This is a genomic window from Cytobacillus sp. MT66 (assembly GCF_058792595.1).
Map to the genome: position 1 here is coordinate 57672 of NZ_JBXAFB010000002.1, position 56897 is coordinate 114568.

Annotated in this window: 60 protein-coding genes and 1 riboswitch (1 of these 61 only partly in view); of the genes, 38 read left to right on the top strand and 22 right to left on the bottom strand. The window is 40.2% G+C overall.

What is annotated here, in order from left to right; genetic code table 11:
- Positions 1–831: the 3' portion of an aldehyde dehydrogenase family protein gene (locus AC1Q59_RS03445; RefSeq protein WP_492364386.1), read on the top strand. The gene continues 627 nt to the left of window position 1, outside the view; the window shows 831 of its 1458 coding nt (coding positions 628–1458); its start codon lies beyond the left edge, outside the window; it ends in the stop codon at positions 829–831.
- Between the two features lie 60 nt (positions 832–891).
- Here the strand turns inward: AC1Q59_RS03445 and AC1Q59_RS03450 are convergent, their stop codons facing one another.
- Positions 892–1485 carry a class I SAM-dependent methyltransferase gene (locus AC1Q59_RS03450; protein WP_492364387.1) on the bottom strand — a complete coding sequence of 198 codons (594 nt, stop codon included), beginning with the start codon at positions 1483–1485 and terminating at the stop codon, positions 892–894.
- 238 nt (positions 1486–1723) lie between these two features.
- On the opposite strand from AC1Q59_RS03450, the gene AC1Q59_RS03455 reads away from it, so the two are divergent.
- The 6 genes from AC1Q59_RS03455 (at position 1724) to AC1Q59_RS03480 (ending at position 8097) form a co-directional block, all read left to right on the top strand.
- Entirely contained in the window at positions 1724–2284 is a 561-nt protein-coding gene (locus tag AC1Q59_RS03455; RefSeq protein ID WP_492364388.1) for a helix-turn-helix domain-containing protein, read from the top strand.
- 329 nt (positions 2285–2613) lie between these two features.
- Entirely contained in the window at positions 2614–3711 is a 1098-nt protein-coding gene (locus AC1Q59_RS03460) for a TRAP transporter substrate-binding protein (RefSeq protein ID WP_492364389.1), read from the top strand.
- 33 nt (positions 3712–3744) lie between these two features.
- Positions 3745–4260, top strand: coding sequence for a TRAP transporter small permease subunit (locus AC1Q59_RS03465; RefSeq protein ID WP_492364390.1), 516 nt, complete (start codon positions 3745–3747; stop codon positions 4258–4260).
- Positions 4250–5560, top strand: a complete 1311-nt coding sequence (locus AC1Q59_RS03470) for a TRAP transporter large permease (protein ID WP_492364391.1) — start codon at positions 4250–4252, stop codon at positions 5558–5560. Before AC1Q59_RS03465 ends, AC1Q59_RS03470 begins: the two co-directional genes overlap by 11 nt.
- A gap of 30 nt (positions 5561–5590) precedes the next feature.
- Positions 5591–6484: a 4-hydroxy-tetrahydrodipicolinate synthase gene (dapA, locus tag AC1Q59_RS03475; RefSeq protein ID WP_492364392.1), complete on the top strand. Its 894-nt coding sequence runs from the start codon at positions 5591–5593 to the stop codon at positions 6482–6484.
- 107 nt (positions 6485–6591) lie between these two features.
- On the top strand, positions 6592–8097 hold the full coding sequence (locus AC1Q59_RS03480; protein WP_492364393.1) for an aldehyde dehydrogenase family protein: 1506 nt from the start codon (positions 6592–6594) through the stop codon (positions 8095–8097).
- 114 nt (positions 8098–8211) lie between these two features.
- On the opposite strand, the gene AC1Q59_RS03485 is transcribed toward AC1Q59_RS03480, so the two are convergent.
- A complete protein-coding gene (locus AC1Q59_RS03485; protein WP_492364394.1) occupies positions 8212–9567 on the bottom strand; it encodes an MFS transporter in 1356 nt (451 codons plus the stop codon).
- A gap of 297 nt (positions 9568–9864) precedes the next feature.
- Here AC1Q59_RS03485 and AC1Q59_RS03490 point away from each other — a divergent pair, with 297 nt between their 5' ends.
- On the top strand, positions 9865–10860 hold the full coding sequence (locus AC1Q59_RS03490) for an NADPH:quinone oxidoreductase family protein (protein WP_492364395.1): 996 nt from the start codon (positions 9865–9867) through the stop codon (positions 10858–10860).
- A gap of 108 nt (positions 10861–10968) precedes the next feature.
- On the opposite strand, the gene AC1Q59_RS03495 is transcribed toward AC1Q59_RS03490, so the two are convergent.
- Both AC1Q59_RS03495 and AC1Q59_RS03500 read right to left on the bottom strand, forming a co-directional pair.
- Entirely contained in the window at positions 10969–13077 is a 2109-nt protein-coding gene (locus AC1Q59_RS03495; RefSeq protein WP_492364396.1) for an MMPL family transporter, read from the bottom strand.
- A 107-nt stretch (positions 13078–13184) separates the two neighbouring features.
- Positions 13185–13766 (bottom strand): TetR/AcrR family transcriptional regulator, encoded by a 582-nt coding sequence (locus tag AC1Q59_RS03500; RefSeq protein ID WP_492364397.1) that lies wholly within the window; start codon positions 13764–13766, stop codon positions 13185–13187.
- Between the two features lie 869 nt (positions 13767–14635).
- Between AC1Q59_RS03500 and AC1Q59_RS03505 the strand changes: the two genes are divergently transcribed.
- From AC1Q59_RS03505 to AC1Q59_RS03555, 11 genes are all read left to right on the top strand, one after another.
- Positions 14636–15718 (top strand): C4-dicarboxylate TRAP transporter substrate-binding protein, encoded by a 1083-nt coding sequence (locus tag AC1Q59_RS03505; RefSeq protein WP_492364398.1) that lies wholly within the window; start codon positions 14636–14638, stop codon positions 15716–15718.
- Positions 15719–15847: 129 nt separating this feature from the next.
- Positions 15848–16399 (top strand): TRAP transporter small permease, encoded by a 552-nt coding sequence (locus tag AC1Q59_RS03510; protein ID WP_492364399.1) that lies wholly within the window; start codon positions 15848–15850, stop codon positions 16397–16399.
- A 43-nt stretch (positions 16400–16442) separates the two neighbouring features.
- Complete coding sequence (locus AC1Q59_RS03515; protein WP_492364400.1) at positions 16443–17750, top strand: TRAP transporter large permease; 1308 nt, start codon at positions 16443–16445, stop codon at positions 17748–17750.
- A gap of 63 nt (positions 17751–17813) precedes the next feature.
- Positions 17814–19202 (top strand): amidase, encoded by a 1389-nt coding sequence (locus AC1Q59_RS03520; RefSeq protein WP_492364401.1) that lies wholly within the window; start codon positions 17814–17816, stop codon positions 19200–19202.
- 199 nt (positions 19203–19401) lie between these two features.
- A complete protein-coding gene (locus AC1Q59_RS03525) occupies positions 19402–19881 on the top strand; it encodes a DUF2306 domain-containing protein (protein WP_492364402.1) in 480 nt (159 codons plus the stop codon).
- A gap of 143 nt (positions 19882–20024) precedes the next feature.
- Positions 20025–20522: an RNA polymerase sigma factor gene (locus tag AC1Q59_RS03530; protein ID WP_492364403.1), complete on the top strand. Its 498-nt coding sequence runs from the start codon at positions 20025–20027 to the stop codon at positions 20520–20522.
- Positions 20522–22294 (top strand): TolB-like translocation protein, encoded by a 1773-nt coding sequence (locus AC1Q59_RS03535; RefSeq protein ID WP_492364404.1) that lies wholly within the window; start codon positions 20522–20524, stop codon positions 22292–22294. The genes AC1Q59_RS03530 and AC1Q59_RS03535 overlap by 1 nt, the downstream gene beginning before the upstream one ends.
- Positions 22295–22382: 88 nt before the next feature.
- Entirely contained in the window at positions 22383–23303 is a 921-nt protein-coding gene (locus AC1Q59_RS03540) for a hypothetical protein (protein ID WP_492364405.1), read from the top strand.
- A 129-nt stretch (positions 23304–23432) separates the two neighbouring features.
- Positions 23433–23846 (top strand): VOC family protein, encoded by a 414-nt coding sequence (locus tag AC1Q59_RS03545; protein ID WP_492364406.1) that lies wholly within the window; start codon positions 23433–23435, stop codon positions 23844–23846.
- A gap of 151 nt (positions 23847–23997) precedes the next feature.
- On the top strand, positions 23998–24474 hold the full coding sequence (locus tag AC1Q59_RS03550) for a DUF2243 domain-containing protein (protein ID WP_492364407.1): 477 nt from the start codon (positions 23998–24000) through the stop codon (positions 24472–24474).
- Positions 24458–25264, top strand: coding sequence for a cytochrome c oxidase assembly protein (locus tag AC1Q59_RS03555; RefSeq protein WP_492364408.1), 807 nt, complete (start codon positions 24458–24460; stop codon positions 25262–25264). Before AC1Q59_RS03550 ends, AC1Q59_RS03555 begins: the two co-directional genes overlap by 17 nt.
- A gap of 3 nt (positions 25265–25267) precedes the next feature.
- Here AC1Q59_RS03555 and AC1Q59_RS03560 read toward each other — a convergent pair whose 3' ends face one another.
- From AC1Q59_RS03560 to AC1Q59_RS03580, 5 genes are all read right to left on the bottom strand, one after another.
- Positions 25268–25984 (bottom strand): YqcI/YcgG family protein, encoded by a 717-nt coding sequence (locus tag AC1Q59_RS03560; protein WP_492364409.1) that lies wholly within the window; start codon positions 25982–25984, stop codon positions 25268–25270.
- A gap of 119 nt (positions 25985–26103) precedes the next feature.
- Positions 26104–26919, bottom strand: a complete 816-nt coding sequence (locus AC1Q59_RS03565; protein ID WP_492364410.1) for a carbohydrate ABC transporter permease — start codon at positions 26917–26919, stop codon at positions 26104–26106.
- The gene (locus AC1Q59_RS03570) at positions 26919–27797 is read right to left on the bottom strand and encodes a carbohydrate ABC transporter permease (RefSeq protein ID WP_492364411.1); all 879 of its coding nucleotides are present in this window, start codon (positions 27795–27797) and stop codon (positions 26919–26921) included. The genes AC1Q59_RS03565 and AC1Q59_RS03570 overlap by 1 nt, the downstream gene beginning before the upstream one ends.
- A complete protein-coding gene (locus AC1Q59_RS03575; protein WP_492364412.1) occupies positions 27794–29062 on the bottom strand; it encodes an ABC transporter substrate-binding protein in 1269 nt (422 codons plus the stop codon). Before AC1Q59_RS03575 ends, AC1Q59_RS03570 begins: the two co-directional genes overlap by 4 nt.
- 219 nt (positions 29063–29281) lie before the next feature.
- The gene (locus AC1Q59_RS03580) at positions 29282–30523 is read right to left on the bottom strand and encodes a Gfo/Idh/MocA family protein (protein WP_492364413.1); all 1242 of its coding nucleotides are present in this window, start codon (positions 30521–30523) and stop codon (positions 29282–29284) included.
- 234 nt (positions 30524–30757) lie between these two features.
- On the opposite strand from AC1Q59_RS03580, the gene AC1Q59_RS03585 reads away from it, so the two are divergent.
- Positions 30758–31852, top strand: coding sequence for an ABC transporter ATP-binding protein (locus tag AC1Q59_RS03585; protein ID WP_492364414.1), 1095 nt, complete (start codon positions 30758–30760; stop codon positions 31850–31852).
- 9 nt (positions 31853–31861) lie between these two features.
- Entirely contained in the window at positions 31862–32530 is a 669-nt protein-coding gene (locus tag AC1Q59_RS03590) for a YdeI/OmpD-associated family protein (RefSeq protein WP_492364415.1), read from the top strand.
- A 44-nt stretch (positions 32531–32574) separates the two neighbouring features.
- Here the strand turns inward: AC1Q59_RS03590 and AC1Q59_RS03595 are convergent, their stop codons facing one another.
- From AC1Q59_RS03595 to AC1Q59_RS03605, 3 genes are all read right to left on the bottom strand, one after another.
- Complete coding sequence (locus AC1Q59_RS03595) at positions 32575–32802, bottom strand: hypothetical protein (RefSeq protein WP_492364416.1); 228 nt, start codon at positions 32800–32802, stop codon at positions 32575–32577.
- Entirely contained in the window at positions 32802–33122 is a 321-nt protein-coding gene (locus AC1Q59_RS03600) for a YbjQ family protein (protein WP_492364878.1), read from the bottom strand. Before AC1Q59_RS03600 ends, AC1Q59_RS03595 begins: the two co-directional genes overlap by 1 nt.
- 325 nt (positions 33123–33447) lie before the next feature.
- Positions 33448–34452: a DUF3231 family protein gene (locus AC1Q59_RS03605; RefSeq protein WP_492364417.1), complete on the bottom strand. Its 1005-nt coding sequence runs from the start codon at positions 34450–34452 to the stop codon at positions 33448–33450.
- A 231-nt stretch (positions 34453–34683) separates the two neighbouring features.
- Between AC1Q59_RS03605 and AC1Q59_RS03610 the strand changes: the two genes are divergently transcribed.
- The gene (locus AC1Q59_RS03610; RefSeq protein ID WP_492364418.1) at positions 34684–35541 is read left to right on the top strand and encodes a mechanosensitive ion channel family protein; all 858 of its coding nucleotides are present in this window, start codon (positions 34684–34686) and stop codon (positions 35539–35541) included.
- A 252-nt stretch (positions 35542–35793) separates the two neighbouring features.
- On the opposite strand, the gene AC1Q59_RS03615 is transcribed toward AC1Q59_RS03610, so the two are convergent.
- The 3 genes from AC1Q59_RS03615 to AC1Q59_RS03625 are packed head-to-tail and all read right to left on the bottom strand — an operon-like array spanning position 35794 to position 37540.
- Positions 35794–36930 carry a zinc-dependent alcohol dehydrogenase gene (locus tag AC1Q59_RS03615; protein ID WP_492364419.1) on the bottom strand — a complete coding sequence of 379 codons (1137 nt, stop codon included), beginning with the start codon at positions 36928–36930 and terminating at the stop codon, positions 35794–35796.
- Positions 36931–36950: 20 nt separating this feature from the next.
- The gene (locus tag AC1Q59_RS03620) at positions 36951–37313 is read right to left on the bottom strand and encodes a spore coat protein (protein ID WP_492364420.1); all 363 of its coding nucleotides are present in this window, start codon (positions 37311–37313) and stop codon (positions 36951–36953) included.
- On the bottom strand, positions 37310–37540 hold the full coding sequence (locus tag AC1Q59_RS03625) for a spore coat protein (protein ID WP_492364421.1): 231 nt from the start codon (positions 37538–37540) through the stop codon (positions 37310–37312). The genes AC1Q59_RS03620 and AC1Q59_RS03625 overlap by 4 nt, the downstream gene beginning before the upstream one ends.
- Before the next feature lie 159 nt (positions 37541–37699).
- Here AC1Q59_RS03625 and AC1Q59_RS03630 point away from each other — a divergent pair, with 159 nt between their 5' ends.
- From AC1Q59_RS03630 to AC1Q59_RS03645, 4 genes are all read left to right on the top strand, one after another.
- Positions 37700–37906 carry a hypothetical protein gene (locus AC1Q59_RS03630; protein WP_492364422.1) on the top strand — a complete coding sequence of 69 codons (207 nt, stop codon included), beginning with the start codon at positions 37700–37702 and terminating at the stop codon, positions 37904–37906.
- Complete coding sequence (locus AC1Q59_RS03635; protein WP_492364423.1) at positions 37903–38202, top strand: spore coat protein; 300 nt, start codon at positions 37903–37905, stop codon at positions 38200–38202. The genes AC1Q59_RS03630 and AC1Q59_RS03635 overlap by 4 nt, the downstream gene beginning before the upstream one ends.
- 159 nt (positions 38203–38361) lie before the next feature.
- Positions 38362–39345, top strand: a complete 984-nt coding sequence (gene guaC / locus AC1Q59_RS03640; protein WP_492364424.1) for a GMP reductase — start codon at positions 38362–38364, stop codon at positions 39343–39345.
- An 18-nt stretch (positions 39346–39363) separates the two neighbouring features.
- Positions 39364–39465: riboswitch (purine riboswitch) on the top strand.
- A gap of 166 nt (positions 39466–39631) precedes the next feature.
- Positions 39632–40387, top strand: coding sequence for a sulfite exporter TauE/SafE family protein (locus AC1Q59_RS03645; protein WP_492364425.1), 756 nt, complete (start codon positions 39632–39634; stop codon positions 40385–40387).
- 41 nt (positions 40388–40428) lie between these two features.
- Here the strand turns inward: AC1Q59_RS03645 and AC1Q59_RS03650 are convergent, their stop codons facing one another.
- Both AC1Q59_RS03650 and AC1Q59_RS03655 read right to left on the bottom strand, forming a co-directional pair.
- Positions 40429–41052 carry a VanZ family protein gene (locus tag AC1Q59_RS03650; protein WP_492364426.1) on the bottom strand — a complete coding sequence of 208 codons (624 nt, stop codon included), beginning with the start codon at positions 41050–41052 and terminating at the stop codon, positions 40429–40431.
- Positions 41053–41106: 54 nt separating this feature from the next.
- The gene (locus tag AC1Q59_RS03655; RefSeq protein ID WP_492364427.1) at positions 41107–41667 is read right to left on the bottom strand and encodes a 3D domain-containing protein; all 561 of its coding nucleotides are present in this window, start codon (positions 41665–41667) and stop codon (positions 41107–41109) included.
- Between the two features lie 282 nt (positions 41668–41949).
- On the opposite strand from AC1Q59_RS03655, the gene AC1Q59_RS03660 reads away from it, so the two are divergent.
- The 5 genes from AC1Q59_RS03660 (at position 41950) to AC1Q59_RS03680 (ending at position 46606) form a co-directional block, all read left to right on the top strand.
- A complete protein-coding gene (locus AC1Q59_RS03660; RefSeq protein ID WP_492364428.1) occupies positions 41950–43437 on the top strand; it encodes a gluzincin family metallopeptidase in 1488 nt (495 codons plus the stop codon).
- Between the two features lie 59 nt (positions 43438–43496).
- Positions 43497–44297: an ABC transporter ATP-binding protein gene (locus tag AC1Q59_RS03665; protein ID WP_492364429.1), complete on the top strand. Its 801-nt coding sequence runs from the start codon at positions 43497–43499 to the stop codon at positions 44295–44297.
- 130 nt (positions 44298–44427) lie between these two features.
- On the top strand, positions 44428–45267 hold the full coding sequence (locus AC1Q59_RS03670; RefSeq protein ID WP_492364430.1) for an N-acetylmuramoyl-L-alanine amidase family protein: 840 nt from the start codon (positions 44428–44430) through the stop codon (positions 45265–45267).
- Positions 45268–45424: 157 nt separating this feature from the next.
- Positions 45425–45922, top strand: coding sequence for a VanZ family protein (locus AC1Q59_RS03675; RefSeq protein WP_492364431.1), 498 nt, complete (start codon positions 45425–45427; stop codon positions 45920–45922).
- A gap of 6 nt (positions 45923–45928) precedes the next feature.
- The gene (locus tag AC1Q59_RS03680; RefSeq protein WP_492364432.1) at positions 45929–46606 is read left to right on the top strand and encodes an SOS response-associated peptidase; all 678 of its coding nucleotides are present in this window, start codon (positions 45929–45931) and stop codon (positions 46604–46606) included.
- A 53-nt stretch (positions 46607–46659) separates the two neighbouring features.
- Here the strand turns inward: AC1Q59_RS03680 and AC1Q59_RS03685 are convergent, their stop codons facing one another.
- Both AC1Q59_RS03685 and AC1Q59_RS03690 read right to left on the bottom strand, forming a co-directional pair.
- Positions 46660–48495 (bottom strand): diguanylate cyclase, encoded by a 1836-nt coding sequence (locus AC1Q59_RS03685; protein WP_492364433.1) that lies wholly within the window; start codon positions 48493–48495, stop codon positions 46660–46662.
- Positions 48496–48674: 179 nt separating this feature from the next.
- The gene (locus AC1Q59_RS03690) at positions 48675–49268 is read right to left on the bottom strand and encodes a DUF5317 domain-containing protein (protein ID WP_492364434.1); all 594 of its coding nucleotides are present in this window, start codon (positions 49266–49268) and stop codon (positions 48675–48677) included.
- Positions 49269–49642: 374 nt separating this feature from the next.
- Here AC1Q59_RS03690 and AC1Q59_RS03695 point away from each other — a divergent pair, with 374 nt between their 5' ends.
- Complete coding sequence (locus AC1Q59_RS03695) at positions 49643–49807, top strand: hypothetical protein (protein ID WP_492364435.1); 165 nt, start codon at positions 49643–49645, stop codon at positions 49805–49807.
- A 109-nt stretch (positions 49808–49916) separates the two neighbouring features.
- Here AC1Q59_RS03695 and AC1Q59_RS03700 read toward each other — a convergent pair whose 3' ends face one another.
- Entirely contained in the window at positions 49917–51248 is a 1332-nt protein-coding gene (locus AC1Q59_RS03700) for a hypothetical protein (protein ID WP_492364436.1), read from the bottom strand.
- 229 nt (positions 51249–51477) lie between these two features.
- On the opposite strand from AC1Q59_RS03700, the gene AC1Q59_RS03705 reads away from it, so the two are divergent.
- The 3 genes from AC1Q59_RS03705 (at position 51478) to AC1Q59_RS03715 (ending at position 54203) form a co-directional block, all read left to right on the top strand.
- On the top strand, positions 51478–52176 hold the full coding sequence (locus AC1Q59_RS03705) for a hypothetical protein (RefSeq protein WP_492364437.1): 699 nt from the start codon (positions 51478–51480) through the stop codon (positions 52174–52176).
- Positions 52177–52424: 248 nt separating this feature from the next.
- Positions 52425–53387, top strand: a complete 963-nt coding sequence (locus AC1Q59_RS03710) for an MBL fold metallo-hydrolase (protein ID WP_492364438.1) — start codon at positions 52425–52427, stop codon at positions 53385–53387.
- A 21-nt stretch (positions 53388–53408) separates the two neighbouring features.
- Positions 53409–54203: an SDR family NAD(P)-dependent oxidoreductase gene (locus tag AC1Q59_RS03715; protein WP_492364439.1), complete on the top strand. Its 795-nt coding sequence runs from the start codon at positions 53409–53411 to the stop codon at positions 54201–54203.
- A 110-nt stretch (positions 54204–54313) separates the two neighbouring features.
- Here the strand turns inward: AC1Q59_RS03715 and AC1Q59_RS03720 are convergent, their stop codons facing one another.
- On the bottom strand, positions 54314–54514 hold the full coding sequence (locus AC1Q59_RS03720; RefSeq protein ID WP_492364440.1) for a YqzH family protein: 201 nt from the start codon (positions 54512–54514) through the stop codon (positions 54314–54316).
- Positions 54515–54706: 192 nt separating this feature from the next.
- On the opposite strand from AC1Q59_RS03720, the gene AC1Q59_RS03725 reads away from it, so the two are divergent.
- The 3 genes from AC1Q59_RS03725 (at position 54707) to AC1Q59_RS03735 (ending at position 56579) form a co-directional block, all read left to right on the top strand.
- The gene (locus tag AC1Q59_RS03725) at positions 54707–55966 is read left to right on the top strand and encodes a Y-family DNA polymerase (protein WP_492364441.1); all 1260 of its coding nucleotides are present in this window, start codon (positions 54707–54709) and stop codon (positions 55964–55966) included.
- A 29-nt stretch (positions 55967–55995) separates the two neighbouring features.
- Complete coding sequence (locus tag AC1Q59_RS03730) at positions 55996–56328, top strand: YolD-like family protein (protein WP_492364442.1); 333 nt, start codon at positions 55996–55998, stop codon at positions 56326–56328.
- Positions 56329–56414: 86 nt separating this feature from the next.
- A complete protein-coding gene (locus AC1Q59_RS03735; RefSeq protein WP_492364443.1) occupies positions 56415–56579 on the top strand; it encodes a hypothetical protein in 165 nt (54 codons plus the stop codon).
- A gap of 32 nt (positions 56580–56611) precedes the next feature.
- Here the strand turns inward: AC1Q59_RS03735 and AC1Q59_RS03740 are convergent, their stop codons facing one another.
- The gene (locus AC1Q59_RS03740) at positions 56612–56824 is read right to left on the bottom strand and encodes a CDGSH iron-sulfur domain-containing protein (protein WP_492364444.1); all 213 of its coding nucleotides are present in this window, start codon (positions 56822–56824) and stop codon (positions 56612–56614) included.
- Positions 56825–56897 lie beyond the last annotated feature (73 nt).

Below are 56897 nucleotides of genomic sequence, written 5' to 3' on the forward strand. Positions count from 1 at the left end.
GGCTATGGACATGAAGCTGGTGCGGCTCTTTCTGCGCATCCTGAGGTGAATCATATTACCTTCACTGGGTCAGTAGAAACAGGGAAGAGAGTCATGGAAACTGCTGCAAAAAATATTACTCCCGTAACATTGGAGCTTGGCGGTAAATCTCCAAATATTGTTTTTGCAGATTGTAATGAAGAAAACGCGTTAAATTGGGCACTCAAATCAATTATCCAAAATGCAGGTCAGACATGTTCGGCAGGATCAAGGCTTGTAATCGAAAAATCAATCAAGGACAGTTTTGTTGAAAAATTAGCAGCTAAAATGGAAAAGCTCACGATTGGTCAAGGGCTTGAAAATCATGATCTAGGTCCTGTACTGTCAGAAAAGCAGTTTGAGAGGATTCAAGGTTTTCTAGACCTAGCCAAAAAAGACGGCTTAAAGATTGCCACTGGCGGGGAGCGCGTACTGGACAATGGGTGTGAATCTGGTTATTTTCTGCAGCCGACTATAATAGATGAGGTTCCGCCAGAGCATTATGTTGCACAGGAGGAAATATTCGGGCCAGTCCTAGTCGTAAGCACCTTTGAAACAGAAGAGGAAGCGATCGAGATTGCCAATGGTACATCCTATGGACTTGTTGCCGGCGTTTGGACAGAAAATGCCGGACGTGCCCACCGTGTAGCCAATTCCCTACAGTGCGGCCAGGTATTTATTAATCATTATGGAGCGGGCGGCGGCATCACCCAGCCATTTGGCGGTTATAAGCATAGCGGCTTTGGAAGAGAAAAAGGACTGGAAGCTATTAAAAATTACACGCAAGTTAAAAATATTGCATTGAAATATTAAAAAATAAGACCGCTCTCCCGTGAGAAAAGGGAGCGGTCTTTTGTTATTTTAAAAGAGTATTTATTTTTTGTTCCTGGCTTCAACTTGGACAAACAACCCATTATAGTAGGACTGCTTATCTAAAATTTCTAACTGGTTTGCTTGGATCAATTCAACTGTATTTCGGTTTAGACAGCAGCCATCACATATCCTTTTCCAGAAAGGTGTGAGCCATTCCTGTAATTTGGCTAACATGTCTTGATCCATCTTAACGTGCTCAAAAACAAGAACCTTTCCATTTGGTTTACAGACTCTTTTGATCTCGTGAATTGCAGCTTCTGGATTGGGAATTGTGCACAGCGCCAAGGTTACAATCACGGTATCAAAGACATTGTCAGAAAAAGGCAAACGCTCTGCCGTTCCCTTAAGGACTTCAACAGGGACGGCAGCCAGACCCCTTCTTTTCTGTGACCGTTCAATCATATCCTCACTGGGTTCAATCGCTGTCACCTTCTCAACATCATGATAAAAAGGAAAGTTAATGCCAGTACCAGAGCCAACCTCCAACACCGAACCGCTGGCTCGATCAATCAGATCCCTTCGAATCGCTTTAAATCTACGCTTTTCCAAGGGACTCATAAAAAAATCATACCATTTTGAAAAGGATTTACTCATAATTAACAACCCCGTTATGGAAGAAAGAGACAGTGAACTTATCTCTTCCTCAATCGTTTTTATATGTATTGTTTGAATAAAAGCTTGTATAGATTAAGAAAATTTTTCACAATAAGCCTTAATATTATTTTATTATAGCAAAACCCATGAATCTTTTGTCATGCTTTGGGACATCCATGGTATACTTTTTTTAGTTACATCATGTTATTGATTTTAATAATGTTAAAGAGGGGCAATTATGAAGGATGAAAAATTAGGTAATTTAATTAAATCAATTCGAAAAAAAAATAAAATGACTTTAAAGCAAATATCAGAAAAAACAGGCTTGTCAATTAGCTTTTTATCACAAGTTGAGCGTTCGAAAAGTTTAGTAACTTTAGCATCTTTAAAAAAAATCTCTGAAGCATTAGGCGTTAGTCCAAGTTGTTTTTTTGAAGCCAATTTTTTTGACCCTAGTTCAAGTATCATAAGAAATCAAGATCAAGAAGCGTCTAAGGATTTAAAGTTTTGTCTTAAAAATTTGACAGGAAATATACAGAATCCTATTTTTGAACCCATTCTGGCCACATTGTACCCAGGAGAGGAAAATAGGAAACCATATATACATAATGGTCAAGAATTTATCTATATTCTTGAAGGCATGCTGACTGTCATATTAAATAATGAAAAGTTTGAATTACATCCTGGAGATAGTATGCATATAAATTCAAGTGAACCGCACACTTGGTTTAATGAGACAAATAACATTGTGAAACTGCTATTAATTACTGCACCACCAAAGCCGGGAGGTATGGATTGAGCCTAAAAGTATTATAACAATATAACTTCCCGTTATTATGAATAGTCAGAATTTTATATTGACTATAAATATTTGAAAATCTATAATTGTGAATAGCATCAATTTAGGCTTTTTTACCTGATGCTATTTTAATAACGGAAAATTGAAGTGGTACTTCAAAAAGGGGGACAATATAATTTTTTTAGTTAAAAATTGAAGTGTAGCTTCAAAAAAACAGAGGGGAGTTGTGGAATACAGAAACATAAGAAGTTCTTTACTAAGAAATTGAAGTGACACTTCAATTTTGTTAATACGGGAGCATCTGAAAAATATAAGGAGGGAAATACAAGGTGAGAAACTATAAAAGAGTAACAATAATAAGTTTGGTTCTTGTGATGGTTATATCAATTTTGTCAGCATGTCAATCTGAAGCATCCTCAGGCGATGGATCCGGGGTATCACAAAAGGTATATAAGTGGAGGATGGTTACACATCAAATTCCAGGGACATCAAGATACGAAGGGACGGTTGTTCCATTTGTTGAGGCAGTTAAAGAGGCTTCAGGTGGCCGATTAATTATCGAACCATATGGGGCAGATAATCTATTCCCTACTACAGATACTTTTGACAACGTTAAAAATGGCGTAGTTGAAATGGCAGCTATTTATACAGGATTTTGGTCAGGTAAGGACCCAATCTTTGGCCTTGGAGGAGGAACAATTCCTGGTGACCCAATAAAAGGATTTAGCCAGCATTATTACCGGTCGGAAAAACTAGAACCACTATTAAGTAAGGCATATGAAAAACACGGTATTAAAAACCTAGGATCTTTTGACCTTGCACCAGAAGAAATTCTAATTTCAACAGTACCTATCAGATCAGTCGAGGACTTTAAAGGGAAAAATATTAGAGCGGCTGGGATCGCAAACTTATTTTATGGAAAGTTAGGTGCTTCATCTATTTCATTATCTGCACCTGAAATATACACAGGTTTGCAGTTAGGTACGATTGATGCTGCAGAATACAATGATTTTCTTGTAAACAAAGAAATGGGTTTACATGAAGTTACTAAATATGTAATCAATCCTGCTATTCACGTGGGTCCAAGCAGTGATAAGGAATTAATTGTTAATCCTAAAGCATGGGATGAGCTTCCTGATGATTTGAAGGAAATAGTTTTAAACGCTAGAGATAAGGCAAGATACCTATCAGCTATGTCTTATTCCGTAGAAAACCTAAAAGCTAAACAAGCATGGATTGATAAAGGTGTTGAAATCATTGATCTTCCTGCAGAAGATGTTGCGAAAATGAGAGAAGTAGCTTTTGAACTATTACTAGAATATAAGGATCAAGGCACGGAAACGGCTGAGTACATTGACGCTTATGCAGAAGTATTACACGATTTAGGGTACGTGGAAGAAGCAAAGAAACTTGGCTTTACGAAGTAAGGACTTCTCAAAATTTAAAGATACGGTGATGCTATGAGAACTTTTCAGAAACTAACAGCAAAATTATCTTCTTGGTCTATGTGGGCAGTTAGCTTTTTAATCTTACCTTTAGCCATTGTTGTAGTATATACCGTAATTATGCGCTATTTTTGGGCCAAAGCCCCTGTTTGGGGCTTTGAAGTCCCAATTTTTTTATACGGTATATTCTTTATGGTTGCCGGTGCTGAGGGACTTAGATTAAAAGTGCATGTAACGGTTGATGTTTTTCCAAGAATGCTTAATGAAAAAGGAAAACAAGTATTAGAGGCAGTTTCTAGTCTTGTCATAATTATTGTCTGTCTGGTGCTAACTTATCATGGATATAACATGGCTTTGGATTCAACATTAATAAATGAGCACTCTACGCACCAAAGCACGTTTAACCCACCAATATGGTGGTTTAAGTGGTTTATTCCGATTTCTGCGTTTTTAATATTATTACAGGCAATTAGTGAGTTAATTTCTACTATTTATAGGTTCCTAGGAAAGGAGAGTAAAAATGATGCTTGATTTTACACCTATTTTGATGTTCATCGTACTTTTTCTCATGCTTTTTCTAGGAGTACCTATTGCCTTCTCTTTAAGTTTCACAGGGATTGTATTCGCTTTTTTTCTATGGGGGTTTGATAGCACAAGTTTATTAGCAAGTGCTGCATGGGGTGTAATGAACAACTTCACACTAATCGCCATACCTTTGTTTATTTTTATGTCTACCCTTTTAGAAAAATCAAATATTATTGCCGATCTATATGAGACATTCTACAAGTGGTCTGGCGGACTAAGAGGCGGGCTAGTAATAGCAACCATTATTGTTGGGGCCATCCTTGGAGCGGTTTCAGGAGTTGTAGCCGCTGGTGTTATTGGATTAGGATTGATTGCTTATCCGCTGATGAGAAAATATGAATACCAAGAGGGTTTAAGTCTAGGCTCTATTATGGCCTCAGGGACATTAGGACAGCTTATCCCACCAAGCCTAAATATGATTGTTTATGGTGCCATAACAGGAGTATCTGTGTCTCAAATATTTGCAGGCGGACTAAGCGCAGGTATTTTTCTTGCATTGTTATTTATTGTTTATGTTTTTATTAGAACATTAATTAACAAGGACCTAGCTCCTGCTCTATCAAAAGAAAATAGAGCAACTTGGGGTGAAAAATTTTCCTCGCTAAAAACGGTATTTCTTCCAATGATTCTAATCATTATTGTTTTGGGTTCGATTTTTTCAGGAGCTGCAACTCCAACCGAGGGTGGGGCAGTTGGTGCCCTAGGAACTTTAGTTCTTTGTTTATTTACTAAAAGATTATCAATTAAGAGTTTATTAAACTCACTATCCGATACAATTAAAATGTCGACGATGGTTGGGTGGATTTTAATTGGTGCCGCTTGTTTTAGTTCGGTTTTTTCAGGTATCGGCGGAAACCGAATGGTGGAGGAAATTGCGAATGCTGCCCCGGGAGGAAAATGGGGAGTATTGATCTTATCAATTATTTTTATAGTCTTTCTTGGAATGTTCTTAGAGACAGTGGCTTTAATTATGCTGGCTGCTCCAATTATTTCTCCATTGATTGCTAATTACGGCTTTGATCCATTATGGTGGGCAATTGTTTTTATGGTTATCTTGCAAACAGCCTTTTTAACACCGCCATTTGGGTTCGCTATATTTTATCTTAAGAGCGCAGTCCCTAAAGATGTCCCAATAGAAAGAATCTATAAAGCAACCTTCCCGTTTCTATTGCTACAGCTTTTGGCAGCCATTATTTTAATTGTATTTCCTTCATTTGCGCTTTGGCTTCCAAGGTTACTAGAGTAAATGATTATGAAATTTTAGGAGGAAGATAAAATGACTACGACTAGAGGAGCTTATCCCGTTTTAATTACCCCAATGACAGAGGGGCAGGAAATTGATTGGGGCGGAGTAAAGAATAATGTCAATTACTTTATAGACCAAGGCGTTGCAGGTATTGTCATCAATGGAAGCACTGGTGAATTTGTCAGTCTATCAAAAGATGAAAAATTCCAAATGGTTGAAACGGTTATGCAGGAAGTAAACGACCGTATCCCAGTTATTATCGGGACTGCCGCAGAAACAACAAAGGAAACAATTGAGTACACAAAGCAAGCTGAATCATACGGAGCTGACGCAGCTTTAATTATTAATCCTTATTACATGAAGCCGAAGGAAAATGAAATCTATCATCATTTCAAAGAGGTTTCCAGTGCAGTTAATCTGCCAATCATGCTTTACAACAACCCATTCACTTCCGGTGTGAACATGAGCACAGAGCTAATGCTTAAGATCGGTAAAGATTGCGAAAACGTTACTCATATTAAGGAATCAAGCGGTGAAATCGGTAAAGTAAGAGATCTTGCAAGAAAAGGCAAGGGTGACTTCGAAGTATTCTGCGGCGCGGAAGAACTTGTCATGGAGTCTTACCTTGTTGGAGCAACTGGCTGGATTTCTGTGGCAGGAAACATCGTGCCACAGCTTGTAACAGAAATGTACAACCATTTCCAAAACGGCGAGCTTGAAGAAGCATGGGCAATCAATGACCGTATTTTACCGCTATGTGCGTTCCTTGAGGGATCTGGGAAATATGTGCAAATCGTGAAGAGAGCCATGGAACTAACTGGCCAGGCTGGCGGCCCTGCTCGTTACCCTCGTCTAGGCCTATCAGCTGAAGAAGATCAGCAATTAAAAGACCTTCTAGCTGGTCTATCAGTTGCACTAGTGTAACGCATTAACGCAGCGGGGGCCTGACCCCCGTTATTGTAAAGCGTTAACGCAGTGGGGCGCCGGTGTCCTTTGTCTGCAGGGAATTAAATTTGTGAAGGGGAGATATCATGCAAGCGACAAATTATACATTGAAGCCAAAGGTGCAGGAGTTTTTAGAAGGTGTAAAAGGTTTATATATTAACGGTGAGTATGTGCCATCGATTAGCGGCAAGACGTTTGCTGTTTTAAATCCAGCAAATGAAGAAGTGATTGCTGAAGTGAGTGAAGCACAAGAGGACGATATCAATGCTGCGGTAGCTGCTGCAAGAAAGGCCTTTGATCAAGGTGAATGGACGAAAATGGATGCAGCTGAGCGCTCTCATCTCATCTATAAATTTGCTGATCTATTAGAAGAGAACCGTGAAGAGCTAGCCCAGCTGGAATCATTGGATAATGGTAAACCATATGAAGTCGCTCTTGCAGATGACGTCGATGGAACTGTTCAGCATTTCAGATACTATGCAGGCTGGGCAACGAAACTATTCGGCAAGACTACGCAAATTTCAAAGGATTATGTTACTTACACAGTACATGAGCCGGTTGGAGTTGTAGGCCAAATTATTCCATGGAACTTCCCGCTCGCCATGGCTGCCTGGAAGCTTGGATCCGCACTAGCTGTCGGCTGTACAGTCGTTATCAAGCCGGCAACTGAAACACCGCTGTCACTTCTATACGCAGGAAAGCTGTTCAAAGAAGCAGGTTTTCCAGACGGTGTTGTAAATATTGTACCGGGATCTGGAAGAATTGCCGGTGAAGCCATCGTCACACATAAAGATGTTGATAAAGTTGCCTTTACTGGATCAACAGCCACTGGAAGAGAAGTCATGAAAAAAGCTGCCGAGCAAATTAAAGGTGTTACGCTAGAGCTTGGCGGAAAATCACCAGCCATTATTTTAGATGATGCTAATCTTGATGAAGCTATCGAAGGGGCATTTAGCGGAACGATGTATAATCACGGGCAAAACTGCAGTGCATGTACCCGTGTATTTGTCCAGCGAGGCATCTATGATCGTGTTGTAGAAGCTTTAGCAGAAAAAGCTAAAGCAGTGAAAGTAGGACCTGGAATGGATCCTGAAACAGAAATGGGACCGCTTGTTTCAGCTAAACAGCATAAAACGGTTCTTAGCTATATAGAGCAAGGGAAAGAGGAAGGCGCTCGTCTTGTAGCCGGCGGCGAAAAAGCATATGAAAAAGGATATTTTGTGCAGCCAACTGTTTTTGCCGATGTAGAAGATCAAATGGTGATTGCCCGCGAAGAAATCTTCGGTCCTGTTATGTCCATTTTTGTTTTCGACACAATCGAAGAAGTTATTAAACGTGCAAACGACAGTGATTACGGCTTAGCAGCAAGTGTTTGGACAGAAAATATCAAAAAAGCCCACTATATTGCAGGAAAGCTGCAATCCGGTACCGTTTGGATTAATGACTTTGGCCTTGAGTGGGAAACAATGCCATTCGGCGGCTACAAACAATCAGGAATCGGCCGCGAAATGGGCGGAGAATACGGCCTGCAGAACTATACAGAAGTGAAAAGTGTATTTGTTAACATAAAGCAGAATGAGAAACTTCAATAATTATAGCTTAGTAATAGTAAGGAGCAAAGATAATCCAATCTTTGCTCCTTTTTTGTACAGTGAAGTGATGGGGGACAGGCCCCGCTGCTTTACCGCGTTAAAGATATTCCCCAATCATCTCTTAATCTTCGTAATAAAAATCATCCCAGGGAAAAGGACGATGGATACAACTAGCAGGACGATGATCATTGTATTTTGGCTGTGATCGGTAATGCCTTTGGCAAATGTGACCCCGAATAAACTGGAGGCAAGGATGTTGCCGATAAATCTTGAGGTCATTAACAAGCCGGCGGCTAAACCACTTTCTGCTTTGGATACAAAAGAGTATAGGAGATTTTGCAGCCCAATATTGATAGTGCCGTTGCTAGTCCCGATGACTGCTAAGCCTATGACAATCCAATATAGCGGCGAATTCTGCCCAATAATCAACAAGATCAGAACTCCAATCACACCAACGGTTACACCAGATAATATTGGAAAACGGAATCCTGCCGCTTCCATCCATCGAGTTGCAATTGGGGTAACAATCATTCCGAAAATAGATAGTGACAGCATCATTAATCCCGTTGTTTTAGTATCCAGCATAATGACACTCTGTAAATAAGTAGGCATAGAAAGCAGTAACGCAAAAAATATAACGGTTGTCATTATATATTGAATATATACAAAGGAAATATTAAGATTTTTTCTTAAAAAATTCACGTCAATAAACGGTTCAGCCTTCCTATTTTCATATAGGAAAAATAGCACGGTTATTGCTGCGGAACCAATAAAGGTCCATAATGAAAAGCCATACTCTAACTGAAGAAAGAAGTACATCCATAAGAAAATCAATGAGCTAAATAAAATAATTCCAATGCCATCCCATTTAAAATCACCTTTTCCAATCTTTCCATCAGAAGGTATAAAAACAATAGCCAGTATGGCTGAAAGAATGATAACCGGAAAGTTTACATAAAAAATAATCGGCCATCCGCCGTATTGAATTAATAATCCGCTGATGGTTGGTCCAAAGGCAGCTGAAGTGGTTGCAAAAATGGACAAAGTACCAATAACCCTATTTTGATTTTTATCAATATGGTTGCGAACAATCCCAATGCCGGCAGGATAAAGCGCAGACGTACCAATCGCCTGGATTGTTCTCATTCCCAGAAGAAAAAGCATATTAGGAGATAGCGGGGCTGTAATTGAAGAAATCGCTACTAAAATCAAACCTAATAGAAAAATCTTTTTCCTTCCATAATGATCACTAAGTTTCCCGATCAAGGGCAGAAAAACAGCACTTACCATGAAATAAGAGGCAATCAGCCATGAAATATCGCTTGATGTCAGACCGAATTCTTTCCTGATTTCCGGTAAAGCCACCGTAATCATCGTCGTATTCAACGGATTTAAAATAACCCCCAAAGCAACAGCCAAAATTAATAAATTTGGTCTGCTAACCGGAGAAGCTTTTGCCATCACTGACATACTTTATCAATCCCTTTAAAATATCCTTATATTTACTCCATTAATCTATTAAAACAATAAATATAGAAATTGTCACGTAAACAAGAAGAGGTGAATCAACGCATTAACGCTTTAAATGACGGGGGGCCTGACCCCCGCCGCGTTAATACGTTAACTCGCTGGGGGACAGGCCCCCGGTGCGTTAATTGGATAAAGTGTGTTGCTGCTTTCTGATAAAGTTTGAAATATTAAGTAAATGACTGCGGCATATGGTAAGATTTATGTAAATAGGTAATTTTTTATGAGAGGAGCCATTAGATGACACAGCAATTTAAGGCATTAGTTGTAAATAAAGTGAATGAGGATTTTTCTGTTAAGATTGAAAATCTTACTTTAAATGACCTGCCAGGTGACGGCGTTTTAATTAAAGTGGAGTATTCAGGCATTAATTATAAGGATGGACTGGCAAGTATTCCGGAAGGGAAAATTGTTCGATCATATCCTTTTATTCCTGGGATTGATTTAGCAGGAACGGTCGTATCATCTGATGATCCTCGTTTTAAAGAAGGGGATCAGGTCATTGCGACAAGCTATGAAATCGGGGTTTCGCATTTTGGCGGTTACAGTGAGTATGCCCGCATTCCTGGGGATTGGATAGTCCCTTTGCCAGAAGGAATGTCCTTAAAAGAATCAATGATTTTTGGAACAGCAGGATTTACTGCTGCACTTTCTGTAAAGGCCCTTCAGGATCATGGCGTTACACCAGAAAAAGGCAAGGTACTTGTCACAGGTGCCACTGGCGGTGTCGGAAGCACAGCTGTTTCGATGCTTGCTAAAAAAGGCTATCATGTCGTGGCCAGTACTGGGAAAGCGGAAGCAAATGACTATTTGCGCCAGCTTGGTGCGGAGGAAATTGTTTCGCGTGAAGAGGTCCATAATGGAAAAATAAAAGCATTGGACAAGCAGGTATGGGCAGGAGCCGTTGATCCGGTTGGCGGAGAAACATTGGCAGCGATCTTAAGCAAAATTAACTACAATGGATCCGTCGCCGTCAGCGGCTTGGCAGGCGGTACAAATGTTCCGGCAACTGTCTTTCCTTTTATTTTACGGGGGATAAATCTTTTGGGCATTGATTCTGTCTATTGTCCGATGGAAACCCGTAAAGAAGTTTGGAATCTGATGGCAACTGACCTTAAACCTGAGAACCTGACAAATATTGTTGAAGCAGAGATTACTATCGAGGAGCTTCCTGAATACTTACCAAGGATTTTAAAAGGCCAGTCCAGAGGACGAGTTCTTGTAAAAATGAATTAAAAGAACCGCTTATTTGATTGCAGCGGAAATGAACGGCCAAATTTAACAGAACTAAAAGAAAAAGCCGATCTTTCGGAGCATATCAATCCGAAAATCGGCTTTTAGTTTTTACTTTGATGTTTCCGTAGATTTTTCTTTTTCAAACAAAACAATTAATCCTGGAAGCAGCACGCCTCTGATGAGGAAGGTGTCTAGAAGAATACCTACTGCAACAATGAAGCCAAAGACAAATAACAGCTGAATAGGCTGGGTCATTAGAACAGCAAAAGTGGCTGCAAGGATGATTCCGGCTGACGAAATCACTCCGCCCGTATTAGCTACGGCAATCTCAACCGCTTCTTTGACTGAGTGCTTTTTTCTTTCCTCCTGGTATCTGGAAATCAATATAATATTATAGTCTATGCCCAAAGCAACTAGGAAAACAAAGGCGTATAGCGGTACCCTGTCGCTTATGGTGCCGATATCGAAGAACAGATTGGTTAAGAACATGCCAAGGCCCAAAGCGGCAAGGAAAGATATTAGAATCGTTCCCATCATATAAACTGGCATTTTAATCGATTTTGTCAGAACAATTAACAGGATAAAAATAAGCAGGGTCTCCAGTGAAACAATTAAAATAAGGTCACGGTCGTTAACCGCACGTTCATCGACCTTTGCTGCTGTTTCTCCGGCAAAGTAAAGCTCCCCATTAACCTGAGCATTTTTAATAATGTCAGGTGCCTGATCACGCATTTTTTCTAAAGCGTCCATCGTTTCACTTTCATAGGGACTTTCCGCAAAAGTCAGGCTGTAGTTAATGATTTTCCCATCTTCCGTTTTTCCGTTAACCCTGACATTTTCTACTAGGGGCTGCTCCGCAAGAACATTTTTCATCTCAACTTGCTGTTCATCTGTGATGGTTTCTGGAGCCTCGAAAATGACTGTTGTTGGTGCCAAATCCCCCTTAGCAAATTTCTCTTCAAGGATTTCGTATCCCTGTCTTGATGGCATATCTTTCGGGAAAGATTTCATCGTATCAAATTCATATGTCAAATTAAACATGTTGCTTGCGGAAAGGAGCAGGAAGATTCCCACAACACCTGCGGACAGCCCTGGCTTTTTCGCAACGAATCGGCCAACGCTTCCCCAGAAGGTATGGGATTTTTCTTTACGCTCTCCAACCTTAGGGATTTTAGGCCAGAAGGATTTTCTGCCAAAAAGTGTGAATAACGCTGGCACAAGTGTAACGGACGCAAGCATGATGACTACCATCGTTGTCCCAAAGGTTGGCGCAAAATTACGATAATCGCCAAACTCTGCAAAAAACAAGACAAGCATGGCTGCGAGTACGGTTCCGCCTGAGAAGAAAACAGGCATGCCGGTTTCGCGCATCGCCATCTTCATCGCATCATATTTGCTCTCATGATTTATGAGTTCCTCACGGTAGCGAGAGAAAACAAATAAGGAGTAATCAATGACGGCCGCGAATAATAAAATGGTCATAATCGATAAGGTTTGGTTGCTCATGACGAGTCCCGCAGCCCCTAGCAAGCCAAGAATCTGGTTGACTACTTCGTAAACAAAAGCAGCGGCAAGCAGCGGAATCAGCGCTAATAACGGCGAGCGGTAAATAACTACCAGCAGAACAAGAATTAATCCGACGGTTGAAAGAATTAAAACAAGATCTGCTCGTGAAAATAAATCAAGAGAATCGACAGCGATGCCAGCTGGCCCTGTGAAAAATAGATCCAGATCAGTTTCCTGTTTGTTCATTTTGCGTATTTGTTCCATTGAAGTCCGGATTTCTTTTGTTTCCAAAGACTCATTAAAACTTAGTGGAATAATGGCTGTGGTTTTATCCTCGGAAAGGAACCCTGCTGCAGCTTGAGGCGGTAAAGATGATAAAGGGATCAACTGATCGACGCCATTAATTTTTTCCTGTTCAATCCGATCAAATAGGCTTGCGATCTTCTGGAAATTTATTTCGCCATTTCTTGATTGAAAAACTAGAATAGCAGGGATGCCGTCATTATTTTTAAAATTTGCATCTGCCTTTTGTTTGGCAATGACCGATTGTGCGTCTTTAGGAAGGGTGTCCAGACTATTGACTTGGTAATCCTTTGCGCTGGGTGCAAAAATAGCTAAAACCATCGTCAAAATTAACCATGCAGCCAATGTCATCCACATGCCTTTTTTAGAAGAGACCCAATCGGTTATATGCTGTAAAAAGGATTTCATTTATTATGCTCCTTTCATCCTGTTTTAAGGTGACACATGTGTTACTTTTATGAAAAATAAAAGACACCTATGCTCATTGTTATTATCTTTCAAAAGTTACACAGGTGTCAATTATCAATTTTTACAAACATACCGTCCTGCAAAATTTCTTTAATGGAGGACACCCATTCGGAATACGGGATGCCAAAATGATTAGGGATTGTTATGGTTTGAAAAATAAGTCCTAGTACCAATCCGTCTGCCAGGTGCTTCTTTATTCGTCCCTCATCTTTTCCAAGCTGGATGAAACCTGTTAGAGCACCATACATCTGGATGTGGAGTTTATCTAGCTTTTCCTTGTTTTCACGTACTTTCTTTGTAGACTGGACCGGAAGCTGCATGCCGATCTTAATTAACTCCTGAAGATCAGGGTCTTGAAAGATGAGATCAATCAAATAGTGAAATTGAGAGTCGAAATCCGGATAATTTCCTATCTTATCTAGCTCATTAAAAAAGTTCTCATACTCATCAAGCATATAATCGGTAATGAGCTCTTCCTTATTTTCGTAATACTTATAAAGCGCTGACCGGGAAATGTCCATCCGCCCTGCAAGCAGACTAAAAGTAAACCCATCATATCCGCACTCAAGCAGCAACCCGCGAGTCTCCCGATACAACTCTTCAACTGTAAACTTCCTCTCACGTGCCATCTTATATACCTCTTTCTTGAATACTCTTTCACTATATTAACACATTTCAACTGAGCCGAATTCCACCGTTTAAATTTGCAATAATACCGGCATTAGTGAACATGTGCTTTAGTACTTTAAACCACTGGGGGCCTGACCCCCAACGCGTTAATGCGTTAATATGTTTATGGTTGCAATGCAGGTATAATCTATTCAAATTATAACGGAAAGTGGGTTGAACGCAAGCGGTTGGAAGGGATAGGTATTTAGGTCCGGTTTTTGTTTTGCCAAATTATTTAACGGAAAAAGATGTGGACTTATTTTGAGGTTAGAGGATCAAAGATATTTAAATAACAAATAGTGATGAAGCGAGCAAATATCGAATGTTTATAGTTTTTCTAAATAAAATTTAAATATTTTTTAGTATATATTAATAATTTAAATGTTTTATACAAATAATTCCCTGCGAAATTTGGAATTTGTTTGCATCTGTTTTTTTATCATTTCTTCTAAGTACATTTATCCTTCTAATTATTATACAATTCTTAAATTTGATATTAATAGTATGTTTTATTTTTTGATGCAGCACCACATAAATTCCGCCAAATATAAAATTATATACCAATATTTTTATAGCTATTGATTCTATCAAAAAGGCACCAAGACTAAACGATATAAAAAGATTTTTTATTGACGAAAAAACAGGCTAGTGTTAATATTCACAATAGTCAAAGAAGTTAAATTTTTTTGGCGAATTTTATCACTTTCTAGGAAGGGGGAAAAAGGAAAAAATATATAATCTTAATATCTTTTGTTTGATGATATTGTAAGGGCTTCCAAGTTTACATTTTCATAGGTACATAGGACCAAAAAAATTTTGGGAGGTTAACATGAAGAAAAGTTTAACTCTACTTATTACATGCGTATTTTTATTAATGATTATCTTAACGGGATGTGGTGGAACGGACACTGCAAGTTCAGGTACAGAAAAGAAATCAGGCAACAATTCTAGTGGTAAGGATGTAATTGAATGGAATTTTTCAATTTGGGGTGGTGCTCGTGCTTGGACATACCCTGTTGAAGATTGGGCGAAAGCAATGAGTGAACAAACGGATGGGAAATGGAAGATTAACATCCATTACGGTGAAGCACTTGGGCCAGCAGCAGAGCAATTAGATGGATTATCTAATGGATTGTTTGAAGCAGCGGCAATAGCACCGTTCTATACTCCGGGTAAACTGCCTTTACAGCAGGTAATGGACTTGCCATTTATTTCTCCATTAGACCACAAAGAATTAATGGAGTTATTAATGGCTGTTTGGGACCATCCGGAAATTAAGAAGGAAATGGATAGCTGGAATATCAAGCCTTTATTCCCTGGGATGCCTACACAGTATGAATATATGGGAGTTAAGAAGATTGAAAAGGCAGAGGACTTTAAAGGTGTAAAAATTTCTGGAATGAGTGCAGAACAAGGTCAGGTTTTTGAATTGTTTGGAGCTGTACCTACTCCGATGCCTGCTCCTGAACTATACAGCAGTTTAGAGCGCGGAACTATTGATGGCGCAATCTTCCCTTACAGCTATACTTTTGGTTCCTATAACCTTTTTGAGGTTGCCAAATACAATACTGTTGGAATCGCGGCCGGGTCGCCAATTTCTACTTTCTTCGTAAATAAAGATGCTTGGGAAGCTTTGCCAGATGATTTTAAACAGATGCATGAAACATATGTTAAAGATGTATTTATGGATAATTCCATAAAGTACTATGAAGAGGCTGACAAAAAGTGGATTAAGGAATTTGAAGATAAAGGTGTAGAAATTATCACATTGCCTAAGGAAGAACGGCAAAAGTTCCTTGATAAATCACAAGTTGTTTGGGACAAATGGGTCGAGCAGTGGAAGGATCGCGGTCCTACCCAGGAGATTTTAGATTTTGTTCTGGAAAAGCGAAAAGAGATTAGCGGATTTTAAAGTGAAATAGTGATTGGAGCGCAGAGATTGAATTTGGCAATTTTCGTCTCATATTAAATGCGCTCCTTTCCTACTCTTTTTTATGAGCGGAGGGCAGATATCTAAATTTACTTAAAAGGATGATGAATAGTGGATAATCTCATTAGAAGGTTAGATAAAATTGTTGCTTTTATGGAAGGTAAGTTAACATTCATTTCTGGCTTATCCATTTTTTTAATGATGATGCTTATTACGTTTGATGTTTTGGGAAGAAATTTATTTAATCATCCCTTGGTTGGTGCTCAGGAAATTACGGAAATGTTAATGGTCGTAACCGTGTACTGTGGTATTGCTTATACACAGCGGGAAAACGGTCATGTTGGAATGGACTTGCTGATTACAAAAGTGTTTAAAGGTGCGATAAGAAAAATAGCTCTTACCATAATATTAATTCTAGCAGTTGGTGTGAATCTCTTAGTCTCATACTTTACCTTTCAAAATGCCATAGATACTTACCATAAGGGAGTTGTAAGTATTTATCTAATGTGGCCAGTATGGTTCTTGCCGCTATTTGTATCAATTGGGTCTATTATTCTATCTGCAAGGTTATTTGTTGATTGGTTAGATGAGCTCTTTAATACAAAGAATATAGACTCGAATAGTACAGCTGATTTGACTGTTGAAGAGGATTTAACTATTTAAATTTTTTATTCATTAATAACATAAGTCATAAGGGGGTAAGGAGATGACGGATTTACAAATTGGTATCCTAGGGTTGGTCATTTTGCTTATATTAATCATACTTGGGATGAGAGTGGCTTATGCTGTAACCATTGTCGGGGCCCTAGGAGTTATCATGATTCAAGGTTGGAGCCCGGGAACAAAGTTTATTGGTTATTTGCCAAGCTCTGAGGTAGGTTCATATACTTATAGTGCTATCCCTTTGTTTGTCCTCATGGGTTACTTTACATATTATGCAGGAATTGCAGATGATCTCTTTAAAACAGCACGTGCATGGATACAGCACATTCGAGGCGGATTACCGATAGCAACTGTAATTGCCAGTGCAGGTTTTGCAACTGTTTCTGGTGCAAGTACTGCTTCAACAAGTGTATTAGGGAAAATCGCTATACCTCAAATGTTAAATTCAGGGGTGGATAAAAAACTTGCTGCTGGAGTAGTTGCCATGGGAGGATGCTTAGCAGCACTAATACCGCCAAGTACGATTATGATTGTTTATGGAATTTTAACGGAACAATCGATTTCAGCTATGTTAATTGCTGGAATTATACCAGGTGTTGTTACTGTCCTTATTTATATTTTAATGATCTATGTGAGGGCTAGAATGAATCCTAATACTGCCCCTGTAACAAAGGCTGCATCTTGGAAAGAGAGATTTAAATCCTTGAAAAATACTTATGCCATGCTAGTCTTGGTTGCCCTAGTAATCGGCGGAATTTATTTTGGATTTTTTACTCCGACTGAAGCAGCGGGCATTGGTGCAATTGGGGCATTAATTATCGCCTTAGTATTAAGAAAGTTATCGAAAAATGACTTTAAAACTGCCTTATTGGAAACAACCAAGACAACAGCCATGATTTTCTTAATAATGGTTGGGATTTCAATCTTTATCCGGTTTTTAGCCTTGGCAGGCGTAAACACTGCAATTAGTAATTTTGTAGTATCTCTGCCGATTTCGCCTCTAGCCATTATCATTGTTATGCTAGTTTTTTATCTTATCCTTGGAATGTTTATGGATGCGATAAGCATGATGATGTTAACGCTGCCGATTTTCTTTCCAGTGGTCATGGAATTAGGTTTTCATCCAATATGGTTTGGTATTTTAGTTGTTAAAATGACAGAGATTGGACTTGTTTCTCCTCCAGTTGGACTCAATTGTTTTGTTGTCCGCAGTGTTGCTCCAAAGATTCCATTAGGACAGATTTTTATTGGTGTTTTACCTTTTATCGCTGCAGAGATTGTGGTAGTAGCCATTTTAATTTTAATGCCAGAATTGGTAACATTCTTGCCTGAAATGCTGAGTAAGGGATAATCCATTTCTTTATTTCAGTAAATTTAAAATAAATTTTATTTTATAAAAAGGGAGAGATATTGCGTGATAACGAAATCAAATGATATATCAGGATGGAGTCTGTCTGATCTGGCTAATGCCATTGAAAGTAAAGAGGTTTCACCCGTAGAGGTAACAAAGCTGCTTTTGGCTAGAATAGATTCAAATGATAAAGAGCTGAATTCCTATATTACAGTGATGGAAGACCGAGCATTAAAAGATGCTATGGACGCTGAAAATGAAATACTGAGTGGGAATTATAAGGGACCATTACACGGAGTACCAATAGCTGTTAAGGATAATGTATATATTAAGGGTGTAAAAAATACTGCCGCATCAGAAATCTATAAAGACTTTATTCCAGATGAAGATGCCGAACTGGCTGCAAAGCTTCAGAATGCAGGAGCGATTATTATTGGGAAAACTAATATGCATGAATTTGCTTATGGTGGAACCGGAGACCGTTCCTATTTTGGTGCTCCAAGAAATCCGCACAATTTAGCAAAAATAACTGGAGGATCTAGTTCTGGATCCGGAGCCGCAGTTGCTGGCCATATGGCATACGGTGCGATTGGATCTGACACAGGGGGTTCTATTAGAATACCTGCTTCTTGCTGTGGAATTGTAGGTATGAAGCCAACATTTGGCAGTGTGAGCAAATATGGAACCGTAGCTTTAGCCATGTCACTCGATCATTTCGGTCCAATGACTAAAACTGTCAAGGATAATGCTATCATGTTAAATGCTTTAGTTGGCTATGATTCAAGGGATCCTTTTTCAATTAATAGAAAACAAGAGGATTTCACGGAAGAAATAGGAAAATCGGTGAAAGAATTAACCATTGGAATTCCTTCTAATTACTTTTTTGATATTCTTCAATCAGAGGTCAGAGAATCAATCAATGAAACGATCGAGGATTTAAGAGCACAGGGAATAAACCTTAAAACTGTCACGGTAGACCTAATGGATGAATTGATGAATGCAACTAGGGTAATCATGAGCTCTGAGGCCTACTCTGCTTTTGAAAAAGAGTATAAGGAACATCCTGAAAAAATCGAAGGTGAAGTAAAATCACGGATTATGGAAGGAAAGGATATAAAAGCCAGTGAATATCTTCAGGCAATAAAAACAAAGCACAAGGCAATGGCCGCATTAAATGATGTGTTTAGAAATGTTGATATATTACTGGTACCTACTCTTTGTATTTTACCAACGGATATTGATCAGCGTGAAGTAGAAATCGACGGTAAGATGACCCCGACAAGAATTTTAAACCGTTTAACGAATCCAAATAATACAACAGGATTTCCAGCTATCTCAGTACCAGGAAAACCTAAAAATGGTTTGCCGGTTGGGGTCCAGTTAATCGGGGCGCCGCTGTCAGAGAAAAAGTTATATCGTTTTGCTTCGTTTATTGAGGAGCTGAATAAATAAAAAGGGCATTTATTGCCCTTTTTTCTTTGCAAAAAAAAGCAGCTCACGCCAATAGTCCTAGTTCAAATTAAATAAATATTTTTATTGTTATATTTTTACAGTGAATATATAATCTTTGAAGGAGGATATCTAATTGAAAATTTCCTCCCTTTTAAATTTTCAAAAAGGGGCTTGGTGCCTGGTTTAGGGGAGTGTTGTTGTGTTTAGTGGATTTTTAGTAACCCACATTGTTTCAGGAATCGTTTGTTTGGTTAGCGGGATTTTTGCGATGTCGTACAAAAAGAGAAGAGGGAAACACACCTTAGCAGGGGAGATTTATCACGGGTCTTATGTCCTCGTCTTTATTTCCGCTGTTGTTATGTCGATTGTGCATTGGGAGGAAAGTGCATACCTTTTTTATATTGCGGTATTTTCCTATGCACTTGCCATCATGGGGTATCTTGCTGGAAAACGAAGATGGAAAAACTGGCTTGGTACTCATATTGGCGGGATGCTGGGATCATATATCGGTATCGTCACAGCAACCATTGTGGTCAACATTCCGAAAGTTCCCGTATTAAATGAAATCCCCGTCCTCATTTTTTGGTTCCTGCCGACCATTATCGGAACCCCATTTATCATCATGGTTGGACAAAAATACAAACCAAAGAAGCGAACTAAACCTACTCATCAGGTTTAATTAACAAAAAAGAAGCCAGCGGCTCGCCTAATAATAGGATACAAAAGAGACTGTGAGGACAAGGGCAACAATGAAACCTTGTCCTGTTTACTATGCAGGAAAGCAGGGCAGGAACAGTCTTGCTCTCCGTGGGGGAGAAACACTTGAAGGATGAATTTATAAACATTTACGATGAGTTCTTTGATGATGTATACCGGTATGTGTATGTAAAAACAAGCAATAAGTGGGATACAGAGGATATCGTTAGTGAGACATTTCGGAAAGCTTTTGAAAAATGGGATGTGCTAAACGATAAGACTGGAGCCAAATCATGGCTGCTGGCTATTGCCAGAAATACAGTCATTGATTACTATCGGAGGAAAAAGCACCTCCCTATGGGAGATGATGTGGAATTTTATCTGCAATCTCAACCGTTTGAGGACCCTTTCGAACAATCAGCCGATTTGGATTGCCTCAAACAAAGCCTTGGCCACTTATCAAAAGAAGAATATGAGATTACCAATTTAAGATATTTTGCCGGGCTGAAATTTAAGGAGATGGCCGCAATTTTACAAAAGGCGGAGGATTCCCTTCGTGTGAAAGCAAATCGCCTGACGAAAAAGCTAGGTAAATTAGTAAAGAAATGTCTGGGGGAAATTTGATGGATCCAGAAATCGAAAAGCAGCTCCGGCAGCTGCGCAACCATATCTATATTGATGAGACATTCAAGCAAAGCTTGCGCAAAGACTTTTTGAAGAAGCGAAAAAAGCCAATATGGAAAATGCCGTGGGTCGCTGTGTCGGCTGCTGCGATTGTATTCCTAGCAATTCTTATCACCAGCTTCCAAGTCGAGCACACAAATGCAAGCTCTTTAAATGTGGCTAATTCGATCTCATTTTTTGATGTAGGTGAGGGTGAAATAACCGCCTATTCCCACTATCAGGGGAATCTATATGTATCGATTAAGAACAAAGGAATTTACCTCAACAGCAGCGGCGATTTTGAAAAAATAACAACGTTGACAGCGGATAGTATGAATTCCTCAGTCAATGAAGAAGGCCTGCTGTTAACAAACGGCGGTAGCATTTATATCCTTCATCCAACAACAAAGGCAACTGAAGAAATAAAAGCCGGATCCTATTCTCATCCTGCGTGGAAGGATTCCAAAACTATTTTTGCCGAAAAAAATAACACCATTGTTGAAATCGACCTTCAAACGTTAAAGGAAAAACAGGTGACTGAAGGGACCATGCCTTCCTATATCAAGGAGGAAAAGAAACTTGTGTTTGCACGTGATGGTGCCATCATCCTCAGGGACCGCATCGGAAGAGAAACCAAGGCTGATGATGGAACAGACCCTGCGGTTTCAGCACAAGGCGGATATTTTTCCTATGTGAAGGAGGAAGAGGGTGTTGAAAACGTCTGGATTGCTGACACCGATTTAAAAACAAGAAAAAAAGCAACAGCCAATTTTGTAAATGCTCTGGAGCGAACCAAAGGAATTTACCAATACTCCTTGCCGGTTTGGCATTCCGCGGCGAATAGCTTATTTGTTCTTAAAAACAATGGTCAGGAAAATAGCGTTAAGCTGATGAAAATTTCCTTAAGCGATAAGGAATTGACCGCATCTGCGACCGTTGAAAGATTTCTGCAGGCTCTTATAGTCAGGGATGATGATTATGCGAAAAGCATGATGGATAACCCTCCGGAATTCCTTACCTATTCTAATCCATACCAAATAGGGTTCGAAGTATTGAATGCCAAAATAGACGGAGACCTCACAAATGTGACAGCCAAAGTATATTGGACCTATACAGCCAATCCGTATTATAAAATATCAGCCTATGAATTTGAATTAGTGAAAAAGGAACATCATTATGTGATTGCCAAGGTGACAGAAAAAGATGCTAAAGAACTTGCTGATCTTGAAAACAATGGCGTGATTGAGATGATCAAATCAGACCAGAAGGAAAAACTCTTTTCTATCGATGACGTTCCAAAGGAATGGCTGGGACGAGAAAATAATCGTATTAGTTCATTAGTTATGGATCCAGACGGTGAAAAAATTATATTTAGCCTCCAGGAAATGACTGAACGGCCTAATTTGTCTGGCGTCACGTTCATTGAGTATGATCTTTCAGCAAAAACCTTTAAGAAGCTCATCCGGCTAGATCCGGAAAATAGCAGGAATGACATCGTGATCAGACATTTGTCCATTGATCCATCCGGCCAATACATTGCGGCTGATCTTTTTTCAGGGGAGCAGCCTGAAGTCGTAATTTTCGATATAAAACAGGTAAAACAAGTCGCGGATATGCATGGCGCAGCATCTGTCTTTTGGCAGGGTGAACAGCTCATTATAGAAAAGTGGCATGAAAACCAGTCCACACTATATCGATTCAATCCCCAGACTGATGAAAAAAAATATTTCTAAAAAGATGTTACGAAAGTCAAACTCAGCCGTTATTATGTGTGGAATGACAAAGGGCCCTTGTCATCAGATCTTCAAACGAGAGGAAAAGATGGATATGTTAAAAAGGTCAATCATATTAACGGCAGTACTTGCATTAGGAATATCAACCGCTGCATGGGCAGGGCAAAAGGAAACAGCAGTCAGAGGGAATGAAACTGTAAAGACTTCAATACAGGAACAGCTTGAAAGGTTAGAAGATGGAATTATACCAACAGAGCCGAACGATACCGTCCAACTTTGGGCAAAAGCAGTAAAAGCAAGAAACGGTGCCCTGCAATACGCACTGTTTACTGAAAATATTAAGGCTGGCGTTAAACAATCTTTTGAACAATTTCATTGGGTAACAGGGGCATCAAGTCCATGGGTTGAAAAATTCAAAGTAACTGGCCAAGAAGAGCAAAAAGACAAAAGCATCCTTTATACAGTAGAATTTAAATTGGCAACCTCAAATGGGAAAGCTGGCATAGATAAAGCCAAAGTTTCATTAGTCCAATCAGGTGAACAATGGCTCATCAGCAGCATTGCACCTGCAGATGAAAGTGCCATCGGAATTTGGAATACACCCGAATCCATCAATGAGGTAAATGCGGAGAAACATTTTAAAAAGACCATCCTATTTGAAAGCAGACAAGGCTATCAATTGCGGCTCCCAGAGGATGCTGCAGAAAAAATAAAGATAGAGGAAACTGCTTGTAAAAATGAAGAAGGCAACCCGCCATGCATTCATTTTTACTATAAAGACACAAAAGCACAGAAAAATGAACTGCTGATGACACTCATTTATCTGACAAAAGACCAGCTTAACACACCATATTATAAAGACCACCCATTTTTAACTTTTGTTGAAGAAACTGGCACTGGGATGATCTTTCAAATTAACCAAAGCGAGCATCCCTATGCCAAAAATCCGGACTCAGACCAGGCAAAAGAATGGGATCGCCTGCTGAACACATTAAAGGAACAACTATAAGAAACATGGGACACGGGGCTGCTCCGGTCCCGTTTTTTTAAAGCAAGTTTGCCAAGAGTGGATTTAATGAACCTAGATTGGTTACAATGATATGGAAATTTATCTCATTCAAACCAAGGGGTGTCGCAAATGGCTTTAAATGTCTATCTTATTTTTAATGGAAATTGCCGAGAGGCGGTTGAGTTTTACGAACAGGCTTTTCAGACTAAAAGGGAGGTTTTTCAAACGTTTGCGGAGTCGCCGCAAAACCCGGATTATCAAATGCCTGAGGAAGCCAAGGATTTAGTCATGCATGCAAAAATGACTGTTTTTGGCAGTGATCTTATGTTTTCTGATAACTTCCCGGGCTCACCGTTTACTGTTGGCAACAATGTTAGTATTGCGGTTGTGAGCAATGACCTTGACGGTCTAAAATCATCATTTAATAAGCTGCAAGAGGGCGGTACTGTGGAAATGGAGCTTCAAGAGACTTTTTGGAGCAAATGCTATGGAAGTTTAACCGATAAATTTGGAGTTCACTGGCAAATTAGCCATGAGGGATAAGCTTTGAAATTCTAAGGATTAGAGTTCATCTAATCCTTTTATTTTTACCGCCAAAAGAGGGGCATCCAAACAGCAAGTTATGGTTATAAAGCTGTGTTTAGGGAAATAATGGATGTATGTATATGTTTACTAACTGGCAGGTGAAGATAGGATGGCAAATGGTACATTTGATAAAAGGAATATATACTCCGGGATCTTATTTGGTTTGGGGCTCGCGGCTTTTGTTGATGAGGCGGTTTTTCATCAGATGCTTCATTGGCATCACTTTTATGACAAATCCACCACTAATATTGGATTGCTATCAGATGGGCTTTTCCATGCATTCAGCTGGTTTGCGACCATCGGTTCTTTGTTTATGTTTGCGGACATTAAACGGCGCGGGCTATTTAACTTCCGGAGGTGGCAGGGAGGCGTTTTTCTTGGATCAGGAGGATTCCAATTATATGATGGAACCATTCAGCATAAATTCATGAAGATTCATCAAATCCGCTATAATGTTGATATTATGCCATATGACATCATCTGGAATGGGATTGCGTTCCTTCTGCTGGCGGCAGGGGTTATTTTGGTTTTCCCCACAAAGAATCGTTCACTGGGAGGCAGTACCGTCCGTGGGAACAGAACATGAACTTGACCATGCCATTCATGCTCATACTGCTGAACTTTTCATCATTATTTTTATTGCCATTATGCTGTTTTTATACTTGGGTACAGCGTTTAAATCCAGCAAGCGTCATAAACCGTGGCCAGCCTATCGGATTGTGTTTTTTGCCCTTGGTCTATTTTTCGCGGCTGCAGCTGTTGTCGGACCGCTTGCAAAGCAGGCGCATAATGATTTTTCCGCCCATATGATTGGGCATTTATTATTGGGGATGCTGGCTCCCTTGCTGCTTGTTCTATCTGCACCAGTTACCTTGCTTTTGCGGACGCTTCGAACCAGTGCTGCACGCAAGGTCTCGGGTTTTCTAAAAAAGAAAATCTTCTTGTTTTATTTACATCCAATCGTTGCATCTATTTTAAATATTGGAGGGCTTTGGATCCTTTATACAACGAATATATACGCAGCCATGCATCACAGCCTTATCGTTCATTTCATCGTTCATATCCATGTATTCCTGGCTGGTTATTTGTTCACTGCCTCATTCGTCTATATAGATCCGGTAGCCCATCGATATAGCTTTCCTTTTCGATCGATTATTTTTATTCTTGCCCTTGCAGGACACGGAATATTGTCAAAATATATTTATGCACACCCTCCAGCAGGTGTTTTAAAGGCACAAGCTGAAACGGGTGCCATGATCATGTACTATGGCGGGGACGCCATCGACTTTTTAATTATCGTCATCCTATGTTATCAGTGGTACAGGAAGAAAGGGTACGGTTCCTTAAAAGAGAATGGTATTCAGGCGATAAGATAAGGTTCACCATTTATGTTTAAAAGGACATTTGCCTTGGACGCCTTGATCATCAGGCAGAAAATACTGCTTCCATTCGAAGTTATCGTTTTTCCCATACGTGTTTAAAGAAGGATGAATCGGGACTTCATCATAAGCCGCTAGCCGTTTACGGGTTTGGGCTTTTATTTTTTCAGCGTGTTTTTCATTTGCTCTAAATTCATTGAATACCGAACGCGGGGTTAAGGCCAATAACATAAATGGGAAAGACCTGCTTTTTCTATGACGATGTTCAGGCGTTGCACAGTATACAAAATAAGGAACATCTTGAAAACAGAACTCCCAAGTCGGGTGCTCCGGGTCGGGCGAAATATGGCGAGGCCAAGAAGATTCATCTAATCTATGAAGCAGGGTTAATTGATCCCAGAATAGCTTTTCATAATCCTTTATGTCAAAACTCCCAACATAATTGAAAAAAATAATTAGGGATGTATATTTTCCGTATTCTTTATAACCCAATGAATAATCTTTAAGTATTTTGGCAAGCTTTTTTTGATCAAGAGCATCGTTTGGTTTATCGACAAACACAAACCGCAAGTGCCCAAGTGATAATCCTTGCACGGCAGGTATACAGGGGAAAGGGTTTTTGCGGTCTGTAAGTTTATTTTTAAAAGATTCGAAGGCATATGTCTGCCAAGGCTCCCATTCATGGGACTCAAGCTCTTGTGCTCCAAGTAATCTCATATCAAATCCACTCCTATCCTTCCTAATTTATGAAGGATTATGAGGATGGGTGACGAGTGACAGAAGCGGAGAGGAAGACAAATAAAAAAGGAGAACGCTCGAAAACGTTCTCCTTTTTTCTATTTATTAACAGCTCCCGCAAGCATTCCTTTAATGAAGTACTTTTGCAAGACTACGCATAGCAGGAGCGGAGGCAGGATCGCAAGTATGGATGCGGCCATCAGGCTGTTCCAGTCGATGCCGTATTGGGACATAAAGCTGTACAATCCATAGGGAAGTGTGCGCATGTCTTCGCTTCTGGTCAGTGTAAGGGCATATAGAAATTCATCCCACGACATAATAAATGAAAAGATGGAGGTTGAAATTATACCCGGTACAGCAAGCGGGAGGATCACCTTCGTAAAGGCTTGCCACCTTGTTGCCCCGTCCATCATCGCAGCTTCCTCTAATTCTTTTGGAATTCCTTTGAAAAATGCCGTCATAATCCATGTGCAGTAGGGCAGGGTGAATGTCGTATTTGCGATAATAAGTCCTAAATGGCTGTCAAGAAGCTGAAGCTTTGTCATCATGCCAAACATTGGCATAAGCAAGATGACACCAGGAATCATTTGTGCGCACAAAAATCCTAGCAAGAGCCAGTTTCTCCCGCGAAAGCGAAAACGTGAAAAGCCGTATCCGGCCAGACTTGAAAGAAATACGGAAATGGCGGTTGTTGCCACTGCGACAACCAGGCTATTCCACACATAGGTACGGAGTGATTCCATCTGCCATACCTTTATAAAAGATTCAAAGGTTATATTCTTTGGAATGAAGGAAGGCGTTAAGGAAAAAATTTCATTCGCGGGCTTTAATGCCGTTGAAATCATCCACAGAAAAGGGAAAATCATTACAAATGAATATAGGCTAATACCAATGTACCAGCTTATTCTTCTCACTAAAATTCCCCCTCTGAATCCAGTCTTTTCCGATAAAATAATACCAGCATGAAAATAATGATAAAGGTAAACACAGATAAGGCTGCTGCCAGGCCAAAATCATAATTAGTAAAGGCTGTCCGGTAAATATGGATGACCAGCGTATTGGTGGCATCTACCGGTCCTCCGCCAGTAAGCGAATAAATAATATTAAAGCTGTTAAATGTTCCAATTAAACTGATTGTACCCATTACAATGAACACATTTCTCATATTCGGCAAGGTCACGTTGATTAATTTCTGCAAAAAATTCGCCCCATCAACAGTAGCCGCCTCTAAGAGCTCTTTTGGAATTGTCTTAAGAGAGGCAAGGAGCACGACTGTCATAAAGGGCAATCCGACCCAAACATCTACAATGATTACGGATATAAAAGCTAACCCTTTATCACTGAGCCAGGCGATATTTTTTTCAATAAGCCCCGCAGAGCGCAGCACTTCGTTAATAATCCCAAACTGGTCATGGAGAATCCAGCTCCAGATTAATGATGCGACAACGGAGGGGATAAACCAGGGGATCATTAGGATCGATGAATACACCTTGCCAGCCCTGTCATTTGCATTCAATAACAGGGCGGCAAACATTCCGATGATCAGCTTTAAGCCTACGGATGTCACAGTAAAAAGCAGAGTAATTCCAATATACTTCCACGTTGATTTACTTGTAAAAAGCTCCTTGTAATTGCTTAATCCAACGAAGCCATCTTTAGCCGGTTCAATTAAGACCCGATGCTGAAAGCTTAGATAGAAAGTTTGCACCAAGGGTATAAAGACAATGACAAGGAGGACAAGCAAAGCAGGCAAAATAAAAATCAGTCCTAATCTTTGCTCCTTTTTTCTCATTTCAGTGCTTCATTCACTTTAGCAGCCGCCTCATTTAAGGCTTCTTCAGGTGTTTTTTCACCCATTAAAGCTTGCTGAACGGCATCGGCCAATGCTTGGTCAATTTGCGGCCACTGTGGCAAAGTAGGATACGTTTTTGATTCAGGTGCCACATCAAGGAAGAAGGCCATATCTGGGTTGCTGCGAATTTCTTCATCATTGAGATTCGATTCATGATATGGAATGAAGCCCTGGTTTTTGGCCCATTTCAGGTCATTTTCCGGATTTGTGAAAAATTCAATAAATTTCCAGGCCGCCTCTTTATTTTTTGTCTGGCTTGACATAATGATATGATCGGCAGTTGCCATATTTACTGATTGCTTTTTCGCAGGGTATGGTGCAATGGCATATTCCATATCGGGAGCATTAGCCTTAATCGTTTTTGGGAACCATGGTCCTTGTGTCGTCATTCCAACAGCTCCGGAAGTGAATAGGTTCATAGAATCCCCGCGCTTGTAGTTGATGCTGCCTTCCGGTGATGCATTTTTGTAAAGATCCACATAGAATTGAAGGGCTTCGATACCTTCTTTGCTGTTAAAAGCAGCTTTTTTCATATCTTCTGTTAATAGCTCTCCGCCATTTGCCCATAAGAATGGTGTCCAGAACAACACAGTTTCCATGCTGTTATGACCAACTAACCCAAAACCATAGCGGTCTTTGCCGTCTGTCATGGCTTTGGCAACTTCCATAAATTCATCCCAAGTCTTTGGCGGTTCGGAATATCCTGCATCTTTCAGCCAATCCGCTCTGTAAAAAAGACCTGTTGTTGTGAAGCCAACTGGCAGCCCCCAAGTTTCGTCTTTGTATTGGGTTGTATTCCAGGCAGCATCCACAAAGTCATCAGTGAATCCTTCTGGGAAAAATTGATCTAGCGGTTCTACCGCACCCATTTCAACCATTTGGGCTGTCCATCTTCCAGCAATCGTTGATACATCCGGCATTGTTTGATTCGTAGCAGAGGTGATCAATTGATTTTCACCCTGATCCCACGGTATGTATTCAAGCTTTATTTTAATTTCTGGATTCTCGGTTTCAAAGCGTTTGACCAAATCATCATGATAAGTGCGCCAGTTTTCATCAGTTCCCATCACCCAAACAGTAAGGGGCGTTTGATCTTTTGAATCAGTGCTGTCTTCTTTCGCTGCATCGTTTTTCTGTTCATTTCCTCCACAGCCTGCTAGGAGAAAAAGACAAAAAACAATACAAAGAGTAAATACTTTTCTCAAATTCTATCATTCCTTCTTGTAATAATTTTGTCACATTCCCATTATAATCAAGAAAACCCAAAAAACATAGCTAATTGATCGGATTAGTGGACACAGGCTTGTCCAAGTGGCCGCGGGCTTGTCCAAGTGGACATGGGCTTGTCCAAGTGGACATGGGGACAGGCACCTTGTCCTTATAGAAAAATAGTTTGATTTTTTATGGCCACGGGGACCTTGTCCCTAGAGCAAGATAGTTTGCTGTCTTAATCTTGATTGTTCCGCCTGAAAAGCAAGGCAATGACTTAATATTAAGTCGTCGTAGTACTTATCCTGGTCAAGTGAAGATGCGTTTTTTACAAGCGAAATCACTGCTTTGATCAAACCATCATCCCCGCCAGCATGCATGCCATTTGCTGAAACTTCAAGGTGGATGTCCTGTTTACTTTCACCAAAAACGGTCAAAGAAAGTTCGTTATTATTTACATCACCATTAATTTCTCCAAGTGTGCCGAGGATTCGCACTCTGCGTGTTAATTCGCTGGTAAACCCGCACATCGTTAAGGCAGCGGTTGTACCGCCCTCATACATAATATTGACCACTTGGTGATCAACAACATCGTTATCGCAGCGGAATACACATCGGCCGTAAGGGCCTGTTTCGATTGCTTTTTTTCTAGATTCATAACTTAGATCTTCTGAAATGGTAGATACAGGCCAGCCAGTATCTTCGCCAAGGTAAATTTTAATAGCCGAATATGGGCACTGATTTTCCACCTTGCAGCCATCTGTACACCGAGCCGTTGAGCCTTCGGGTGCGTGGTCAATATTGAAATAACTAAGATTGCCAAATGATGAAATCTTCAATGGCTTCTTTTCCAGTAAGTAGGAAAACAAATCTAAATCATGGCAGCTCTTTGCCAGCAGCATTGGCGACGATTCTGCAGTGTTTCGCCAGTTCCCCCTGACAAAGCTATGTGCTTGATGCCAATAAGCAACATCCATATCGATCGCGATATGTTTGACTTCACCAATTCTTTTTTGTTCAATAAGTTCTTTCAGCTTTTGAAAAAAGGGAGTGTATCTCAGAACATAACAAAGCATTAGTAAACGGTTTTTTTCCTTGGCTTTTTCGATCATTTGCTTGCATTCTTCGAGGGAAGGACTCAATGGCTTTTCCACAACGACATGATAGCCTTTTTCTAGTGCCGTCATCGCTGGGTTAAAATGCTCCTGATCCTGGGTCGTAACAAACATAACATCGCAATCAATTTGTTCTTGAAGCATGTCTTCCCATGTGTGGAAAATCCTTGCCTCCGGATGCTTTTTGGCGAATAACTCTCTCCTGGACTTAATCGGCTCAGCTGCTGCTACAACCTGTAAATTTTCCATATGGAGCAATGCCAAATCACCAAAAATATTACCCCGATTCCCTGCGCCAATAATCGCCATTTTAATAGGTCTCAATTTCCACATCACATCCATTTTATAAATTACCCACTACAATCCCCACAACGTTTTATTATACAATATTAATTGTCTTTGAAGAGTTTAACCTTATAATAGAATATAGAATTATGGTACCGCGTTAAAGTGCCGGGGGCCTGACCCCCGGTGGAGTACCGCGTTAAAGCGATGGGGGCCTGACCCCCAATGCGTTAATGTGTAAAAGTGGAGGCTTGGTTTGTTAAAATAGTAGGCTTCTGGGGAGGTATGGAGTTGGGAGATTTAAAGCTTGAGCATGTTTATAAGTTTTATGATGAAGGGGTTCCCGCTGTGCGGGATTTTGATTTACATATAAAGGATAAAGAGTTTATTGTGCTTGTTGGGCCGTCCGGCTGCGGGAAATCGACAACCTTGCGCATGATTGCTGGCCTTGAGGATATTTCCAAAGGCGATCTGCTTTTTGATGGCAAACGGATGAATGATGTCCCGCCGAAGAACCGCGACATTGCGATGGTTTTTCAGAATTATGCCTTGTATTCCCATATGACAGTCTTTAATAATATGGCATTTGGCCTAAAACTTCGAAAAGTACCTAAGGCAGAAATTAAAAAGAGAGTTGAAGAAACGGCTGCTGTCTTAGGGTTAGAGAATTTCTTACATAAGAAACCGGAGGTGCTGTCAGGCGGGCAGAGACAGCGGGTTGCTCTAGGCAGAGCCATTGTTCGGGATGCAAAATATTTCCTTATGGATGAACCGCTATCCAACCTGGACGCAACACTGAGATCACAAATGCGCTCTGAGATCATTAAGCTTCATCAGCGTCTGCAGACTACCACGATCTATGTCACTCATGATCAAACAGAGGCTATGACTATGGCAACGAGAATTGTTGTCATGAAAGATGGGGTTATCCAGCAGGTGGGGACACCGAAAGAAGTATACAATTCTCCGAAAAATTTATTTGTCGGCGGATTTATCGGTTCTCCTGCCACGAATTTCTTGAACGGATCGATCCAAGATCATCAATTCATAATAGGCGAAGAAAAGATTCCGCTCCCTGTACATAAACTGGATCATCTTAAAGAAAAGGGATTTGAAAATAAAGAGGTGATCTTAGGCATCCGCCCGGAACACATACACTTGCACGCTGAGCGTCATAACAGTACTCAATGGGCAAAACTTGAAGCCTATGTCGAAGTCGTCGAACTATTAGGCAGCGAAACCCTTTTATATTTAAAAATGGAGGACCAAACGTTTATCGCAAGGGTTGAAGCGAACTATCACATACAAATCGGGGAAAGGATATCACTCGCAATTGACTTGGAAAACGCACACTTTTTCGATTCTGATTCAGAAGAAAGAATCTAGGAGGATATGATGGCCAAATCAATAGCTGAAAAGCTTAATTTAAATAAATATGAAAAAAAGATTATTTTGAATGTACCAGAGGGAGCAGATTACTTTAGTGATCTCTCTGATTACGAAAAGGAGTTCACCGAAGGCTCGTATGATTTGATTTTTGCGTTTGTCTATGATTTAGCTTCTATGAAAAAGCTTGTTAACCATATCATTGAAAAAAAACATTTAAATAAAAATGGCTATTTATATATGGCTTATCCGAAAAAGGGTAATAAGGTGTATCCAATCTTTATTCATCGGGATGAGATACTAAGCGGCATAAATGCAGATGAGGATGGCTATATTGGCACAAGCGATATAAAGTTTGCCCGGATGGTCGGTTTAGATGACGTTTTTACCGTTGTCGGTTTAAAGAACGAGCCGCGAAAAAAAATCCCGTCATCAAAAGCAAGTCAGTCTGTAGCTGATTATATTGAAATGATTCCATCTATCGAGGAAGATCTGCAGGACAGCCCCGATCTCCTTGCCTTCTATCAATCACTGACTCCAGGCTATCGAAAAGATTGGGCACGCTTTGTTTATAGTGCGAAACAGGAAGCGACAAAAGTAAAGCGCCGCGGAGAAATGAAAATGATCCTAGGTGCTGGATACAAAACAAGGGAACTTTATAAAAAGGACCATAAATAAAATGCTAATAGCACAGAAAGAAGCAGGGAGTCATATCCCTGCTTTTACTGTTCTCTATAAAATCTTTCCCCAGTATCAGGGTTGTAATAGACAATCAGTTTCTTCCCTGTGGTGGGATCAATGGACACCTCGTTTGTTCTGATAAAGCCTTCAGGCACTTTTTGGCCATGCTTGGTTTTAAAACGCTTATCCCATATGTACCATGACCCGAAGATTAGAATAAGAAAAATGATAAGCTGTATTCCATAAAAGCCAAGGATCCACTTCATCATTAGTTCTTTTGTGCAACAACGGCTGTTCCGTAGGCAACAATTTCACTCATGTTCTGGCCAATTTCACCGGAGTCGAAGCGCATCATGATGATTGCATTTGCTCCCATTGCCTGTGCATTGGCAACCATACGATCAATCGCCTGTTTTCTTGCATCCTCAAGCATTTCTGTATACTGGTTAATTTCACCGCCAACCAGTCCCTTTAGTGAAGCAACAATATCCTTGCCAATTCCTCTTGCTCGTACGGTTAACCCAAATACGGGTCCTTTAACTTCTGTAATATTGTGGTTTGCAATATTTTCTGTTGTGACAATGATCATAGCGGCACCAAGCCTCCCTGTGAAATTCTTCCTATTCATTTTATTCTACCTTGTAAACGTTTATGAGTCTATGAGTAACCTAGGCTAGTGAAAAATATTTTACCATTTGCCTCTGCGCCAAATATATCTATTAATATGGCAGAGAAGAGATATATGGCGTAATTAGCAAGGAGTTCGATCTAAGGGTCGGAAGGGACTGGAAATAGTCAGAATGCTCTGGCTAAAAAGAGGGGGATCAGTGGTCACACTTATCAAAATGGGCGATCTATGCAGTCATCATTTTTAGGTTTTAATACCTTGGCAAAGGATAGGAGAACATTGCTCGCTATCCTTTGATCAGCTTGTCCCGGTCATCTGTCTGCGGCGGTTCTTCCATCCAGCCATGTTTGATCATGATTTTGGCACCGTTATTAGCATACGCGGAGATCTCCGGAATGAGTGAGGCATATTGAAGGCCAATATCATGTCTGGGACTTGCGGCCATAGCCAAGCCATAGTTTCCAATGCCTGCTGCAATCATAGCAGATACGTGGAACATAATTAGCTTATCCGAAAATACCCTAGCAGTTGAATCAGAAACAGCAGCATCCCAGCTCATTGGCGCCGGCAAGTCTTCTTTTTTCAAAATATCACTGAAATTATCGATATGCTTTTGAGCGATCTTTTTCCCTTCTATCAGGAATTGTTTTACATCCTGCTGCTGGGCAATTTGCGCAAAGCCCATAATAAGTGCTTTACCAATCCCATTTGTTTGGACATTTAAGAATAAATGAGTAATTTCAACAGATGTCAACGCTCTTCTTTTGCCGAAAAATCCTGACAGGAAATGTTTCTTTTCAACAAAATCGACATGGTCAGGTGTTGAAATATAAGGAGGCTTTACATAGATGCCTTGCTTTAACATCAGATCACGTGTTAAATCCTGAAGATGAACGCTTAGCTTCAGCACACGTTTATGAAAATCGACGACATCCGGGCGAGTTGCCAATCCCAGGGCTACACTGCTAGCTGCCATGCCAAGAATGGACATTTGCCGGTAATACATCAAGATAAATGTATCTGAAAACAGTTTGGGTGCATTCACATTCACATCTTGTTCGGTAAATCCTAACGGAACCGGGAATTCATCTTTTTTAAATAGTTCCTTCATAATAGATATGTTATTTTGTGAACCCTCAAATGCAAATTTAACGATCGGTCTTACCTCTTCATCTTCCACATTCTTTAAAAAGTAACTGCCGACACAAACCGCAAGTGTATCATTTAGATACTGAGTCCAGAGACTGCTCATTTCTGCTGCATTTAACCGAAGTTTCGTCTTATCCTCCATAAAAAACCTCCTAAAGCATCCACTAAAAATAATATCTCCTAAATCAGGAAAAATATAAATGTGTGTATACGTGTATTGCAAATACATGGCCTATTTCCCGTGCGAAAATCAAAGGTGAAATTTGTTGTCAATTTTTAACGAAAATGAAATGTATTTTTATTGGTTTTGGTTTATCATGTAAAAGGTTCGGATATAAATGTTGGACTAGCCAGGATAGAGAGGATGTTTTAGTTGTTTGATATTGAAAAATTTGATTGGGAAGGCCTGCTGGTAGATGCCGGAATTTTAGGCTTGAAGATTATAGGCGTTCTTATCGCTTTTGCGATCGTTAAGGCAATTGGGCGAAAAATAATGGAACGCGCCTTTCAAAAGCTCCAGCAAAAACAAGATATTACAAAGGGCCGTGCCTTAACTTTACATAAGCTTGCAGAAAATATATTTTCGTATGTACTGGTCTTTATCCTTGTTGCCACGCTATTTAGCATTTTCGGTCTGTCTGTTGCCAGCCTTATTGCCGGTGCAGGAATTGTCGGGCTTGCAGTTGGATTCGGTGCGCAGGGACTTGTGAGCGATGTTGTTACAGGCTTCTTCCTGCTGTTAGAAAGGCAAATTGATGTAAGTGACTATGTGACGATCGGTGCCATCGATGGGATTGTTGAGGCTGTTGGTCTGCGTACGACGCAAATTCGCGGATTTGATGGAACGCTTCATTATATTCCAAACCGGGAAATCAAAAGTGTAAGCAACCATTCCCGCGGGAATATGCGTGCCTTAGTTGATATAGGCATCTCCTATGATGCGGATATTGACCAGGCCACTCATGTTATGCAGCTTGTCTGTGACGAAGTGGCAGCGAATACTCCTGCTATCGTCGAGGGTCCAAATGTGATTGGTGTTCAGGCACTGGGAACCTCAGATGTAGTCTTGCGTGTCATAGCAAAAACAGAAAACGGCGAACAGTGGGCTGTTGAACGTGAACTGAGAAAAGCGATAAAGGCAGCGTTTGATGCTAATGGAATTGAAATTCCTTTTCCGCATCAAGTTTTTATCCATAAAAACGCTGGCGGTCCGGAAAAATCATATGAATAAGAATATAAAAAACTCCTCTATTAAGAGGAGTTTTTTATTGGGGTATTTGTCCATCATCAGCTTTATGAAGGATTTTCTCAGCTTTTTTTCCAGAGGCATTTGTCCATCATCAGCTTTATGAAGGACTTTCTCTGCTTTTTTGCAGAAGCACTTGTCTATCATAGGCTTTATGAAGGACTTTCCCAGCTTTTTTGCAGAGGGATATGTCCATCATAGGCTTTATAAAGGACTTTCTCAGCTTTTTAAAACCCGCTATGGTTTAAGTACAACCTTTATGCATCCATCGGTTTTCGTGTCAAAGGCTTTGTATCCTTTTTCGGCATCAGCAAGCGGGAGGACGTGTGTAATGATATCGCTTGGGTCAACCTTTCCTTTGGCAATCATTTTGTACAGGTCTGGAATATAGGGAATCACTGGCGCTTGTCCAGTTCTCACGTTAATATTGCGTTCGAAGATATCCCCAAGCGGGAAGGCGTTGTATCGAGATCCATACACGCCTGTCAGCTGAATGGTTCCGCCTTTTCTTACTGCCTGAGTGGCCATTACAATCGCACTCATTGCCCCGCCATGAAGCTTAAGGCCAGTTGCAAGGTATTCAAGCGGTGTCATTTTACCATCCATGCCAACGCAATCGATGACAACATCAGCGCCGCCTTTTGTAATTTCATTGAGGTATTCTCCGACATTTTCTTTATCTTCAAAATTGATAACTTCTACACGATTGGTCCGTTTCGCATGCTCTAGGCGGTAGCCTACATAGTCGACAGCGATGACTCTTTTTGCCCCTTTAAGCCAGGCGAATTTCTGGACAAGCAGACCAATGGGACCACAGCCAAGAACAACAACAGTATCCCCATCCTTCACGCCTGCATTATCGACTGACCAATAGGCGGTAGGTACAACGTCTGCCAGCAGGACAAGCTTTTCATCCTCGACCTCTGTATCTTCGGGAATTTTAAAAGGAGTAAAATTAGCATATGGAACCCGCATATATTCCGCTTGTCCGCCGGGATAACCGCCGGTTGTTTCTGAATACCCAAAAAAGCCTCCCATATCCCCATGCGGATTGGAGTTATCACATTGGCTGGTCAGCCCTTCATTGCAGAAGCGGCAAGCCCCGCAGCTCACATTAAATGGGATGATCACACGGTCGCCTTTTTTCAAATTTTTCACTTCAGGCCCTGCCTCTTCGACAATCCCCATTGGCTCATGGCCAATAATGTAGTTTTCGGGCGTATTCGGAATCATTCCATGGATTAAATGCAAATCTGAGCCGCAGATCGCCGAAGTCGTCACTTTGATAATTATGTCATCGGGTTTATGAATTTTTGGATCGTCGACCTCTTTAACAGCGACGTCTTTAATGCCCTGATAAGTAACAGCTTTCATTTTTGTTATTCCTCCTGCATTTATTGATTAGGGGTCGCAAATGTGCCAAGGCGATCCGTATCTCGTGGGAACAGCTCCATTTCGGCAATGGCGATGGCCATATCAGCTGATTTCAAATCTAGTTCAATTTGTTTGCCAATATCATCTGGATAGAGCCAGCCCTTATCAATCATTAATTTTGTGATTTCGCCGTGCAGATCAATGGCATCTTCCATCTGCTTGTACAGGGCTTGTCTTAATTCAGGGCTTGCGGTTTCTGTTAATGCAACAGAATAGTAGCGTATTCCTGTTTTGACGGAAGATATAAAATCTAAGGCAAAAGCGGCATCTGTCATTTTTGGCATTCCTACCATATATTTAGGATCTAAGTAGTCTTGATTCATTGTGTTAGGCCGCCTCCTCCATATTTTGTTGCAGCTTTGCTGTAAAGCTCTTTCAACTCTGTTAAAGCAGCTTGTGATTGTTTTACGTCCTTTTCCATCAGTGCTTTTAAATCATTATCGAAACAGATTCCCTGCATGAGTTTTGATTTCATTAGGCATATGGTTTTGAAATTAATCATTTCATGGAGATCCATTGTTTCGTGAAATCCTAAATGAGATTGTTCCATGTCTAAATGCCTCCTCGAATTTTTGCCTAGTGTTAATTTCTCTTTTTCTTTATACATTATTCGGATTTCCCTTTTTCGCGAGGAAACCAAAAACTACCATTTTTTAAAAGGCGCTGACTGCACAAAATGAACCTATCACAATAAAAAGGGGAATTATCAATGAAAAGTAAGCTAGGTCTGCATGAAACTATGGAGCTTCACGAGCTGCTCGTTTTTAAAAACTTAAGTCTGACAAAGTCACTTCTCATGAGCGGGATGGTGCAGGATGAAGAATTAAAAACCATTCTTTCAGATGATGCAAATACAGGCGCTGGTTTTATTCAAAATATGAAAGAAATTTTGACAGAAGGGCGGAGTGAAGCATGAATGAGTTTCTAAAACAGCTTATGGGTATGGGTGCCATGACAGATCAGGTCATTGCAACAGATTTTTTAATTTCTGCCAAAGCGGGGGTACGAAATCTTGCCTTTGCGATCACAGAAAGCGCGAACCCAGAGGCAAGATCACTGCTGCGTGAAGAATTACGAAAAGCTGTCGAAACACATGCAAAAATTACCTACTACATGATGGCAAAGGGCTATTACTTCCCATACAGCCTAAACTCACAAATCGCAGAAGACATGAAAATCACACAAACAGCACTGCAGCTAAGCGAAAAATAACGGGACACGGGGACAGGCACCTTGTCCCGTTTGTACGTTCAATAAAAACAGAACCATTCCGTGTTTACAGTTGACATAGGGAATAGAATCATGTAAATTACAAATGTACGAATGATTAAAGAAGATACCTATTAAAATATTCGTGTCTGAGGTGTTAAAATGGATAACGTATTTGATTATGAAGATATACAGCTGATTCCAGCAAAATGTGTGGTAAACAGCCGTTCAGAGTGTGATACAACGGTTGCTTTGGGCGGACGTACTTTTAGACTGCCAGTAGTGCCTGCCAATATGCAGACCATTATTGATGAAAAAATCGCTCTTTACTTAGCGGAAAATGGCTATTTCTATATAATGCACCGTTTTGTGCCTGAGTCTCGTGTGGCATTTGTCAAAGACATGCAGAACCGCGGGTTATATGCCTCTATTAGTGTAGGTGTGAAGCCTGAAGAGTATGAGTTTGTCCAAGAGCTTGCAAATGAGGGGCTAACTCCTGAATATATTACAATTGATATCGCCCATGGGCATTCCAATGCAGTCATTGATATGATTAAGCATATTAAGAAGTATTTGCCTGGAAGCTTTGTTATTGCAGGTAATGTTGGTACTCCAGAAGCTGTAAGGGAATTAGAAAATGCCGGAGCAGATGCAACCAAAGTTGGTATCGGGCCTGGTAAAGTATGCATTACAAAAATTAAAACGGGCTTTGGTACAGGAGGCTGGCAGCTTGCTGCCCTTCGCTGGTGTGCAAAAGCAGCAAGTAAGCCAATTATCGCCGATGGCGGCATCCGCACACACGGAGACATAGCTAAATCTATCCGCTTCGGTGCTACAATGGTCATGATTGGCTCGTTATTTGCCGGACATGAGGAATCTCCGGGGGAAACGGTTGAAAAAGATGGTAAGCTGTTCAAGGAATATTTCGGTTCAGCATCCGAATTCCAAAAGGGTGAAAAGAAGAACGTTGAAGGCAAGAAAATGTATGTAGAATACAAAGGTGCTCTTCAAGATACATTGACTGAAATGGAACAAGATCTCCAATCATCAATTTCTTATGCGGGCGGAAACAAATTAAGCGCCATTCGCAATGTTGATTACGTGGTTGTTAAAAATTCTATTTTTAATGGTGATAAGGTCTATTAATTTAAGTAGAGAAAAAATAAATACTCTATCATAATTCTTCGTATAAATTTGGAAATATGGTCCAAAAGTTTCTACCAAACTACCGTAAATAGTTTGACTATGAGGAATGACAAAAGCGAATACTTGTGTGTGCCTGCATCGCGGTTTCTTGCTTTGGTTTTTTAAAATCATAGCTTAACCCGCGATGCTGCCTTTCGCATTTATCGTTTATTTTGTTTTTCTTCTGTCAAACTCTAGTGAGAATATCGACCAAGCGGATATTTAGCCGATTCTATGAGGGTTAGTCATGTTTATTATTAGTATTGTTTTAATTTCGAATATAATTATTGGCGTGCTGTTGGGCATGACAGGTATTTCAGGATTTCTGCTGCCCTTAATTTATGCAGGATTTTTAGGTATGCCTGTTCATGATTCACTAGCTTTAAGTTTTCTATCTTTTGCTGTTTCAGGGATTATTGGTGCTTATTCCTATTGGAAATCAAAAAATATGGATGTAAAGCTAGCCCTTTTCCTTAGCATAGGAAGTCTGCCAGGAGCATTTTTGGGCGTGCTGATTAACGTGTTTATTTCTGAATTCCTAGCCAAACTGCTTCTCTATATTTTTGTCCTGTTAGCAGGATTATCGATTCTTTTTAAGAAAAGTCAGGACTCTTCAATGATAAAAAAGGAATCGGGTCTGCTTAGCAATCGGTATATGCTTATTTCCCTTGGGGTGGTTACAGCAGCTGTTTGTTCACTGACGGGAGCTGGAGGTCCTATTTTGCTTGTTCCGCTGCTGGCAAGCCTAGGCGTGAATATTCGAGTGGCTGTCGGGGTAGGATTATTGAACTCGGTTATCATCGCTATTCCAGCCATTTTTGGCTACTTTGCTCATGCCAACATGACCAGTATGCCCACGCTGATTGCAGCCAGCCTTCTAGGAACAACAGCCGGCATTCTAACAGGTGCCCGTTTCGCTGCCAAAGTACCATTAAAACATCTCAAAGTCATCATTGCTATCATTACCATATGTTCATCTGGATATATGCTCATTACTTTATAACATTAAAGCATCGGGGGACAGGCCCCCGATGCTTTAATGCGTTAACGAATGTTAAATACTTTTCTAAATAAGGGATAAAACAAGTAACCGAGGGTCACGCCTGATACGTTTAAGATGAGGTCATCTATGTCCATGCTTCCCCGGCGGGTGGCAAATTGGAGGATCTCGATGCTTATAATGGTTACAGTTGAATATAGCAATAGGTTAAGAAATGAGCTTTTTCTAATCCGAAAGTAAATCCCATAAGGAATGAATAGTCCCACATTTGCTGTAAGATTGTAAAAAGAAATAAACCAATTCACTCTTCCTGAGAGAAAAAACTCGATGGTGTTAAAGGGCGTGAAATTAAGTGAAATATAGCTTGTGCTGCTTGGGCGAAAGAATAGTAAAACTAAAAGCGCGCCCGTATATACTATCAAGATGCACATGAATAGAGGAAAGGGGATCTTGACTGACTTCTTTTGAAAAAGAAGAATGAAAAAGGAGATTAGAAAGAATAAACAAAAAAACACTACTGCTAGTGCGATGGGATGCAGATAAAAAGTGACCTGATAGAAAATAGGGGAAAACACCAAAAAAATAGCAGAAGATAGAATGAATGATAGCAGCAGTGATTTCCCCATTTTGTTCACCTCAACAAGCCTTAATTTTTTCACAAATTCCATTATACATTAAAAAAGATGAAATCCTTTAGACTTCATCTTTTTTTAAAATTCCTATTATTGGTAGACTTTAATTTTGATTGTTTTATTTCCCCATTGTAAGGCTTTTTGTTTTGATGGGATAAATACATCAATTTTATTGCCCTTTACAGAGGATCCTTTATCTGCAGCAATCGCTTCGCCGTATCCAGGTACATACACCTTTGAACCCAGCGGGATCACCTTAGGATCAACGGAGATCACCTTTATATTTGGATTTTTCTTCAAGTTAATACCTGTATAAGTGATGCCGCTGCAATTTTTACAGCTGGCAGTATAGGCAGTAGCTTTTACCGTGATTTCTTTGAAATTTGCTTTTTCTTCAGCTGCTGCGGGTGGAGCAGGCTCTGATTCAGAAGCTGCAGCAGTAATCTTTAATTTTTGATCAATTTTAATGAGATCGGATTTAAGGTTATTCCAATCCTTTAGCTGCTGAACAGTAACATGATTTTTTTTCGCAATGGACCAAAGTGTGTCCCCTTTATTTACTAGATATGTATTTTCTGCTGCAAAACTTGTGGTTGAATATCCGAATAATAGAAAGGTGATGGTGCTGGCACTCAATAGAAACTTTTTCATATTCTATCTCCTTTTTCTATTTTATAAAGGTATCGTACCAGACAAACATGACAGGCATATTTCAGCCGGATAGTATTTTTATTACAGAAAAGTTTCTATATGTAACGAGAAAGAAAATATTGATCGCGGCAACATCATGTGCAGATGGTGTATAATCCGATCAGCAAATTGTTTTTTGATAGTTAAGGAAAGTGAAATAGTTGCCAATATTGTTTCATTCGCGGTAAATTTAATATTAGTAAATCATGCGTTTTTTAATTTTACATCGTTAGAGGAGAAATTATGGGGGAGTTACAGGAAGCGATTGACCATATTCAATTGATTGAGCACTGCCGGCAGGCGGCTGCCGTCTTATTCTGGGAAGCGAAAACAGGCACAGGAATAGGAAGAAAAAGACAGTATGCCAAGGTTCAAGGAACCCTGACGAAAAAGGTTATTGAGCTGCAGACGGATCCAAGGTTTGGACGGCTCCTGCAAAACCTGCTGCAAAGGGATTTAGATGAGGTCCATAGAAAGCAATTTGAATTTCATTTAAAAAACTACCAATACTTATCTTCTTTGCCTGTTGAGGAGTTTCAGCAATTTTCGCAAAAAAAAGCAGCGGCCTATTCCCATTGGGCTTCAGCCAAAAGATTAAAGGATTTTAAACTTGTAGAAAAGGATTTAGCAGATTTAATAGAAACACAAAAGCGGTTTGCCTATTTGAATAATAAGCATGAAGCACCATACAATCAGCTGCTTGACAGGTATGAACCGGGTATACATACGGAAAAAATTGATTGTTTATTTAAAAATATCAAAGATACAACGATCAAACTGCTCGACCGCATTCAAAAGGCGCCTGTTCAGCCAGATTCATCTTTTTTTAGACGTCCCTTTCCATTAGAAAAACAAGAGCAGCTTGCGCATCAATTATTAACAGCCATAGGCTACCGAATGGATGCAGGGAAGCTTGCGCCGACTCTCCATCCATTTAGTTCCGGGATACACCCTGATGATGCAAGGCTGGCTGTTAAATATGCTGAAAATGATGTGAAATCAGCGGCACTGATGACTCTCCATGAGGGGGGCCATTCCTTATACAATCAAAATATCAGCAAAGAGCTAGTAGACACGGGCCTTGCTGTATATACATCAATGGGGCTTCATGAATCTCAAGCTATTTTTTGGGAAAAAATGATCGGCAAGCATAAGGGTTTCTGGAAGCAGCATTTTCACTTTTTTCAAAAGCTTATGCCTGAAGTTTATAGCCATGTTTCACTGGATCAATTTTACTTCTCTTTGTGTGAGGTAAAACCATCTCTTATCAGATATGAGGCAGATGATATTACTTACCCGCTTCATGTGATTATTCGCTATGAGATCGAGAAGGATCTGTTTGCAGATAAATTGAAGGTGTCAGACTTGCCGGAGGTCTGGAATGTTAAATACAGAAATTATCTTGGGATTGTGCCGCAGAACGACTGTGAAGGGGTCCTTCAGGATGTACATTGGTATTTCGGATTGTTTGGCTATTTTCCAAGCTATTTGATTGGGTTTATTTATGCGGCTCAGTTAAGAGAGGCAATGATTAAAGATATGCCGAATTTTGACGTGCTTGCCCAAGAGGATCTATCTGCCATTCTTAAATGGAAAACCAAGCATATCTATCAATATGGCAAGCTTAAAACTTCAAAGGAAATTCTAAAGGACCTGTCAATTAATGAAATTAACGAAAAGCCTTTATTGACCTACTTAACACAAAAATATGAAGATATTTATCGGTTATAATTGTTTATGATGATAAATTGGAATATTTAAATTTCTTGGCAGAAAGAGGGTTTATTATTGTGGGTGAGATCATTCAGTTTAAGAATGTTACTTGGAAGCGCCAGGGACAGGAGATTTTAGGCAGTGTGGACTGGCAGGTGAATGAGGGGGAGCATTGGGGCATTCTCGGGTTAAATGGTTCCGGCAAAACCTCGCTGCTTAATATTGTATGCGGATATCAATTTCCGACATCCGGTGAAGTGTCAGTTCTAGGGCGTTTATTTGGAAAAACTAATTTGCCTGAGCTTCGCAGAGAAATTGGTTTTGTCAGCAGTTCATTGGACCGCTTTTCAAACGCATTAAATGTTGATACTGTTGAAAATATCATTTTGAGCGGGAAGTTTGCTTCCATTGGCATATATGAAGAAGTAACAAATGAGGATATAGAGAAAGCCAATCATCTGATTCAGCGATTACGGCTTGATTATCTAAAAGGCAAGCATTTTCGTCTTTTATCACAGGGAGAAAAAAGAAGGGTCCTGATCGGCCGAGCTTTAATGGCTAGTCCAAAAATTCTTATCTTAGATGAACCATGTACTGGCCTTGATGTTCTTTCTCGTGAAGAAGTCTTATCCATTATTAAGGAAGTCGTTAAGACAGAATGCCATCTGATTTATGTAACCCATCACATTGAAGAGCTTGTGGAAGAAATCACACATGTGTTGCTGATTCGTGATGGAAAGATTATTGGGGCGGGACCTAAGGAAAAGCTGGTGACAGATGCGTATTTATCAGATACTTTTCAAACGCCTGTCCGTGTGCGCTGGGAAGAAAATCGTCCGTGGCTGTCTGTCCAAGGCAAATCCTTAATAGGCAGCTAAGTGAATTACAATTCTTCATCAAAATTCCAACCATATTTGTGTCGTATCAATCATATGGATAATAAAAATAAACCCAGCCCAAACGGCTGGATTTATTTTTGCATAGATTAAAAGGAAAGGAGAGGTGCAAATGGTCAAAATCTTTATTGATCCAGGCCATGGCGGAACAGATCCAGGTGCTTCCGGGCATGGATTATTAGAAAAGAATGTAACCTTACAAATCTCCAAAATTATAAGAGATATGCTGTCAGCCTATGAGGGCGTCCAGGTAAAAATGAGCCGGGACACGGATAAAACTGTTTCCTTAACTACACGCACAAACATGGCAAATGACTGGGGAGCAGACTTCCTTTTATCTGTTCATATAAATTCGGACAAACAAACGGCAAACGGATATGAAGACTATATTTTCCCGGGAACAAACGTTCCTGAAACCACCTATCAAAATCTTATTCATCAAGAGGTTATCAAAGAGACGGACTTTAGAGATCGCGGAAAAAAGGAAGCCAATTTCCACATGCTTCGGGAAAGTAATATGCCAGCCATTCTAACTGAGAATGGTTTTATTGATAATCCCACAGATGCAGCCAATTTGAGCCGATTCGCGTATTTGGAAAGAATTGCATATGGCCATGTCCAGGGGCTTGTCCGTGCTTTTCGATTAGCTGAGAAGGAACCATCTGCCCCATATTGGGAGGGCATGGAGTTCAAAGAAGGACAGATTGGCCGGATTACAGTCTTAAAACCGATTAACCTGTGGAAACGTGATGAGAATGATGAGCTGCACTTTGCGAGAATTCTACAGCCAGGAGAGCGTTATCGGGTCTATGGATATGATAACTTATATGGCGGGCAATATGATGTTGGAGTAGATTATTGGGTAACCAATATTGAAGATTATATAGAATATGAAACACCTGCAAAGGATTTCTTAAATAAAGCTAGGGTATTTTACCAAAATAACAAATAGGATTTTTAATGGATAAAATCAGCGAGCTAAAATCTGATTTTATCTATTTTTTTTTGCACCTTTTGGTTATTTTTCCCATGGCCCTTGAACGACGATGAATCTTTGATAAAATGTAAGAGAGTTTATGCATGAGACGTCAGAAGTATAGAGGGAAGATATGAAGCTTAAAATATGTCTATCATGGGCAGCAGTGGCTGTTTGGATGCTAATCATTTTTGGCTTTTCGGCTCAGCCGGCTCACGAATCGAGCCAGATTAGCCATGGGGTAACAAAAGTCATCGTGGATACGGTTGAAAAAATAGCGCCGTCAGCTGAATTTGATATCAGCCAGTTAAATCATATTGTTCGAAAGAATGCGCATTTCTTTGTTTATTTTGCTCTTGCTCTGCTCGTATTTAATGCGGTCCGAATGCATGGAATGAAGGGATTCAAAGGTTTTGTCCTTGCATTATGTATTTGTGCAGTATATGCTGCAACAGATGAGTTTCATCAGAGTTTTGTGCCAGGAAGGGGCCCGCAGGCAAGAGATGTTTTGATTGACAGTTCCGGTGCATTTCTCGGTTTGTGCATTTACAGCCTTTTCGTCAAGATAAAGGATTGGAAAAAAGGGGAAGTTTCAGTGCCAGTGGGATTGTCCCAATCAAAGTCGAGGTGATTTCCGATGTGCGGCCGTTTTACGCTGACAGCATCATTTTCGCAAATTATTGACCGGTTTGATATTGAAAAATTTATGGAAGAAGACCTGTATGCCCCTAGCTACAATGTAGCCCCATCCCAATCTGTTCTTTCTGTGATTAATGATGGGAAAATAAATAGGCTCGGGCATTTAAAATGGGGGCTCATACCGTCATGGGCAAAGGATGAGAAAATTGGCTATAAAATGATAAATGCTAGAGCCGAAACCTTAAAAGAAAAGGCAAGTTTTCGCCAAGCTTATATGAAACGGCGCTGTTTAATTATTGCTGATAGCTTTTATGAATGGAAGCGGCATAATGACAAATCAAAAACACCAATGCGCATAAAGCTAAAGGGAGATCATCTTTTCGGGATGGCGGGAATTTGGGAGCGCTGGCTTTCTCCAAAAGGTGAACCTGTATTTTCTTGTTCGGTCATTACAACAACTCCAAATGAACTGGTTAAGGATATACATGATCGAATGCCTGTTATTTTAAAACCTGAAGATGAAAAAATATGGCTGGATCGCTCCATTACTGACACGGCTATTTTGGACAGCTTGTTAAAACCGCTTGATAAGGATTTAATGGAAACTTATCAGGTATCTTCATTAGTCAATTCACCGAAGAATAATTCAGTGGACCTTATTCGGGAAATCTGTTAATCACAGGTTCCAAGCAAAAAGGAAGCTCCTCCATACGGGAAGGTGCTTCCTTTTTAGGCTTTGACTAATTTCTTTTGGGATTTTCCAATATAATTTTCCTGGATTAATTCAATAAACGGTTCAACAAACTCCGGGTCGAATTGCTTGCCGGCGCAGGCTCTTAGCTCGATAATGGCTTCCTCAAAGGTCTTTGTTTTCTGGTAGGGCCTTTCCGTTGTCATGGCGTCAAACGAATCAACAATACATAGAATTCTCGCCAGTCTAGGGATATTGTCTCCTTCTAGCCCGTAAGGATAGCCTTTTCCATCGTATCGTTCATGATGAAGTTCGACAAGCGGTATGAGTTCTTCCATGTTTTTATTGGTTGAGATAATCTCTTTTCCCCAAATAACGTGCTTCTTCATCATTTCCCATTCGTGGGGCTCAAGTTTTCCGGTTTTATTGATAATGTCCCGCGGTATTTCTAGTTTCCCAATATCATGAATGAGGGCACCGAGCGTTAACACCTTACGATCATGGTTGTTTAAATTTAATTTTCTGGAAAATTCAGAGGCATATTGAAAAACCCGCTGACTGTGACGATATGTATACACGTCCTTAGAAAGGAATATTTTTAACTGCTGTTCTGCTTTTTCAAATTGTTTTTCAAACGATTTTGTTTTATCAGCTAAATATTGCGATTCGTCATTGTACAATTCAACAAGGTTTTTCCCTTGGGCCTTCGCATAATACATTGCGTCGTCGGCTTTCTTTAATAGCTCTGAAGCATTATAGGTTCCTTTCTCATATTCGGCAATCCCGGCTGAAAAGGATAGGCATCCATAAGGCAGTGCTTCGCTTCCTTTAAAATGAGTATCATTGACCAGCTTTCTTAGTTCATTCATAAAGGTCAATGCTTCCATGCTAGTTGTATTTGGCATTAAAACAGAAAATTCTTCGCCGCCATACCGGGCTACGATATAATCTTTTTCCATTGCTTTTGTTTCAAGCAGTCTGCCAAACTCCCTTAGAAGATAGTCACCTTCAATATGGCCGTAAAGGTCATTGTATTTTTTGAAATCATCGAGATCAATCAGCGCCAGGCAAAGCTTTTGTCCAGTCTTTTTTGATAAGGAAAATTCATGGTCAAATAATTCTTTGAAAAATCCATGATTATTCAGGCCAGTAAGGAAATCTTTATTTGCTTTTTCTGCGGTGTCTTTGAACAGCTTAAAGTTCTGCTCAAAAGCGGTTGATAGCAGCATCGCTATTAAAACAAATAGAAAAAGTCCAAAAATGCCTTCCTGCTTAATTAATATTCCTAGAACAATAGAAAGAAGGAGCGTACATGAATAACTGACCAGGAAGGTTTTATCCTTTATGATCCCGCTGAAGTTTTTAAACAAGCTGCCGCCTTCCTGAAATAGGAAGTAAAAACAAATGACAATTGAATTTACTAGAAAATATAATCCTAATGAAAGGACATATGGAAGCAAATGAGAAGTATCTAAGCTTCCGATCTTTCCTCCTAGTAATATGAACATGAAATAGCTTGATATCAGCATCATGCAATACATGGAAAAGTTGAACAGATGCTTCCACCAGGAAATTTTCCTTTGATAAGCAGCAAAAATGAGCGCATTGAAAAATAAGACGTTCAATGTAAAATCTAGTCCAAAAAGAAATAAACTTGCTAAATAAACAGCCGAATCCATAGATAAGGAATTTCCGTCGGGCGGGATAGGGATTGTATAATGATAAAGAAGTAAAATAGCACCAATTAACGCATAACTGATGACAGTGTTTGAAGACGCATCGAATTGAAAATCATGGAAATAGAAAAAAATAAAGATGCCAATGATTGAGGTAAAAGTTAGATAAGCTGTAAATGAATAATTGGTCGTTTTCATATTCCACACTCGCATTAGAAAATATAAAAGGAAGAAGTTAAGTAAAAAACCAAAACCTTCTTCCTCTATTATACTATTAAATTACACGCATACCAGATGTTAATGCAACAATTAATGAACCAAGAATGATAGCATTTATTAAAACATTGGTTACACGAATTCCATTAGGCTTTTTCTCTTTATTCATTGAGATTCACCTCCTTTAATGTCGAGCTCTGTGATTCATTTTTCTTTTTATCTTTAAGCATTAAATGCTGAATGAAAATGAAGATGCCAATGTTCATGATGACGTCGCCAATGCTTATAACCTGGGTGCGCGGATACGGATCCGTTAATGGGATAATATCCCCTAAAAATCCTAGCCTTGTTGATTCAGTCAGCATCGCATGCTTCGCATAAATTCCATTTTTCAAAACGTCCAGGTATCCCGGCTCCAGCACGGCCGCAGCTTCCATGGAAACCGGCATTCTTCCGCCGTTAACAGCCATAACAATGAAATTTAGTAAAACGCCAATAAAGATAATGATAAATCCCGGATGAGTTCTGTTCATAAAAAGAAAAGTAAGACCAACAATATAAACACCAATAAATAAATAGCCGCTTGCCTCAGCAAGAAAATTAAATTTATTTTGCTGTGTGAAAATAATAATCTGAAAAACTAGCAAAAGCGGAAAAACCCAGCCCCATTTTAGTTTTAGGTTTGCTAATCCCTTTAAGTTACCTTTTCGGAAAAAGCCAACAATTAGCGATAGGATGATTCCATCAAATACCATAATATTCCCGCCTATAGTGAATGATTTTTATTTTGCGCTGGATGAATATTCATATATTTCAAATTATAGACAATTACTGGTTTTATTCAACAAAATCTTTCAAAATGAGCGTAATGTACCAATTTTATGGAAAATAGTTGGGTAAATATGGATATTTTGAACTAAAATTATAAATTATGGAAATGCTATTATCGTGTTTAATCATGTTTTTTTATGATAAAGTTATTAGCCTGATGATTGTAAGATGTGTTTTGTGACAGAAAAATTAAATTTTCGATACAATAGGAAATATATCCCTTTTTTAGTAGTCTTTTATGAAAAAGTTTGTTACAATCTGTCTTGTATTGTCAATATTGATCGTAATAGGTGAGTATATGAATCAATCGAAAAAAGCAAATCAGCTCAGCCTGATTATGCAATCCGTTTTCCAAAGGGTAGAGAAGGAAAAAGATATTACCTTAGGAGAAGTAATGGAGGAATTAACGCAGCAGCTCGAGCAGGTTGTTAAAGTACAGGAACACGCATATAAAATTAAATAATTTTTGGATAAGGGGGCGCCAATCTGGCGGCTCCTTTTTTTGGCTTAGGGAAGGAACCTGGGAGAATTAGAAAAGGCGCAGATGCGGTCTGCGCCTTTTGAGATTTTTCTTATTGTGTTAACTGGTTTTCAAGCAGTGCTAGCACAACTGCCTGTACTGCTGTGGAGAAGCTGCTTGGATCTAATGTGGCATTTAATACATCATTCACAGCCTTTTGTCCATTAGCAGAAAGCTGTTTGTAAGATTTATATTTCATATCCGGGTCTAGCTTTATTCCTAACGCGCTGTTAATGCGGTCAGTTTCTGTTTTTGTAAGCTGGAAGCCGCCGTCAACCAGGGAAGTAAGACCGCGAATAAAATCTTCAGTCTTTTCACCTTGAACAGTTGCTAGAATGGTTTGATTGTCTTCAACAGCTTGGATTACTCCGCCTAAGAATGCATCAACGGTCGTATTGCCTGCTTTCACTTTTTGTGTTGCGTCTTCAAGTGCTGTTCTTACTGCGGCACTTGCATTGATCACTTTTTGAACCTCGGCTTTGCTCTCGAAGCCTTCACCTCTATTGCTGATTACATCTGCTGCAATGGCTGCTTTACGAGAATCGACAGAAACCTTGTTATAGGCTGTTAGATCAAAACCGTAATTTTCTACGGCAAGCTTAACAGCACCAACACTGTTTGAGCTTGATAGAACAGCTTCTAATTGTTTGTTTAATTGAGCAGTCAGGTCAGCTTTTAGTGTGCTATTTTTCACCTGCTTTAAGAATGCAAGTGCGTTTGCTGTACGTTTTTCAACTTCTTTATCGCTGTCATTATGTAACCCTGTTTGCACGCGGTCTAATTCAATTTTTACGCTTACTGGGTATTTTGCATCTGCAACAACCGCTTCAGCTGATTTTTTGAACTCATCACGGACTAAATCACGAGTAGACTGTCCATATACACGATCAAGAAGGATTGCTTGCTTGCGGATCTCTTTTGAAAGATCATGGTATGCTTGTACAGCTTCTGCATCAACTTTTTTTGCAATGGCATTGCTTAATCTGACTTTCTGTTTTTCAATCTTTTTGCCTGCTGTGATCGCATCGATTAGATGGATGGATCTTTGGTAATATTTATTCACTTCGTCCAATTTTGCAGAAAGAACTGTTTTTTCTTTGCCTGAAAGCTTTGAAACAGCTGTTTGTGCGGTCTTAAGCGCAGCTTTTGTATCATTGAATAATTTCATATTTGGATAATCGATCACATTTTTCGGATAGGCGGTTTTACGGTACTCTACAGAAATTTCCCATTTTAAAGCACCTGCAAGGTTTTCTGCTTTTTTTACAAGATTATCTGCATTTGATGCGGCATTAGAAACAGCAGGACTTACTGTAACTGCTGCAGCACTTGCAAATGTTGTTGCAGCCAAAATAGAAGCAATTGTTTTTTTCTTTACTGACATTTTAATCCTCCTAATCTTCCTTTTTAGACCTGAAATAAGAAATCTATCAGACTTTTTTCATATAATAGGTTATCTAGTATTTGATTATACCATGAATTCTACTAATAACTACCATATTTTTAGATATTTAGCTGAGTTTTGACAGAAATTGTTGAAAAAGAATATGTTGGAATTTGTTTGTATGTGTTAAAATTTGTACCAATAGAAAAACAAGCGAGGTTATTTTTGCATGAAGAAAAAGTGGAAATGGGTATTAGGGCTTTTCCTTGTCATTATACTGGGAGGAGCAGGAACGGTTTATTATTTCTTGAATATGAAGGATTACGATGTTGCTGATGAGCAAATTGATGAATTAACGGAAACAGAATATAAAGTAGATATTCCAGCGCTGGAGGAAATCGAGACAGAGGAGCCTGTTTCCGAAAATCAGGATCAGGAAGAAGGTTCTGCCGTTCAAACAGAGGCTTCAGCTGATCAGGGTACAAGTAATACTAAGGATGAAGTCCAGTCATCTGCATCTAATCAAAACTCAAATGGCTCTTCGGCTAAAGCGGCAGCGTCCAGCGGGTCTAAAGTAACGGTTGCTGTTATTAAGAAAAGATATCGGGCAGCTTTTGAGCAGCTGGAGTCTCAGGCAAATCAAAGAGTAGATTCGCTCATTGCCAGGGCTGTTAATGAATATAGCGAGAAAAAAAGCAATGGGGAAGAAATCTCATTCAGTTATTTTTATGTGAAGTATTCCAATGCAGGAAAATCACTAGAAGCTATGACCGACAGCACTTTCAATTCCGTCTATGGCCAGCTTGAGAAAGACCTTCAGGCTCATGGCTACAGCACTGCACATGCCAAGGAATACAGGGATGCCTATGATCAAATGAAAGAACAGCGGCGCTCTGCTATTATGAACAAAATAAAGGGTGCGATTTAATCGCAGAAAAAGAGTCTTCGTGCAAGGCTCTTTTTTTATTTACTATAATCCCAGAGAATTTTCCACTCATTCCTATTCCTTTGTCCGCAATTACATGCTTTCCAAGCTGGATTTTCCTTTGAAAAATAAGTTATTCGAAAATAATGACAATTGCGTTAAAGAAGGTTAAACTGAAAGGTATATGCTGAAGTGTTTTAAAATATTGAATGGAAACTCTATGTAAGAATAGTAATTGAGGAGCTGATTATATGCCAGAATGGAATGATGGAATCGCAAAGATCGTTATTCCTACACCTTTTCCTGTAGGGGATGTGAATGTGTACGCGGTAAAAGGTGAACGGCTTACCCTTGTTGATGCCGGCCCCAGAACAGAAGCAGCTTGGGAAGCCCTTAAGTCGCAGCTGAAAGAACTGGGATTGTCCCCGAGTGATATTGAACAGGTGGTGCTTACACATCACCATCCTGACCATGCCGGTCTGCTGGACTTTTTTCCAGATTCATTAGAGGTATACGGGCATCATCTTAATCAAAGATGGCTGGTTCGTACCGATGAATTTTTGAAGGAACATGACGATTTTTATTATGATTTGTTTCCTAAGTGCGGAATTCCGGAAAAGTATTTTCCCTTTATCGAACTGCAAAAAAAGTCGTTAAAATTTTCCTGCAGCCGTCCGTTGACTGGTATTTTAGCAGAGGGGGACCATCCGCAAGGGCTTGAACAATGGACTGTGTTTGAAACACCAGGGCATGCCCAAAGCCACATCGGTTTGCTGCGGGAATCCGATGGCGTTTATATTGGCGGTGATCATCTGCTTGCCCATATTTCTCCTAATCCCTTAATTGAACCGCCTCTGCCTGGCACAACGAAGCGGCCAAAGCCGCAGGTCCAATACAATGAATCGTTAAGAAAGCTGAAAAAGCTTCCAATACGGCTGGTTTATTCCGGGCATGGCGAGGACATATTTGATGCAGGTAAACTTATTGATAAGAGGCTGTCGCGCCAGCATGACCGTGCTATGCAAGTGAAGAACATGCTAAAAACAGAAGGAGCGCTTTCTGTGTTTGAGATTTGCAAACGGCTTTTCCCTGCCGTTTATGAACGCGAGCTGTCATTGACCATCTCTGAAACGATTGCTCAGCTTGATTATTTGAATGCGTTAGGGGAAATTAGTATAAATAAAGATGGAAGTGCCTTTCTTTTTTCAGCGTAGTTTTTTCAAATGAGGTGAATTATGGCGGATCGTTTAAAAGATAAAAACATTATTATTACTGGGGCATCAGGCGGCATTGGTGCGCAGATGGCTTCGTTATGTGCACAAAGAGGGGCCAATCTTGTGCTGCTTGCGAGAAATCTCGACAAGCTTCAGGAGCTAAAAAGCGAATTAGAAGGCCGTTATCATGTGAATATCGATGTGTTCCAGCTTGATGTTTCCAATACCGATGAAATACAGACCGTTTTCTCCAAGGTATTGGCTAAGCTTGACACTGTCGATGTTCTTGTCAATAATGCTGGCTATGGGGTATTCCGCGAAGCACACGAGGCTAAGATTGAGGATATTAAAGGCATGTTTTCTGTCAATGTTGTTGGATTGATGGCGTGTACTAGCCTGATCTTACCGAAAATGATCAAGCAGGGGAGCGGCCACATTATTAATATAGCATCCCAGGCTGGAAAAATTGCTACCCCGAAATCGAGCGTATACTCAGCGACGAAGCACGCCGTCCTCGGATATACCAATAGCCTTCGGATGGAGCTTTCCAAGCATCACATCTATGTAACAGCCGTTAATCCTGGGCCAATAGAAACAAACTTTTTTAATATTGCTGATGAAAAGGGAACCTATGTAAAGAGTGTCAAGGGGTTTATGCTAAAGCCTGACTTTGTTGCAAAAAGAATTGTCGACTCCATGCTCACACCAATAAGAGAAATCAACCTGCCCCGCTGGATGAATGCAGGAAGCATCTTCTACGTCCTATTCCCGCGCATCTTCGAACGCATCGGCAGACGATTCTTTGATCGAAAATAACTGTACCGCTTTAAAGCGCCGGGGGTCAGGCCCCCGACGCTGTGCCGTATTAACGCGATGGGGGCCTGACCCCCATCGCGTTAATGTGTGAAAGCGGTTTTAGCCGCAATTTAAAAATAAGGCGAATTTGTAATGTAGCCATAAACGACGTCATTGACGATGTCGTGGAGTTCGCTTTCTTTTTCCTCGCCATTTTTTAGAATATGGATCTTCTCATACATTTCTTCAAACTCCGCACTGTTATATGTAATCGTTTCATTATATTGCCTAAGACAGTTTTCAATCATTTTAAAAATAAGCTTTCGATCCATTAGTTAACCACCCCTCGAGTTGATTATACGTATATTTATGCTAGTGCACCTGCTGGAAAATTTAAAGAAATATGTCGTTTAATTTCCATTGAAATCGAACGTATATTCGTTTAATATATGGGTATAAATAAGAACAAACGTTCTTTTTGAGAGTTTAACCTCAGGGCCTGAAGATTTCTAGGGGGAAGATCTATGATTGATTACAGCACGATGCCAAATAATCAGGTCATGTGCGTGGATATGAAAAGTTTCTATGCCAGCTGTTCGGCCGTTATGCTCGGGCATGATCCTCTTGAATGCTATCTCGTCGTAGCTGGCAACCAGGAAAGGAAGGGGAGTGTAGTTCTTGCGGCATCACCGAAAATGAAGAAGGAATTTGGCATTAAGACAGGAAGCCGGCTTTATGAGGTACCGAATGATCCGCGAATTATCATTGCCGAGCCAAAAATGGCTACCTATCTAAGAATTTCAACCGAGCTTACCCGTGTCTTCAATCGCTATGTCCCGAAGGAAGCCATTCATATGTACAGTGTCGATGAAAGTTTTATTAAGGTGGACGGAACCATGCAGCTTTGGGGGGATGTCTTTACCATTGCCAAGAAAATTAAGGACGATATCGAGCGGGAATTTCAGCTCCCCAGTGCGATCGGCATTGGGCCCAATATGCTGCTGGCAAAGCTTTGTCTTGATTTGGAAGCAAAAAAGCACGGAATTGCTGTATGGACCTATGAAGATGTGCCAGCGAAATTGTGGCCGGTTTCCCCTTTGCGGGAAATGTGGGGGATTGGGCGCCGCGTGGAAAAAACACTGAACGGAATGGGGATCTTTTCCGTTGGCCAGCTTGCCCACTATGACTTGGAGAAGCTGGAAAAGAAATTTGGCATTATGGGAAATCAGCTTTATTACCATGCATGGGGAGTTGATCTTTCCGAGATTGGCGCACCGATTATGGAAGGCCAGGTTAGTTTCGGAAAAAGTCAAATACTGCTCCGGGACTATAAGGAGGAGCATGAAATTAAGTATGTCATCCTTGAAATGTGTGAGGAGGTGGCAAGAAGGGCAAGGAGCCACCGGAAGTCCGGAAGAACTATTAGCTTCGGGCTTGGCTATAGCCAGGATGAGTTTGGCGGCGGTTTTTACCGCTCGAAGACCATTGATGAGCCGACGAACGTGACCATGGATATTTATCGTGTCTGCATACAGCTGTTTCATAAATTTTATGAAGGAAAAACGGTTCGGCAAATTTCTATTTCACTTGGCAATCTTGCTGATGACAACGAAATGCAGTTGAGCCTCTTTGAACCGAATGTCTGGAAGAAGCGTGAGCTCGGCTACACGGTTGATCATATCAGATCGAAATTCGGGGCGGGTGCCCTTTTGCGAGCCGTCTCCTATACAAATGCAGGAACAGCAAGGCTCAGGTCCAAGCTTGTTGGAGGACATAAAAGGTAGACTGTATTTTAGGAAAAGAGGGTTGGGTCATGATTCGAGATCGAGGCAGAATAAAATGGACATCCATGATGCTCCCGGAACACGTGAAATTATTAAGAGATTGGGCGAAGGAAGATACATTTGACCAAAAGCGCGAAATTGATGAACAAACACTTGAAAACATGAATGAAGTCATTTCCGAGGCAATCGAGTACGGTAGGCCAGTTGCGATCACTCACTATAGTTATAAAAATTATGAGCTTCTCGTGGGAAACATTCATTCTTGGGATGAAATCAATCATCAGCTTCATATTGCCGACTATTTTAAAGAAATCCATCGTATCAGCATTTCGGACATAGCTGATGTCCGTATAGCAGAATAAAACAGGAAAATGAAAATAATGGCAGCCTCCAAAATGGCTAGCCTTTTCTTGGCGGAAGCACCCTAGTAAAAGGGAGGTGTTATTTCATGCCAAGAGGAAAGGAACTAGAACAGCTTCCGATGTCACATATTGCCCCTGGAAGCCCAGGTGAAGATCCAAGCAAAATGAATCGGGAGAGCTTGCAGGGGATTACGGAAGAAGAACCTGCAGCACCTGCAAAAGCTGGATTAGAAAGGAAAAAACGGGGATGATTTTTCCCCGTTCAACTGTTAAAAACCTAACCTTACTCTTCCTCAGACTTTGGCGCACGCGGAGCAGATTCGAAATGTCCTTTATGGCTGCCATCACAAAACGGAGAATTAGACGTTCTGCCGCAGCGGCAAAGAGAGAATGTTGGTTTGACAGGAAACTTATTCCCCTCGGCGTCAACAAGCTCGACATCCCCAGTAATGCGGTAAGAACCATTATCATTGACTTTAATTGTTACCTTTGACATACATAACCACCTCTTCATAAGATTTCCATACTTAAAATGATGGTAATAACAATAAAGGAAAAAAGCAAGCGAT

Excerpts from the sequence above, each read along its gene's own strand:
- AC1Q59_RS03705 (WP_492364437.1), top strand. The coding sequence starts at position 51,478 with ATGAAGAAAAAGTGGAAATGGGTATTAGGGCTTTTCCTTGTCATTATA.
- AC1Q59_RS03485 (WP_492364394.1), bottom strand. The coding sequence starts at position 9,567 with ATGTCAGTGATGGCAAAAGCTTCTCCGGTTAGCAGACCAAATTTATTA.
- AC1Q59_RS03725 (WP_492364441.1), top strand. The coding sequence starts at position 54,707 with ATGATTGATTACAGCACGATGCCAAATAATCAGGTCATGTGCGTGGAT.
- AC1Q59_RS03630 (WP_492364422.1), top strand. The coding sequence starts at position 37,700 with ATGAAAAGTAAGCTAGGTCTGCATGAAACTATGGAGCTTCACGAGCTG.
- AC1Q59_RS03580 (WP_492364413.1), bottom strand. The coding sequence starts at position 30,523 with ATGGATGTGATGTGGAAATTGAGACCTATTAAAATGGCGATTATTGGC.
- AC1Q59_RS03495 (WP_492364396.1), bottom strand. The coding sequence starts at position 13,077 with ATGAAATCCTTTTTACAGCATATAACCGATTGGGTCTCTTCTAAAAAA.
- guaC (WP_492364424.1), top strand. The coding sequence starts at position 38,362 with ATGGATAACGTATTTGATTATGAAGATATACAGCTGATTCCAGCAAAA.
- dapA (WP_492364392.1), top strand. The coding sequence starts at position 5,591 with ATGACTACGACTAGAGGAGCTTATCCCGTTTTAATTACCCCAATGACA.
- AC1Q59_RS03465 (WP_492364390.1), top strand. The coding sequence starts at position 3,745 with ATGAGAACTTTTCAGAAACTAACAGCAAAATTATCTTCTTGGTCTATG.
- AC1Q59_RS03480 (WP_492364393.1), top strand. The coding sequence starts at position 6,592 with ATGCAAGCGACAAATTATACATTGAAGCCAAAGGTGCAGGAGTTTTTA.
- AC1Q59_RS03690 (WP_492364434.1), bottom strand. The coding sequence starts at position 49,268 with ATGGTATTTGATGGAATCATCCTATCGCTAATTGTTGGCTTTTTCCGA.
- AC1Q59_RS03615 (WP_492364419.1), bottom strand. The coding sequence starts at position 36,930 with ATGAAAGCTGTTACTTATCAGGGCATTAAAGACGTCGCTGTTAAAGAG.
- AC1Q59_RS03605 (WP_492364417.1), bottom strand. The coding sequence starts at position 34,452 with ATGGAGGATAAGACGAAACTTCGGTTAAATGCAGCAGAAATGAGCAGT.
- AC1Q59_RS03670 (WP_492364430.1), top strand. The coding sequence starts at position 44,428 with ATGGTCAAAATCTTTATTGATCCAGGCCATGGCGGAACAGATCCAGGT.
- AC1Q59_RS03590 (WP_492364415.1), top strand. The coding sequence starts at position 31,862 with ATGGCCAAATCAATAGCTGAAAAGCTTAATTTAAATAAATATGAAAAA.
- AC1Q59_RS03680 (WP_492364432.1), top strand. The coding sequence starts at position 45,929 with ATGTGCGGCCGTTTTACGCTGACAGCATCATTTTCGCAAATTATTGAC.
- AC1Q59_RS03700 (WP_492364436.1), bottom strand. The coding sequence starts at position 51,248 with ATGTCAGTAAAGAAAAAAACAATTGCTTCTATTTTGGCTGCAACAACA.
- AC1Q59_RS03600 (WP_492364878.1), bottom strand. The coding sequence starts at position 33,122 with ATGATCATTGTCACAACAGAAAATATTGCAAACCACAATATTACAGAA.
- AC1Q59_RS03490 (WP_492364395.1), top strand. The coding sequence starts at position 9,865 with ATGACACAGCAATTTAAGGCATTAGTTGTAAATAAAGTGAATGAGGAT.
- AC1Q59_RS03595 (WP_492364416.1), bottom strand. The coding sequence starts at position 32,802 with ATGATGAAGTGGATCCTTGGCTTTTATGGAATACAGCTTATCATTTTT.
- AC1Q59_RS03685 (WP_492364433.1), bottom strand. The coding sequence starts at position 48,495 with ATGAAAACGACCAATTATTCATTTACAGCTTATCTAACTTTTACCTCA.
- AC1Q59_RS03735 (WP_492364443.1), top strand. The coding sequence starts at position 56,415 with ATGCCAAGAGGAAAGGAACTAGAACAGCTTCCGATGTCACATATTGCC.
- AC1Q59_RS03660 (WP_492364428.1), top strand. The coding sequence starts at position 41,950 with ATGGGGGAGTTACAGGAAGCGATTGACCATATTCAATTGATTGAGCAC.
- AC1Q59_RS03455 (WP_492364388.1), top strand. The coding sequence starts at position 1,724 with ATGAAGGATGAAAAATTAGGTAATTTAATTAAATCAATTCGAAAAAAA.
- AC1Q59_RS03695 (WP_492364435.1), top strand. The coding sequence starts at position 49,643 with ATGAATCAATCGAAAAAAGCAAATCAGCTCAGCCTGATTATGCAATCC.
- AC1Q59_RS03570 (WP_492364411.1), bottom strand. The coding sequence starts at position 27,797 with ATGAGAAAAAAGGAGCAAAGATTAGGACTGATTTTTATTTTGCCTGCT.
- AC1Q59_RS03535 (WP_492364404.1), top strand. The coding sequence starts at position 20,522 with ATGGATCCAGAAATCGAAAAGCAGCTCCGGCAGCTGCGCAACCATATC.
- AC1Q59_RS03500 (WP_492364397.1), bottom strand. The coding sequence starts at position 13,766 with ATGGCACGTGAGAGGAAGTTTACAGTTGAAGAGTTGTATCGGGAGACT.
- AC1Q59_RS03545 (WP_492364406.1), top strand. The coding sequence starts at position 23,433 with ATGGCTTTAAATGTCTATCTTATTTTTAATGGAAATTGCCGAGAGGCG.
- AC1Q59_RS03645 (WP_492364425.1), top strand. The coding sequence starts at position 39,632 with ATGTTTATTATTAGTATTGTTTTAATTTCGAATATAATTATTGGCGTG.
- AC1Q59_RS03675 (WP_492364431.1), top strand. The coding sequence starts at position 45,425 with ATGAAGCTTAAAATATGTCTATCATGGGCAGCAGTGGCTGTTTGGATG.
- AC1Q59_RS03540 (WP_492364405.1), top strand. The coding sequence starts at position 22,383 with ATGGATATGTTAAAAAGGTCAATCATATTAACGGCAGTACTTGCATTA.
- AC1Q59_RS03550 (WP_492364407.1), top strand. The coding sequence starts at position 23,998 with ATGGCAAATGGTACATTTGATAAAAGGAATATATACTCCGGGATCTTA.
- AC1Q59_RS03470 (WP_492364391.1), top strand. The coding sequence starts at position 4,250 with ATGATGCTTGATTTTACACCTATTTTGATGTTCATCGTACTTTTTCTC.
- AC1Q59_RS03710 (WP_492364438.1), top strand. The coding sequence starts at position 52,425 with ATGCCAGAATGGAATGATGGAATCGCAAAGATCGTTATTCCTACACCT.
- AC1Q59_RS03740 (WP_492364444.1), bottom strand. The coding sequence starts at position 56,824 with ATGTCAAAGGTAACAATTAAAGTCAATGATAATGGTTCTTACCGCATT.
- AC1Q59_RS03625 (WP_492364421.1), bottom strand. The coding sequence starts at position 37,540 with ATGGAACAATCTCATTTAGGATTTCACGAAACAATGGATCTCCATGAA.
- AC1Q59_RS03730 (WP_492364442.1), top strand. The coding sequence starts at position 55,996 with ATGATTCGAGATCGAGGCAGAATAAAATGGACATCCATGATGCTCCCG.
- AC1Q59_RS03450 (WP_492364387.1), bottom strand. The coding sequence starts at position 1,485 with ATGAGTAAATCCTTTTCAAAATGGTATGATTTTTTTATGAGTCCCTTG.
- AC1Q59_RS03720 (WP_492364440.1), bottom strand. The coding sequence starts at position 54,514 with ATGGATCGAAAGCTTATTTTTAAAATGATTGAAAACTGTCTTAGGCAA.
- AC1Q59_RS03620 (WP_492364420.1), bottom strand. The coding sequence starts at position 37,313 with ATGAATCAAGACTACTTAGATCCTAAATATATGGTAGGAATGCCAAAA.
- AC1Q59_RS03635 (WP_492364423.1), top strand. The coding sequence starts at position 37,903 with ATGAATGAGTTTCTAAAACAGCTTATGGGTATGGGTGCCATGACAGAT.
- AC1Q59_RS03505 (WP_492364398.1), top strand. The coding sequence starts at position 14,636 with ATGAAGAAAAGTTTAACTCTACTTATTACATGCGTATTTTTATTAATG.
- AC1Q59_RS03655 (WP_492364427.1), bottom strand. The coding sequence starts at position 41,667 with ATGAAAAAGTTTCTATTGAGTGCCAGCACCATCACCTTTCTATTATTC.
- AC1Q59_RS03560 (WP_492364409.1), bottom strand. The coding sequence starts at position 25,984 with ATGAGATTACTTGGAGCACAAGAGCTTGAGTCCCATGAATGGGAGCCT.
- AC1Q59_RS03515 (WP_492364400.1), top strand. The coding sequence starts at position 16,443 with ATGACGGATTTACAAATTGGTATCCTAGGGTTGGTCATTTTGCTTATA.
- AC1Q59_RS03650 (WP_492364426.1), bottom strand. The coding sequence starts at position 41,052 with ATGGAATTTGTGAAAAAATTAAGGCTTGTTGAGGTGAACAAAATGGGG.
- AC1Q59_RS03715 (WP_492364439.1), top strand. The coding sequence starts at position 53,409 with ATGGCGGATCGTTTAAAAGATAAAAACATTATTATTACTGGGGCATCA.